Origin of the sequence: Muriicola marianensis (assembly GCF_014638095.1) — a bacterium.
Taxonomy (GTDB): domain Bacteria; phylum Bacteroidota; class Bacteroidia; order Flavobacteriales; family Flavobacteriaceae; genus Muriicola; species Muriicola marianensis.
Map to the genome: position 1 here is coordinate 1,064,834 of NZ_BMFH01000001.1, position 57,671 is coordinate 1,122,504.

The window sequence follows — 57,671 nt, forward strand, 5'->3', positions numbered from 1 at the left end:
AGCAACAACAGGAGCAGCAGGGAACCTCTCGATCTCAGGGGGAAATACCATCACCCTGAACGTGGATGATGCTGATGCAGATCCCAACAACGAAATACAAGACCTCAGCCTGGCGGCCAATACCCTGTCCCTTACGGGAGATGCCACACCTGTAGACCTTAGTGGATATCTCGACAATACAGATGCACAGGACCTCACAGGAGCCAGTTTGAGCGGAGCCAATATCCTGCAGATCGACATTCAGAACGGAGCCTCCACAACTGTGGATCTCTCCTCCCTGGATAATCCCGGTACAGATGATCAGACCGCTGCAGAAGTAAGTTATGACAATATCACCTCGGGACTAACTGCTATCACTGTTCAGGATGCAATAGACGAAGTAGTAGCTTCCGGCCCCACTGCAGTATTTCATTCTTTGGGATTTATCAATGGCTTGCTCCCAGACGGAGATCCAGGAGCAATTAGAAATGGATTTAACATTGCATCTATAACCAAGATAAGTACTGGCAATTATAGAGTTAATTTTACAACTGTAGCAAGTTCAACAGATTATGTAGTCCAACTTACCTTAAGAGCGACTTTATCAGGTGCTTCAATACAAGTTATCGGGCAACAAACTACGGACTTTACCGTACAAATTAAGGAACCTGATGATATAACTAATCTTGATGCACAGTTTTACTTTACGGTTATTGATTTTTAGATGAGGCCAGTTTTTCTTTTAATAGCATATCTTTTCAGCCTCATAGGCTACACTCAACCCGCCCTCTATAACAGCGGGAACCTGCGAATACACGACCAGGGGCAGCTGGGCTTTCATACCGACCTGATCAACAACGGGATCTTTGACGACAACCTGGGTCTGGTGGGGTTTTACGGCCCGGGAACCCTGGAGGTATCTGGCGCCCTGAACCCGGTATTTTTCGACGTAGAGATCGCGGCAGACGGTGGGGTGGTTCTAAGTACCAGTGTAGGGGTGCGCAACAATACCAACTTTATATCCGGGAATTTCCTGACTAACAGGGCACAACCCCAATTGTTCTATGAATTTTTAAGGGATGCCTTCTATGTGGGCGAGAGTGATGTGTCTAAGGTAGATGGATATGCCACGCTGAGCGGGCAGCAGAACTTTACTTTTCCGGTGGGAGACAGCCAGTTCGTCCGGCCCCTGATCCTGAATTCGGAAGGGGAAAACGCCTTTGCCCGATGCGCCTATTTCTTCGAAGACCCGAATTTTCCGTCCACCTTTTCTCCCTTTAATACGCAGATCAAACCCCGGACCATAGAAGCTGTGAGCACCTTTGAGTTCTGGCGTCTGGAAGGTACTGTAACTTCCACAGTGACACTAAGTTGGAATGCCAGGAGTAATTTAACATTTATAGCTGAAGAGGTCGGGAACATAGTAGTAATGGGGTGGAACAAGGCTGCGGGCCAGTGGCTACCCCTGGGCAATACAGCGATTGGAGGGGATCTGACGGCTGGTTTTGTTACTTCCGGACCCTTTGTGCCGGACGATTTCGAGATCATCACCTTTGGAAGCCTGGCCGTGGCCGAAGAACTGCTTACGCTCGATAATTACTACGTTTCCCCCAATGGAGATGGCATTAACGATTTCCTGGAGATCCCCGAACTGGAGTTGTCCCCCAACAACCGTCTGGAGATCTATGACCGCCGGGGATTGAAAGTGTTCCAGATGGATAATTACCAGAACGAATTCACCGGAATTTCCAATGTGGACAACCTGGTCCTAAACCGGAATATCGGTCTGCCGGAAGGGCTCTATTTCTACATCATTTCCATGGACGATCTCGGCCTGAATTTCCAGGGATTTCTCTTCCTGGAACGCTGATTGTAAGGCTATTCCTACCCGCTGAAACGCTTTATTTATCGGTGATTTTCATCGAATACCCCCTACACCACAGCTTTTTACCCATACACAACAATAATTCCGACCAGCAGGGGATTGACGTTATTTTTACTTCGCTTAAAAATTTGCGCAATTTTTTTAAGATGAACCCAAAACAATTACTTTTTTTCCTGATCCTACTTTGCGGCCTTACCCTCTCCGCCCAGGTAAAGATCGGCCAGAACCCTAACCAGATCAATTCAGCTTCCATTATAGAGCTGGAGAGTACTACCAAAGCTTTTGTACTCACCCGGGTCAACACAGCTCAGATGCATGCGATCAAGCCCCTCAGGGGAGCCCTGGTTTACAATACGGAAGACGACTGTGTTTTCTACTATACGGGAGCCCAGTGGGTCGACCTCTGCAATGGAACCACCAACAGGGGAACATTCACTTTTGCCGATAACGGGAATGGCACCTTTACGATCAACTATTCTGACGGGACTTCCTTTACTTCTTCAGACCTTACCGGACCTCAGGGGCTACAGGGAGATCCGGGTCCACAAGGACCCGCTGGACCTGCAGGAGCTGATGGTACTCAGGGACCTCAGGGTGATCCGGGACCGCAAGGACCACAGGGAGATCCCGGGCCACAAGGACCAGTTGGACCAGCCGGACCGCAAGGACCTGCAGGGGCTGATGGAGCCGATGGCGCACAAGGACCCCAGGGAGATCCGGGACCACAAGGACCCGCTGGACCTGCAGGAGCTGATGGTGCAGACGGCGCACAGGGACCCCAGGGAGATCCGGGACCGCAAGGACCACAGGGAGATCCCGGACCGCAAGGACCACAGGGAGATCCTGGACCGCAAGGGCCACAAGGAATACAGGGTGATCCGGGGCCACAGGGACCGATTGGACCTGCCGGACCGCAAGGTCCTGCCGGGGCTGATGGAGCCGATGGCGCACAAGGACCCCAGGGAGATCCGGGACCACAAGGGCCACAAGGAATACAGGGTGATCCGGGACCTCAAGGACCGGTTGGACCTGCCGGACCGCAAGGACCCGCCGGAGCTGATGGAGCCGATGGTGCTCAGGGACCACAGGGTGACCCCGGACCGCAAGGACCTGTTGGACCCGCCGGACCACAAGGGCCTGCCGGAGCTGATGGCGCAGACGGTGCTCAGGGACCTCAGGGTGATCCAGGGCCGCAGGGACCGATTGGACCCGTAGGACCTCAAGGACCTGCCGGAGCTGATGGCGCAGACGGGGCACAGGGACCTCAGGGAGATCCTGGGCCACAAGGAATACAAGGAGATCCTGGGCCACAAGGACCGGTTGGACCTGCCGGACCACAAGGGCCTGCAGGAGCTGACGGAGCAGATGGTGCTCAGGGACCCCAGGGTGATCCGGGGCCGCAAGGGCCTGTGGGACCTGCCGGACCACAAGGACCTGCAGGAGCTGACGGTGCTGATGGCGCTCAAGGACCCCAGGGTGATCCCGGACCGCAAGGTCCGCAAGGAATACAGGGTGATCCTGGACCACAGGGACCCGCTGGACCTGTTGGACCAGTCGGACCACAAGGACCTGCCGGAGCAGACGGAGCTGATGGCGCTCAGGGACCACAAGGTGATCCCGGGCCGCAAGGTCCGCAAGGAATACAAGGAGATCCGGGGCCGATGGGACCTGCCGGACCGCAAGGGCCTGCAGGGGCTGACGGAGCCGATGGCGCTCAGGGACCACAGGGTGATCCTGGACCACAAGGACCTGTTGGACCTGCCGGACCACAAGGACCCGCAGGAGCTGATGGAGCCGATGGAGCTCAGGGACCCCAGGGAGATCCGGGGCCGCAAGGACCACAGGGAATACAAGGGGATCCAGGGCCGCAGGGACCAGTTGGACCCGCAGGACCGCAGGGACCTGCAGGAGCTGACGGTGCCGATGGCGCTCAGGGACCCCAGGGTGATCCGGGTCCACAAGGACCACAGGGAGATCCGGGACCGCAAGGGCCACAAGGAATACAGGGTGATCCGGGACCTCAAGGGCCGCAAGGGCCGGTTGGACCAGCAGGACCGCAAGGACCTGCCGGGGCTGACGGTGCCGATGGCGCACAAGGACCACAGGGTGATCCGGGGCCGCAAGGGCCGCAAGGAATACAAGGAGATCCGGGGCCACAAGGGCCCGCTGGACCTGTCGGACCAGCCGGACCGCAAGGGCCTGCAGGAACTGATGGTGTAGATGGCGCTCAGGGTGATCCGGGACCGCAAGGTCCGCAAGGAATACAAGGAGATCCGGGACCGCAAGGACCTGTTGGACCCGCCGGACCACAAGGGCCTGCCGGAGCTGACGGTGCCGATGGCGCTCAAGGACCACAGGGTGATCCGGGACCGCAAGGGCCGCAAGGGCCTGTTGGACCTCAGGGTCCTGCCGGAGCTGACGGAGCCGATGGTGCTCAGGGACCCCAGGGAGATCCGGGACCACAGGGACCGATTGGACCAGTCGGACCGCAAGGACCTACCGGACCGCAAGGACCTGCCGGAGCTGACGGAGCCGATGGTGCTCAGGGACCGATTGGACCAGTCGGACCGCAAGGACCTGCCGGAGCAGACGGGGCACAAGGACCTCAGGGAGATCCGGGGCCGCAAGGGCCGCAAGGAATACAAGGGGATCCGGGACCTCAAGGACCGGTTGGACCAGCCGGACCGCAAGGGCCTGCCGGGGCTGATGGTGCCGATGGCGCTCAGGGACCACAGGGAGATCCGGGACCGCAAGGACCACAAGGAATTCAAGGTGACCCAGGACCGATGGGACCGCAAGGGCCAGCCGGACCAGCAGGACCGCAAGGACCTGCCGGAGATCCCGCGACCGACGATCAGACCCTGTCCACGAACAATAATCCGGGTAATATCAGTATCAGTGGTGGAAATACCATTACCCTCAATGTCAATGACGCGGATTCGAGTCCTACTAACGAAATTCAGACATTATCCCTTTCGGGTACCAATCTGACTATTTCAGGGCCTGGCGGAAATACTGTGACACTGACCCCTCTGATCGACACCAACCTGGCCACGGATAATTTGACTCAGGATGCGGAAACCCGCACTTACAATATGAACAACCAGAATCTAGGCTTTACCAATGGCAGGGTTGGGGTCGGTACGACAACCCCTACTTCCCGACTGGGAGTAGCCGGTTCGTTCTCCTCACCTATTCGTTCCACCGCAGTCAATACAAGCCTGGGTATTGACGATTTTACCCTGATCATGACGGCTAGGGACCTGACGATCTCCCTGCCAGCAGCCAATACATGTCCGGGTCGCATCTACGTGCTCAAAAACACGGCCAGCGGTGACAATGCTACCAATATCAGTTACCGTGATAAAAAAGGTGATCCGGAGAACAAGATTGACAAAGAAAGGACATTGTGGCTGCAAAGTGATGGTACCAACTGGCAGTTGATCAGTGTACTGTAAAGCAAACATCGAAATGAAGCACAGGTTCCTCATAGGGTTACTCTTTTTCATTGCCGGGCTTCAGGCCCAGGATGCTGTTCATAATTTTGGTGTGATCCAGATACACAACAATGCAGAGGTGGGGTTTCATCTCGACCTTGTCAATGACGGTAGTTTCGATCAGATTACAGGACTGGTCGGTTTCTACGGCAATGAGGATCCCCTCACCGTCTCAGGAGCGTATACCCCCGTCCTACACGATGCCGAAGTGGATGTTCCGGGCGGATTGATCCTTCAGATCCCTATAGATGTTCACAATAACGTGAATCTGGTCACCGGAGATATACGGACAGTAAAGTCGGGTACTGCGGTTTACTCCAATTTCATGGATGATGCCTTTTATATAGGGGAAAGCAGTGTTTCCAAGATCAATGGATACGGGGCCGTGACCAATAAGGAATCCTTTGTTTTCCCGGTGGGCAATGAGGACCGGTTAAGACCCTTGTTGATAGAATCCGTAGCTGTGAATGCCATGGCAAAATGTGCTTATTTTTTTGAGGACCCTAATGATTCTAAAACTCTGAACCAGTCCTTTCAGACCGGAAAGAAGGCTACGGACTACATTTCAGTGAGCGATAAGGAATTCTGGAGGTTGGAAAGCGACGTCCCTTCGAAAGTGACACTTACCTGGGATATGTACAGCGACGTAAGGTCCCTGGGCGAATATTTGAGTGATCTCAAAGTCGTGGGATGGAGCAAATCGGAGAATCAATGGGTAAACCTGGGTAATTCTGCCGTAGAAGGGGGAATGGCCTATGGGTCCGTCACCTCGGAGGTCTTCCTGCCCAGTGACTACGAAATTCTGACCCTGGGAGGAAATGATGACCGCCTGGAGACTTATGATACCATAGAACTTGACAATTACTTCATGACCCCAAACGGAGACGGGACCAACGATATGCTCGAACTGGAAGGCATTTCCCAGTCGCCTAATAACCTCCTCGAGATCTTCGACAGGTATGGGGTGCTGGTGTATTCCAAGGCGAATTACCAAAATGATTTCACCGGAAGATCCAACAGGGAATCCGTGATTGAGAGAGGTAAAGGCCTGGCCTCCGGGATCTATTTCTATATCCTGACCATGCACGACCTCAGACAGAAACACCAGGGATACCTGTATATATCAAACTAGGGTTCCGGTTTTTCCCTTTAATTCGGTTTTCACATATCAATATTTCAAGGCCTTTACGGATTGTATCCCAATATCCGATCAGAACTGTTGAATTTGTATTAATTTTAGCTATCTGAGAATAGGCCGAAACGAATTTCTGCCTTAATTGTGACCTCATTCTATGAAAACACTACATGTACTCCGTTTATTATCGTTTTGCCTTTTATTGATTATTGTTATCCCGAATGAAGTAAGAGCCCAGGATGATCCATTCTCTATTGATGAGCTTATGGGCAAGGCTGATATTGAACTCTACGGCAAGGACATCAACCTCAGGAAGGAAGCCTATGACGCCTTTCTCAAAATGAAAAAAGCCGCCTACCAGGATGATCGATTCTCTATTGATGAGCTGATGGGCAAGGCTGATATTGAGCTCTACGGCAAGGACATCAACCTCAGGAAGGAAGCCTATGACGCCTTTCTCAAAATGAAAAAAGCCGCCTACCAGGACGGTATCGATATCAAGATCGTGTCGAGTTATCGCAGTTTTGACCGGCAGCTGGCCATTTATGAGCGTAAGTATCTGCAATACACGGAGGATGAGGGTATGGAGCCCCTGGAGGCCATAGACAAGATCATAGAGTATTCTACCATCCCGGGAACCAGCAGGCATCACTGGGGTACAGATATAGACATCATAGACGGCAATAAACCGGCAGAGGGTGACGTGCTGGTGCCTTCTAAATTTGAAGAAGGCGGGCCTTTCGCAGACCTGAAAAACTGGATGGACGAACATGCCAGCGAATACGGATTCTACATCGTGTATACCGCAGAACCCAAAAGGAGGGGGTTTAAATACGAACCGTGGCATTACAGCTATGCTCCCCTCTCAGTGCCTATGCTGGAGGTATTCAGGAAAAAGAATATTTTACAGCTATTGGTAGAAGAAGATTTCCTGGGAAGTGAATTCCTGACCACAGGTTTTATCAAAACCTATATTCGGGACAACATTCTCGACATCAACCAGACCCTCCTGTAATTATTACCCGGTAACCGATCATCAATGAGACGAGCAAACTGGAAACTACGGATCTTTATCGGCCTTGCCATCGTCGCCTTTGCTATGGTACAACGCTGCAGCAACAAGGAAAAAAATCCCTATACAGGCAGGGTACAGCATATCAACATGACCGCAGACCAGGAGATCGCCATTGGTTTGCAAAGCACCCCACAGATTGCACAGCAATACGGCGGACTCTACCCGGACAATCGCATGCAGGCCTACATAGACGCCATCGGCAATAAACTCGTGAGGAACAGCATTGCACGGGAAACTCCCTATGAATACGAATTTCATTTGCTTGCGGATGAAAATACTGTTAATGCCTTTGCCCTGCCCGGAGGGCAGATCTTTATTACCTATGCCCTTTTCTCGAAACTCAACGAGGCGCAACTGGCCGGGGTCCTGGGGCATGAGATCGGTCATGTTATCGGGAGGCACTCGGCTGAGCGAATAGCCGAAAGCAGCTATTGGCAGACCATCAGTATGGGCGCTCAGGTAGGGGCTGATGCCGGGAATATTGTAGGTGCGATCGGCCAAAATACACTTCTGAAAAACGGCAGGGGCGATGAACTGGAAAGCGATGACTTGGGTGTACTGTTCATGATCCGGTCGGGCTATCCGCCCGATCAGATGATCGAAGTGATGAAGATCCTAAAAGCCGCAGCGGGGCCCAACAGGGTTCCCGAATTTCAGAGCACACATCCTGACCCCGACAACAGGATCGCAAGGATTCGTGAATCGATCCAGAAGTACCGCGGTGGATGATTCCGGTAATTCATCCATCCAAATTAGGTTCCTATCCTTTTTTTTCTATCTTTGATTTTCTCCCAAGTCATTTGATGCCCCCGATTTAACCCTTATAGCTTTAAGAACACTAAGACTATATGGGAACACTAACACATTTTAAAAATCTGTACCTGCAGGCCTTTGACGATTGTAAACCGGAATACCTGGTCTTTCTGCTGAAAGTCTATTCCGCTTTTTGCGCGATCATGCTCTTAATGGCATTTTACGCATTCTTCTACAGGGCTTTTACAGGTTTCGAATTTTAGGACCCTTTTACGAGAACACAAAGGGAACAGTGAACAGTTACCCCGGGCAAATCCGGGGTGACTTTTGCTTTATTCTTCTTTCCACACTTTTTGATCTCCGGGGTCAATTCCAGAAAAAGCAGTCTTGAAAGTGGCATTCCCCGCATAATCGTGCTATTTTTGTGGATTGATTTCAATCATAACCGGAGAAATGCACAAGAAAGTTATTCTGATGATCCTCGATGGATGGGGAAAGTCGCCCGATCCTAAGGTCTCTGCCGTTGAACAGGCGAATACTCCTTTTATGAGTTCGCTCTACAAAAAGTATCCCAACAGCAACCTCCTTACAGACGGGATGAACGTGGGTTTACCTGAAGGTCAGATGGGAAACAGCGAAGTGGGTCATATGAATTTGGGCGCTGGCAGGATCGTATACCAGGATCTGGCAAAGATCAACAAAGCCGTACAGGAAAACACCATAAAGGACGAGCCCGTGATCAGAGATGCATTCACCTACGCACGGGCGAATGGAAAAAACGTGCATCTGCTTGGACTCGTTAGTGACGGGGGTGTACACAGCCACATCGATCATCTCAAAGGATTGATAGCAGCGGCGGAGGAGTTCGACCTAGATAAGGTTTTTGTTCACGCCTTCACGGATGGAAGGGATGTGGATCCTAAAAGCGGCAAGGGCTTTCTCGAAGACCTGAATAGGTTTTGCGGGGATAAAAAGGCCAGGTTGGCCAGTGTCATAGGGCGTTATTACGCCATGGACCGGGACAAGCGATGGGAACGTATCAAACTGGCCTACGATCTGGTTGTACACGGAAAAGGTGAAAAAACCGGCGATGTGGCTGCGACTATCCAAAAGAGTTATGACGAAGGTGTAACCGATGAGTTTCTCAAACCCATTTCGGTCACCGGAGAGGATGGCAACCCTCTCGCCACCATACAGGAAAATGACGTGGTCATATTCTTCAATTTCAGGACGGACCGAGGAAGGGAACTCACCGAAGTCCTCTCCCAAAAAGACCATCCAGAGCAAGAGATGAAGACCCTAGCCCTGTACTATGTCACCATGACGAATTACGACGACACCTTTAAGAATATCAAGGTAGTCTACGATAAAGAGAACCTGCAGGATACCCTGGGAGAGGTCCTGGCCAGAGCCGGAAAGAAGCAGATCCGCATAGCAGAAACCGAGAAATATCCTCATGTAACCTTCTTTTTTAACGGAGGAAGAGAGGAACCTTTTGAAGGGGAAAAACGCATCATGTGCCCTTCGCCCAAAGTGGCCACCTATGACCTTCAACCCGAAATGAGCGCCTACGACGTAAGGGATGCTATTGTTGCCGAATTGAAAAAGGAGGAAGCTGATTTTGTATGCCTGAATTTTGCCAATCCCGATATGGTGGGCCATACCGGAATCATGGAAGCCGCCATTAAAGCGGTGGAGACCGTAGACACCTGTGCCGAAGCTGTCGTAACCACGGGACTCAAACATGGTTACAGTTCCCTGATTATCGCCGATCACGGTAATTGCGATACCATGATCAACCCAGATGGAAGCCCCAATACAGCACATACCACCAACCCGGTTCCCCTGATTGTGGTGGACGAGGATATCAAATCTGTAAAGGATGGCGTACTGGGAGATATCGCTCCGACTATCCTGCATATGATGGGCATAGATCAGCCCGAAGCCATGACACAAAAATCACTCGTTTAACTTACTCAGGGACCTATACATATGATCCAGGTAAAGACAGCCGAAGAAATTGAATTGATGCGCGAGAGTGCGCTGATCGTATCCAGGACATTGGGGATGCTCGCCGGAGAGATCAAACCCGGAGTTACAGGTCTGTACCTCGACAAACTGGCCGAGGAATTTATCCGGGACCACGGAGCAGAACCTGGATTCCTGGGGATGTATGACTTCCCCAATACCCTTAATCTCAGTCCCAATGCTCAGGTAGTGCACGGCATTCCCAATAATGAGCCCCTCAAAGACGGGGATATCCTGTCCGTGGATTGCGGTTCCCTTAAAAATGGATTTTACGGAGACCACGCCTACACCTTCGAAGTGGGTGAGGTGGATGCCGAAACAAAGAAATTGCTCCGGGTGACCAAGGAATCCCTCTACAAAGGCATCGAACAATTCAGGATGGGCAACCGGGTCGGAGATGTCGCCTTTGCCATACAGCAACACTGCGAAGCCCAGGGTTACGGGATCGTCCGGGAACTGGTCGGACACGGCCTGGGCAGGAAGCTGCACGAGGCACCCGAAATCCCCAATTACGGAAAACGCGGAAGGGGAAAGAAATTCGTGGAAGGTATGGTGATCGCTATAGAGCCTATGGTCAACATGGGAACACGCAGGATCAAACAGCTGAGTGACGGGTGGACCATCCTCACCGCCGATGGAAAACCCAGTGCACATTTTGAGCACGACGTGGCCCTGGTCAACGGAAGACCCGAACTCCTGTCTACGTTCCAGTATATCTATGACGCCCTTGGTATCCAAAGCGAAGAAGAGGAACCCTACAGGGCAGCAAAACTTCAAGGCTAGAACCGGGGTGAAAAAGCTCTTTACTTTTATCCTGAAATTATTTCCCCGCCCTGTTCTTATTCGTTTGAGCTATGTGGTAAGTCCTCTTTTGTCCTTATGGCTCAGAGGGAAAAAATACACGGATCCTATAGACGGGAAAAGTTTCAGGAAATTCCTCCCATACGGATACGAAAGACCAAGGGATAATGTCCTCTCCCCCTCTACCCTGTCCCTCGAAAGACACAGGCTGTTATGGCTATTCCTGGTCCGTGAAACCGATTTTTTCAACAAGGGGTACAAGGTACTTCACTTCGCTCCTGAGCAGGCATTTTACAAGCGTTTCAGGAAGTTGAAGAACATAGATTACACCACTACCGACCTCGATTCCCCCCTTGCCGATGTGAAAGCAGACATCTGCGATCTTCCTTTTGCTGATGAGAGTTTTGATGTCATCCTGTGCAATCACGTCCTGGAGCATATCCCGGATGATAAAAAGGCCATGTCAGAACTCTTCAGGGTCATGAAAAGAGGTGGCTGGGGTATATTCCAGATTCCACAGGACCTGGGTCGCGAAACCACCTTTGAGGATCCGAGTATTACAGACCGAAAGAAAAGGGCTGAGATTTTTGGCCAGTACGACCATGTCCGTATCTACGGACGGGATTATTTTAAAAAACTGGAGGCAGTAGGTTTCCGTGTGGAGCCTGTCCCCTATGCCGCACAACTCCCGGCGGCAGATGCCGAGCGATTCAGACTTGCCAGAGAGGAAGTAGTCCCTCTGGTGAAAAAGCCATGATCACTCCCTGATACGCTCCCTGAAACCGGGCGTAAAGAATTCCCTGACCTGCCCATTTTCATCCAGGTAGATGATATATGCTTCCAGGGTCTTATCCTCTTCGAGATATGCCATGGAAGAAGTCAGGTCCATGGTCATAAAAGCGGTAGCAAAGGCATCGGCAATGGCGCAGGAGGGCCCTATAACACTAGCTGATAATACATTGGAGTTTTTCGTATATCCTGTTTTTGGGTCGATGGTGTGCACGTATTTCTCCCCGGTGATAGAATCTATGCGAAATTTCCGATAGTTCCCGGAGGAAGCCAGGGCTTCATTCTCCAGAAAGAGGGTCGTCTTGAGTCTCCGACCAACTTCCACCTGGGGGTCATCGATACCCACTACCCAGCGTTGCTCTTTGATCTTATTGGTACCCCTGACCACGATCTCCCCTCCTACTTCCACCAGGTAATTCTCAATGCCATGCTGGTCTAGCATCATGGCCAGCCTGTCTATGGCATATCCTTTGGCAATCGCATTGAAATCGAGCTGCATCTCCGGAAAAGCTTTCCGAATACGGTTGTCCTCGGTCAGGCTGATCTTGTCTAACCCCACATAATTCTTGAGTTCTGCGATGTGCGAACTGTCGGTGAGTCCGGCCGCACCCGGACCGAAGCCCCACGCATTGACCAGGATACCCACGGTAGGGTCAAAATACCCCTCGGTTGCTTCATAAACCTCCCGGCTTAGGTAAAGTACCTCTCTGAACATGTCATCCACCACCACGCTGGTATCCCCGCGGTTGATCCTGGAGATATCCGATTCGGGTATATAGGTAGACATTGACCGGTTGACCACCCGGAACACAGAATCTATTTCCTGTTGCAGATCCAGCGAATCCTGCGTAAGGTAGATGATGGAATAGGTGGTCCCCAGGGCTTCTCCAAGGGCTGTATTCCTCTTCAGTTCTCCCTTCGTCCCACAGGAGGTGAGGAGTACGGCCAGCAGGAAAACTACTCCTGATGTAACGAGCTTAAATTTCGACCAGGCCTTCATAGTGTACCAGGTATTCTTGGTTGAGCAGGACCGGTTTGTTCCGGTCTGCGGCATTTGAGATTCCGACCCCGGCGTAATAGGTCTTGGCTTCGAACTTAAGGGCGTGCTCCTTTACCTTAGCCATCAGGACTTCATCGTACTTGGCGGGATCTTCCGGAAAAGGAATATTCCTTACCACGATAAAATGGAGCTCCTTGTTCTTCAAACAGACGAACTGGGGGTTCTTTTTTAATTTGCTGTTGACACCCATGAATTCGAATCCATCCGCCTCGAGCTCTTTCCCGACGATATTCATCGCGAGGTTATGCAATTCTTGTTCCGTGAGTTCCTTCATTTTTAAGGGATAAAAAAACCGATACTCTGGAATATCGGTTTTTCTAGTTTATTTACTGATTTGTTATCCGCCGAAATCGTCGAATCGGATATTCTCGTCCGGGATCCCAAAATCTTCACCCATTTTCTGCACCGCCTTGTTCATCAGGGGCGGGCCACAGAAATAGAGTTCAATATCCTCCGGCGTCTCATGTTTGCTGAGATAATTGTCGATCACACAATTGTGAATGAAGCCGACGAACCCGTCTCCCGGACTGTCGAGGTCTTCTTTTACCTTCCAGTTGTCCTCTTCCAGAGGCTCCGAAAGCGCCATGTAGAATTTGAAGTTCGGGAATTCCTTCTCCAGTTTCTTAAAGTGGTCTATGTAGAACAGTTCCCTCTTGGAACGACCTCCGTACCAGTAGGTGACCTTCCTGTTGGTCTTCAGGGTCTTGAAGAGGTGATACAGGTGCGACCTCATCGGGGCCATCCCGGCACCCCCGCCCACATAGAGCATTTCAGCATCGGATTCGTTGATAAAGAATTCACCGTAAGGACCTGAAATCGTAACCTTATCTCCTTTCTTCTTGGAAAAGATATAGGAAGAGGCAATTCCTGGATTCACGTCCATCCATCCGTTCTTTGACCTGTCCCATGGGGGGGTCGCAATACGGACATTGAGCATGATCTCTCTTCCTTCAGCCGGATAAGAGGCCATGGAATAAGCCCTTTCCACCACTTCGTTATTCTTCATCACAAGGGGCCAGAGGTTGAACTTGTCCCACTCGGTCTTGAATTTATCTGGAGTTTCGTGCTCTTCAGGGTGAGCCGTGATATCGATATCGGAATATTTAACCTCACAGGGCGGGATCTCGATCTGGATGTAACCCCCTGCTTTGTAGTTCATATCCTCCGGTATCTCGACGACAAACTCCTTGATGAAAGAGGCCACATTGTAATTTCTCACGACGGTTCCCTCCCATTTCTTGATCCCGAATACCTCTTCGGGAATGGTGATATTCATGTCTTGCTTCACCTTTACCTGGCAGGCAAGCCTGGCTCCCTCATTGAGCTCTTTCTTGGAGAAATGAGGAGTTTCCGTGGGCAGGGCCTCTCCCCCACCTGAGAGCACATGGCATTCGCACTGAATACATGTACCCCCACCTCCGCATGCAGAGGGGAGGAAGATCTTCTGGTTCCCAAGGGTAGAAAGGAGTGAACTCCCGGATGCTACCTGAATCTGTTTCTCCCCGTTAATAGTGATGGTCACGGGGCCTGAGGGCGATAACTTTTCCTTGGTAAAGAGCAACAATGCTACCAGTAAAAGCAGCAGGATCATAAAGGCGATTACCGTGATCAGTATGGTACCAAGCGTACTTGTAGCTAAAATCATGCTTATTCTTTTTCTATAGCGTTATAGGACACGACATTTTGTTCCGCATCCTCTTCCAAATTCATTTTTTCTTCTTCAGTCTTCTCTTGAACGGCGGTCTCTTCAGGAACAGGAGCAGCTTCATCACCTCCTGTCAGCATACCCCCGAAACTCATAAAACCAATGGCCATGAGACCGGTTATGATAAACGTGATCCCAAGTCCTCTCAGTGGAGGCGGAACATTGGAATAACGAATCTTTTCCCGTATGGCTGCGATGGCCAGAATGGCCAGGAACCAACCAATTCCTGAACTCAGTCCGTAGTTGAAGGCCAGTCCCAGGGAAGGGATCTCACGCGCCTGCATAAACAGTGAACCTCCGAGGATGGCACAGTTTACCGCGATGAGAGGCAGGAAGATCCCCAGGGAGTTATACAGGGCAGGTGAAAATTTCTCTACCACGATCTCCACCAGCTGAACCATGGTTGCAATGGTAGCGATAAACAGGATGAACGAGAGGAAACTCAGGTTGTAGTCTGCATATTCCGGTCCGAGCCATGACAGGGCACCGTCCCTGAGCAAATATTGATCCAGCAACCAGTTCAGAGGAACGGTCACTGCGAGTACAAAGATCACTGCTGCACCCAGACCTACGGCTGTTGATACCTTCTTGGACACCGCCAGGTAGCTACACATTCCGAGGAAGGTGGCAAAGACCATGTTGTCTATGAAGATCGACTTAAAAAATAATTCTGTGTGTTCTAACATAATACCTATATATAGGGTGTATTAATTTTCTTCAATCAAAGCGGGGTTGCGAGATCGCTGTACCCAGATCAGGATTCCGACCACGATCAGTGCCATGGGAGACAAGAGCATAAATCCATTGTTCTCATAACCTATGGCGTATAAGCCCGTCTTTTCTATAGGATTTCCCAGTACAGGAAAGCCCAATAAGGTCCCTGAGCCCAGGAGCTCACGGAAAAATCCGACGATGATCAGGATGACTCCGTACCCTGCAGCATTTCCGATCCCGTCAAGGAAGGAACGCCATACTCCATTACCCAGCGCAAAAGCTTCAAAGCGACCCATGATAATACAGTTGGTGATGATCAGCCCGACGAATACTGCCAGCGTCTTGCTCAACTCATAAGCAAATGCCTTGAGGACCTGGTCTACGATGATCACAAGGGTAGCCACTACGACCAGCTGCACGATGATCCGGATCTTTGAAGGTATGATATTCCGCATCAGGGAGATCACAACATTACCAAGGCCCAATACAAAAAGTACGGACAAGGCCATTACTATAGAAGCCTTGAGCTCTGCGGTGATCGCCAGGGCAGAACAAATTCCCAAAACCTGAATGGTGATCGGGTTGTTGTCTGCCAGCGGATCTAAGATCAGTTTGGAATCTTTTTTTGAAAGTATAGCCATGTTATCCTTGGTTTCTTAAGGTTTCAAAATAGTCTTTGTACAAGTTCACGGTCTTGGCGATCATTGCCGAAACTCCGTTCCCTGTGATGGTAGCTCCTGCCAGGGCATCCACCTCATTATCGTCCTTGATCTCATTGACAGGGTCGTTATTCCCCTTTACCACTTTGATCCCGGTATAATTCGATCCGTTGAGGATACTCTCTCCGGTAAAGTCGTCCATAAAATAGCGCTGCTTGATATTGGCTCCCAGACCAGGGGTTTCGGCCTTGTGATCAAAATAGACCCCCTGTACGACCATATTTTTATCCAGTGCCATAAAGCCCCAGATAGCATCCCACAGCCCTTTTCCGTACATGGGTACGATGTAATAGGTCTGCCCGTCCTTATTTCCGATAAATACCGGCAATTTTGGGGTTGCCCCGTCTTTGAGCTTATCCAACTCCTTTTTAAGGTCGATCATATACGCCTGGTCATCCTTGGTGATCTGATCTCCTTCTATGATCAGCTGCTCCGTGATATAGGTGGAGAATTCTTCTTCCACTACATCGGTAGGGACGAAATTCACGCTTCCTTCGCCTTCATTCTCATTGACACCCATGGCGTAGAGAATATTCTGCTGCTTTTCAAAGCGTTCGTTCTCTTTGATTTTCCCACTTAAAGCCGAAGCGAGGTAAGCGAGTATACTTCCCACTACGACCACCATCAAACAGGCAAAAAGAACTGTATAAATATTATTTTCTTTATTCATCTGTTATATCGTTTCAACTTTGAGTTTAGCTTCTTCAGTGTCTTTAGGCAACACTACTGCATTTTTAAATCGCTTGAGACGTTTATTCACGTTAGCCCTTACCACATAATGGTCTATGGTCGGTGCAAATACATTCATCAGGAGGATAGCCAGGAAGACACCTTCTGGATAGGCGGGGTTAAATACCCGTATCATCACAGAGATGAAGCCTATCAGGAAGCCGTAGATCCATTTCCCCCTGTTGGTCTGTGACCCGGTAACCGGGTCTGTGGCCATATACACGATCCCGAAAGCGAGTCCGCCCACGATCAGGTGTTTCCAGAAATCGAAGCTCATCAGGCCGTAGAATTTACTGGATTCTGTGATCCATCCTGCGTCTACCACCCCATTGAAGATCAATCCCATCGCCAGGGCACCGGCCACGGCACTTACCATGATCCTCCAGCTGGCGATCTTGGAGAAGATCAGGAAGAGTCCGCCCAGCAGGATCAGAAACGTAGAAGTTTCCCCAACAGAACCAGGGATAAATCCGAAGAACATATCAGAAACCGTATAGGAAAATTCATTCTGTCCGTTCTGTGCCAGATATCCCAGAATGGTCTCGCCTGAGATGGCGTCAGGAGTTCCTGCACGCTCCATACCCTGGTAGACCCATACCTTGTCCCCGCTCATCCAGGTAGGATAGGCAAAGAAGAGGAACGCCCTGATAGTGAGGGCCGGGTTCAGTATATTCATCCCTGTACCTCCGAATACCTCTTTTCCGATGATCACTCCAAAGACCACGGCAACCGCCAGCATCCAGAGTGGGGTGTCGATTGGAACGATCAGAGGTACGAGCATCCCTGTTACGAGGTAGCCCTCCTCTACTTCATGACCCTTGATGACCGCGAAGATAAATTCGATCAGGAGTCCGACCCCATAGGAAACCACCACCAGTGGCAGTACTTTGATAATACCGATCCAAAAATTATCCCAGGTCAGGAAATCATTCCAGACAGAAAAATTTTCAGGAAAGCCGTTGACCGCAGAATAATGCTGGTATCCTGCATTGAACATGGAGAATAGCAGCACGGGAACCAGGGCGAGGATCACCGTGTTCATGGTCCTCTTCAGGTCGTCCGCCGCACGAATATGTCCTCCGGAATGCGTGGTCTCGTCCGGAGTGAACAAAAAGGTGTGGAAGGCATTGAATGCCGGCGCAAGCTTTTTGTCCCGGAGTTGGTGCTTTATTATGTGTAACCTTTTCTTAAAAGTCAATCTTTTATTACTCATCTTTCTTATCCTATTTCTTTATGCAATAAATCCAATCCTTCTCTTATGATCTGTTGGTGAGGTTGTTTGGAGATACAAATAAATTCGGTCAGTGAAAAATCTTCGGGAATCACCTCGTAAAGTCCCAGTTGTTCCATCTCATCCAGATCTTTGACCATACAGGCTTTCAGTAACTGGAGGGGATAGATATCCATGGGAAACACCTCTTCGTACATCCCGGTGACCACAAAGGCCCGGTGCTCTCCGTTGGTATTTGTGTCGAGGTCGTATTTTTTATTGGGCTGCAGCCAGGAGAACGTAAGGGCTCGTGTCGTTGAGATCTTGTCGAACACGGGTTTGTTCCACCCGAAGAATTCATAGTCGTCCCCTTCAGGAATAGCCGTCACGGTGGTATTGTAGAATCCGAGATATCCGTCTTGCCGGGTTTTGGAACCCGTGAGTACGTCCCCGTTGATCACCCTGAAATGCTTATCATTCACCCCACTTGCGTATAAGAAGGTAGATACTTCGGCACCTATTTTGGTCTTGTAATATTGAGGCTTTTTGATAGAGGAGCCTGCAAGGGCAACCAGGCGCTCGGCATTGAACTTTCCGGTTAGCAGTGCTTCGCCTATGATGACGAGGTCAGCCGCACCGACGGTCCATACCCTTTCCCCTTTGTTGATGGGGTCTATCTTATTGATCTGCGTACCAACAAGTCCGGCCGGATGAGGACCGGAGACCTTGTGAAGTTCAATCCCTTCCATTTGCGAAAATATGGAATTCCCTTTGGCATTAATGGAGACATGAACCGAACCGGGGGTGAGTTTTCCCAGGGCGCTCAATGCAGCCTGCAGTTCCTTCTCTTTCCCCGCGAGCACATATTCGAGGTCGGCCGCGAGAGGTCCGGTGTTAAAGCCGGATATAAAAATCGCCTTGGGAGTAACAGTGGGATCGGCTATGAAATCATAAGGCCTCTGTTTAATAAAAGGCCAGCATCCTGATTTGAGCAGGAACTTCTTGATATCTGCAGCCGACGCCTTCCCCAGGTCAAGTGTCTTGTGAGTGTGGTATTCTTGCTTTTTATCAGCCAGGATCTTCAGGGTGAGAATCTTTCTCCGAGCTCCCCTTTCGATCTCCACGAGTTCACCACTCACTGGAGAAACGAACATCATGGACTCCACGTTCTTATTGTAGAACAGTGCTTCACCTGCCTTCACCTCAGCACCCTCTTTTAAAAGCATTTTGGGAGTGAGTCCGTGAAAATCCAAAAGGTTTATTGCGTATACATTACTCAGCGCGGCTTTGGAAGTTGTAGGTTCCGCGGCACCTACCAGGTTAATATTTAACCCCTTTTTAATTCGAATGTCCTTTGACATGAAATGGAACCCTTTATCAGTTATCGAAAAATGTGCCCAAAAATACCACATAATAGAAAGTTTTCATAATTATTGCCTAGAAATTTGGGCATTAGATCGAACGGAATTTGAAGGGCATAGTTTTTGTTTACCTTTGATTCCTATTTGGGCCATTTATGCGTATAAACCTTAAACATTTTTTTCTCTGTTGCCTTGTTTTACAAGGGTTCGCCCAGGTGCAAGTGGAAGTGAACCCGCCGCCTAATATCAAGTCGGTGATCTTTCGCGGACCTACCGAAGACCAGTTCCCGGTGGTGCAACTCGGGGAGGAGATCTACCTCGAATTCGATGACCTTCTGGCCCTGGAGCAAGACTACTACTATTCCATCATTCATTGCGATTACGACTGGAGGCCCTCCCAACTGCTCAAATCACAATATCTCACCGGTATTGATAACCAGAGGATCATCAACTATGAGAACAGCTACAATACCCTTCAGCCCTATTCCAATTACCAGTTGAGGATCCCGAATGAAAATGTAAGGCTAAAGGTGAGCGGTAATTACGTCCTCGAGATCTACAACAGTTCTTACGAGCTTCAGTTCTCAAGAAGATTTGTGGTGTACCGCGACCAGGTCCGCGTAGGAGCGCAGGTCAGGCGCTCCCGCGATTTCAATTTCCTCAATGAACGCCAGTCAGTTCAGTTCACGATCAGTTCTGCCGGTTTTCCCTGGGTAAATCCTAAGAGGGAGATCAAGGTAGCCATCCTGCAGAATTATCAATGGGAATCGATGCTGCAAAATATTTCGCCACAATATGTCCTGGGCAATGACCTTGTATACCGGTATGACCAGGAAACGAGTTTCGAAGGGGGGAATGAATTCCTGAATTTCGATACCAGCGATCTGAGAGCCCCAACGGCCGCTATCTCCCGGATAGAATTTGAGGACCTGTATCAGCATTATCTTTTTCCTGACAATTACAGGTTCGACAGGGAATACACATATTTCCCGGATATCAATGGAGATTTTGCCATACGCACCCTGCAGGGCCGGGAACCTTCAAGGGAAGCCGAATATACGGAAGTACATTTCGCCCTTCCATACACAGAAAGGATCGGCCTTAACGAGGTCTTTATTTATGGAAAGTACAACAATTACGCCCTGGAGGAAGGAAGTCGCATGACCTACAACGACACCAACGGATACCTGGAGGCTACCCTATTGCTCAAGCAGGGGTTTTACAATTATACCTATGTATTGAAAAAACCCGATGGCAAAGTAGACCTCAATGCGGTGGGAGGCAACTTTCATTTTACGGAAAATAACTACCTCATCCTTGTCTATTACAGGGATTTCGGCGATCTTTATGATGGGATCATCGGGATAGGTTCTGCCAATTCGAGGACGATCAGCAACTGATCTGTTAGGATTGGCCAGAGAAATCCTCCAGTACACCGAAAAAATATCTCTTTTTCACTCCCAAACGGCCTAAATTATTATCTTTCCAAACGGTTAAATCCTCTCCAAAATACTAAGGACAGCGGGTTAAGAAACGATCGCAGCTTCAGAGGACGAAATCGGGGAATAGAAGATTTCGTGAATCAAAAGAATAAGATTAGGTGAAGATGATTACTCAGGTTACCAAAGGGATCAAAATTTCAGTCGCAACGAGTTTCGAAGGAACTTTTTTCAAGAATTACAAAACCCATTTCGCCTTCGGCTATACCATCACCATTGAAAATCAGAGTAAACATTCCGTACAGCTTACCTCCCGCCACTGGCAGATTTTCGATGCCCTGAATGAGATGGAGGTCCTGGACGGTGAAGGCGTGATCGGGAAAAAGCCGGTTATCAAACCGGGACAGTCTCATACCTATAGTTCCGGCTGTTTACTTTCTTCCCCTATTGGTTCCATGAAAGGGTATTACAACATGGTCAATTTCTCTACGACCGAAAAGTTCAGGGTATTTGTACCCCCTTTTAAATTCAGCGCCCCCTTCGCCCTGAATTAGTCTGCGAAACTGCTCGGGATATTTCGCAAACCTTCCTCCTTTTCGTACCTTTGCACCGTTTAAATCAAAACTGATCAGATCATGGGTAAAGGTTTTTTCCAGGTTCCTGTTGCTTACAATGAACCTATAAAAAGCTATGCTCCGGGTACCCCGGAAAGAGAAGCTGTTCTCAAACAGTACAAGGCATATTACAACGGGAATGTAGACATTCCCCTTTATATTGGTTCGAAGGAAATCAGGACCGGGAACACACGTCCGCTCTCCCCTCCCCACGACCACAAGCACAAGGTTGGGCAGTATCATCTCGCCGAGAAAAAACACGTGACCGAGGCTATTGAGACCGCACTCAATGCCAGGGCGGCATGGGCAGCGCTCACCTGGGAACAACGGGCAGCTATCTTCCTGAAAGCGGCAGAGCTGGTCTCCGGGCCATACAGGGCTAAGATCAATGCGGCGACCATGATCGCACAGTCGAAGACCATACACCAGGCCGAGATCGATGCAGCCTGTGAATTCATAGACTTTCTGAGATTCAACGTGGAATACATGTCTCAGATCTATCAGGAGCAGCCGGAATCAGCCGAAGGGATCTGGAACCGGGTGGAATACCGTCCGCTGGAAGGATTCGTTTATGCCATCACCCCTTTCAACTTTACCGCCATCGCAGGGAATCTGCCTGCCAGTGCCGCCATGATGGGGAATGTGGTTGTATGGAAACCCAGTGACAGCCAGATCTTCTCTGCCAAGGTACTGGTAGATGTCTTTAAGGAAGCAGGCCTGCCGGATGGAGTGATCAATGTGGTTTACGGTGATCCCGTGATGATCACCGAAAAGGTATTGACACACCCCGATTTTTCAGGTTTGCATTTTACGGGATCCACGGATGTTTTCAGGAACCTGTGGACACAGATTGGGAACAATATTCACAACTACAAGACCTACCCCCGCATTGTGGGAGAAACCGGAGGTAAGGATTTTATCCTGGCCCATCCTACCGCAAAACCCAGGCAGGTAGCCACGGCCATTGTCCGCGGAGCCTTTGAATTCCAGGGTCAGAAGTGCAGTGCTGCCTCCAGGGTATATCTGCCTAAATCCACTGCTGAGGAGATACTGTCAGAAGTGAAAAAGGACATGAAATCCTTTAATCCTCCCGGGTCTCCTGATGACATGAACAACTTTATCACCGCCGTTATTCACGAAGGGGCTTTCAATAAACTGGCATCCTATATCGACAAGGCCAAAAAAGACAAGGAGGCATCTGTTTTTGCAGGAGGCGGCTACGACAAGAGTAAAGGGTACTTCATTGAACCCACAGTGATCCTCACCACTGACCCCCATTACGTTACTATGGAGACTGAGCTTTTCGGACCGGTGGTTACAGTATATGTGTATGAGGACAAAGAATGGGAAAATGTTTTGGAACTGGTAGACACCACCTCTCCCTATGCGCTTACAGGTGCGGTGATGGCGACAGACCGCTATGCGATTGAGCAGGCCACTAAAGCCCTGGAGAATTCTGCAGGTAATTTCTATATCAATGACAAACCCACAGGAGCCGTAGTAGGCCAGCAGCCCTTCGGAGGGGCCAGGGCCTCAGGGACGAACGACAAGGCCGGTTCGGCTCAAAATCTTTTGCGCTGGGTTTCACCCCGACTTATAAAGGAGACTTTCGTCAGCCCGGAAGATTATAGATATCCATTCCTGGGATAGTAAAGAGCTAATTTTAAGGCCCTCAAGGAATATTTTTCTTGAGGGCTTTTTTTATCAAGAAGCGAGAGAACTGGGATTCACTATACTTATAATGTAAATTTAACGTTAATTATTTGTAAATTTAATGTAACTTTATAGTATCAATCTTTTGTGTCATGAATAATCCTGCCCCAAGAAAAAGGCTGAAAAAGAAAATGCATACGGGTTCTGTAAATCTGTATGAGATCCTGAAGAGATACGCGAGGAAATGTCGTTATTCCTACCTTTCTAATTTAAATCTATGAACCGGCAGTGGGTCCTAAAGGAAGGTGTACCACCACTTTGGTCGCAAAAAAGTCCTCTTCAAAATATTCCGACAAGGGATAGATATGCGCTTTTGAAAAATCTTGCAATTCTTCCCTGAGATCTCCTCCTTTTAGGTATAAAATGCCATTTTTTAACGGGTGTACTGATTTCTGACTGACCTTTCCGTCTACCCATCGCACAAAGGTCGGCATGGCCGCCACAGCCCTGCTGACAATAAAGTCGAATGAGCCCGGCAGGTCCTCTACCCGGGCGTGTATCGCTTCCACATTGCGTAATCCGAGTCCGTCTATCACTTCCTTGACCACCCGTATCTTTTTCCCAATGGAATCCACCAGGGTAAACTGAGTATCGGGGAACAAGACAGCGAGGGGGATACCCGGAAATCCACCACCTGTTCCCACATCTAGCACCTTGCTGCCCGGCAGGAAGGACAAGACCTTTGCTATCCCCAGGGAGTGAAGAATATGCCGAAGATATAGCTCATCCACATCTTTCCTCGACACTACGTTGATCTTTTGGTTCCAATCCTGGTAAAGGCCTGCCATTTCGGAGAACTGGCTGATCTGTGTATCAGTGAGTTCGGGAAAATATTTCAGAATCAGATCCGTATTCATCCTGAATTTTAGGTCAAAAATAGGTTAATTTGAATCTACCTTTTGTGATATTTTAAGATTTTCAGGACATTAAAAAGGGTTGTATTACGTTATCTTTACGGCTTTGAATTTATTTTATGGAGAAAACGACGATCAGATTTTCAAGAAAAGACTCTGCAAATTTTTTCAGAACACTAAATAAAAGGGTCAATGAATATTTCGAAACCCATAACCTCAAAAAGACAGGGAACTGGCGTCTTCACCTGAAGACAGCAGTCATGTTCTCCCTCTTTTTGGCCCCTTATTTCCTCATTCTTACCCTCAACCTGCCCAACTGGGCAAACCTGTTGCTTACCATGACCATGGGAGTCGGGATGGCCGGAGTGGGTATGAATGTAATGCACGACGGGAATCACGGTTCCTATTCCACCAAGAAGTGGGTCAACAAACTCATGGGCAGCAGTATCTATATACTTGCCGGCAATGTATATAACTGGCAGGTTCAGCACAATGTGCTGCACCATACCTACACAAACATTCACAACCACGACGAGGATCTTGAGGCAGGTCGCATCCTCAGGTTCTCAAAACACGCCAAATGGCACCGGTTCCATAAATTTCAGCATTATTACAGCGTATTCCTGTATGGCTTGCTGACCTTCAACTGGGCTCTTACTACCGATTTCATGCAGATGTACCGCTACACAAAGCGGAAGCTATCTTACGGGAAATTTCCGAATCCCGTTATCAACTGGAGCGTTCTGTTGATAACTAAAGCGATCTATATCACCGTTTGGATCGTCATACCCATGGTCTTTCTCAGCATAGCCTGGTGGAAGATCCTGCTAGGTTTTTTCATTATGCACTATGTGGCGGGAGTGATACTGAGTGTAGTATTCCAGCTGGCCCACGTAGTTGACGAGGCTGAAACACCCCTCCCTGAAAAGGATGGATCCATGAAAAATACCTGGGCCATCCATCAATTGTTCACTACGGTGAACTTCGGGACCAGGAACAGGATCGTCAATTGGTTTACGGGCGGACTCAACCATCAGGTTGAGCATCACATCTTCCCCAACATCAGCCATATCCATTACACAAAAATCTCCAAAATTGTGAAAGAAACGGCCCGGGAGTTTAATTTGCCCTACAACGAATACAAAACTACCAGAAAAGCCATAATTTCGCACTTCAAACACCTGAGGGAACTCGGCAGAAATCCCCAGATGCAGTATCAATAATTAGACTGACCACATGAGTAACGCCTTATCCGATAGAATTAACAAATTATCTACTTCGGCCACCCTCGCTATGGCCGCCAAGGCCAGGGAGCTGAGAAATGAGGGAAAAGACATCATCGGCCTGAGTCTGGGGGAACCCGACTTTAATATCCCGGATTTTATCAAAGAAGCCGCCAAAAAGGCCATCGATGAAAACTACAGCAGCTATTCTCCTGTAGACGGTTATGCCGATCTGAAGCTCGCGATATCTAATAAATTCAAGAGGGACAACAACCTGGAGTACAAACCCGGCCAGATCGTTGTCTCTACAGGAGCCAAGCAGTCCCTTGCCAACGTGGCCATGGTCATGCTGAACAAGGGAGATGAGGTCATCCTTCCTGCACCCTACTGGGTGAGCTACCGCGACATCGTTCAGCTGGCAGAAGGGACCCCGGTTGAAGTGCCTACGACCATTGAGACGGATTTTAAGATGACTCCGTCCCAGCTACGCGCGGCCATTACGCCTAAGACCAAGATGCTATGGTTCAGTTCTCCCTGTAACCCCAGCGGATCTGTTTACAGTGAGGAGGAACTCAGTGGGCTTGCAGAAGTACTTGCAGAGCACCCGCAGATCTTCGTAGTCTCGGATGAGATCTACGAACACATTAATTTCCGGGGCAAACACGCCAGCATAGCATCTATACCAGGGATGTATGAAAGGACCATCACCGTGAACGGAGTATCCAAGGCCTTTGCCATGACCGGCTGGAGGATAGGTTATATTGGTGCAGCAGACTGGATCGCCAAGGCCTGCACCAAATTCCAGGGCCAGATCACCAGCGGGGCCAACGCCATAGGCCAACGCGCAACCATCGCCGCCCTGGAAGCCCCTGTGAGCAAAATTCAGTTCATGATTGACAAATTCAGGGAACGCAGAGACCTTATACTTTCCCTTCTGGGTACTATTGAAGGCTTTAAGCTCAATGTTCCTGAAGGAGCGTTTTATGTCTTCCCGGACATCTCCAGTTACTTTGGGAAAGAACTCAAGGGCAAGAGGATCAACAATGCATCCGATTTTGCCATGTACCTGCTGGAACAGGCCAATGTGGCCACGGTAACGGGTGAAGCCTTTGGCAACCCGGATTGTATTCGCATTTCCTATGCAGCTTCTGAGGACGAGATCAGGGAAGCAGTAGACAGGATCAAAAAAGCGCTGTAATTTACCTCAGGTCCTTTTCCAGAAGTAGGGGGTCATGAGGATAAGGACCGTAAAGAGTTCCAGCCTTCCGGCTAGCATCAGGAACCCACACCACCATTTACCGAGCTCAGGCAGGCTGTTGAAGTTGTTAAGCGGACTCAGGCTGCCGAAAGCGGGGCCTACATTGCCGAGGGCAGAAGCCGCCCCTCCAATCGACGACTCAAAATCGAGCCCCAGGAATCCCAGGACCAGCGCCCCTATCACGAAGAGCAACATGTAGAGTACAAAAAAGCCGATCACGTTATAGACCACATGCTCGGTAACGGTCTTGTTATTGAATCTCACGGGGATCACTGCATTGGGGTGGAGCGTTCTTTTAAATTCCAGCAATCCGTTCTTTATGATCAGGATATGCCTCATGATCTTGATCCCTCCGGCCGTAGATCCCGCCGAACCCCCGGCAAACATGAGTCCGAAAAAGAAAACCGTAATAAAAGGGGTCCAGGCAGTAAAATCGGCCGATACAAACCCTGTGGTAGTAACTACAGCAACTACCTGGAACAGGGCGTGCCTGAATGCACTCTCCGCTTGTCCCAGAACCTTTGGATGGTAATCGGAAACCGGAACCTCTGCCATGAAAAAGATGACCAGGGCCACAGCGATCACGATGAGAAATGTAAAGATCACATAGTATTTAAATTCTTCGTCTCTCAGCACTTTTTGCACCTTCCCCTTAAAGGCAAAATAACTCAGTACGAAGTTGCTCCCGGCCAGAAACATAAAAAAGATGACAATGTACTGGATCAAAGGCTGGCTGTTCCAGTAAGCGAGACTTGCATTTTTGGTGGAAAATCCACCGGTAGAAAGGGTAGCCAGGGAATGGTTGATCGCATCGAAAAACGTCATTCCCGCGGCGTAGAGTAAAATGGTCTCAGCAACTGTGTACCCAAAATAGATCAGCCAAAGCCGTTTGGCCGTATCGGTGATCCGAGGGTGCAGTTTGTCTGCACTGGGACCCGGGGCCTCGGCGGCAAACAGCTGCATACCCCCAATCCCCAGTAACGGAAGGATGGCGATGGCCAGGACGATGATCCCCATCCCTCCTATCCAGTGTGTCAGGCTCCTCCAGAAAAGGATACCTTCCGGCAGTACTTCAATATCATCAATGATAGAAGCACCTGTGGTGGTATAACCGGACATGGTCTCAAAGAATGCGTTGGTCAAGTTCGGGATAGCACCCGTAAAAATATAGGGCAGCACCCCAGAGGCCGCCATGATGATCCATCCAAAGGTTACAATGATATACCCTTCTTTGCGGGAGACTTCCTTGTCATGTCCCCGGGTCAGGAACATAGACATCACCCCTATCATCATGGTCACAATGGAAGCCGTGGTGATCTCCAGGGTTACACCATCCTCGTAGATACCGCTGACCACAGCCGCCAACAGCATGAAACCTCCATTACAGAGCAGGAGAAGTCCCATAAGGTGAATGATGATTTTGGTGTTGAATCCCATCTTAAAGGAATAAGCGTTCGATCTTCTGTATGGCCTGGGGGAGGCAGCAAACCACCACACGGTCGCCTGCGGAGATCTCAAAATCTCCCAGGGCCACCATCCCATTTCCATCCCGGATCACCCCGCCTATGATGGCGTTTCTCGGAAAATCCAGGTCCCGGATCACTTGTCCGTCCATTTTCGAATCCGGTTTTACAACGAATTCCAGGATCTCCGCATTGAGATTGTTCAGCCTGGTCAGCGCCACTACTTCTCCTTTACGAATGTACCTGAATATGTTGTTGGCGGCCAGGAGTTTCTTGTTGATCAGGGTATCGATGCCGATGGACTGGGACAGCTGGAAATAGTCCATGTTTTCCACCAGGGCGATGGTCTTCTTGATGTGTTTTGATTTGGCCACAAGACAGGACATGATATTGGTCTCCGAATTCCCGGTGACCGCTATAAATGCATCCATTGATTCCAGGCTTTCCTCTTCCAGAAGCTCTACATTTCGCCCATCCCCGTTGATCACCAGTGCATTGGGGAGAATATCGGCCAGGTCGAAGGCCTTTTCTTTGCTCTTCTCAATGAGTTTCACGTTGAATTTACGGGCACAAAGGTCCCGGGCCGCCTTGAAGCCCACCTTGCTGCCTCCCAGGATCATCACGTTCTTCAGGGCTTCTTTCTTCTTCCCGGTGAGTTTATATAGTTCATCCACCCCTTTCTTATCGGTAATAAAATACACCTGGTCCTCCGCTTTAAAGACCGTGTCTCCCCGTGGGATCAGTGTATACTGGGTTCCCCTCCGCTGCATCGCTATGGGCATAAAGTGGAGTTCGGGGAAAATGGATGCTGCTTCTTTAACTGATTTGCCCACAAAAGGAGCGCTTTTAGGCAGGGAAACACCTACCATGATCAGGGCCCCGTCCTCAAATTCATAGGTGTCGTGAAAGGCAGATTGGTTCAGGAGGAGCTGGATCTCCGAAGCCGCGAGCTCTTCCGGCGAAATCAGCTCATCAATACCGAGTTCTGCGAAGTTGATCTTTTCCCGGTAATCGAGGAACTCAGTATTGGAAATCCTGGCGATAGTCTTTTTGCAGCCCAATTGTTTGGCCAGCATACATAGGGTGATATTGGTCGTTTCCGATGAGGTGACCCCAATGACGAGGTCAGAACTCTCCACCCGGGCTTCCTGCAATACGGAAAGTGAGGTCGCATCTCCTCTAAGCACCCTGATATCCAAATGATTATCTGCATAGATCAGGCTATCCTTATGGGTGTCGATCAGAGTGATGTCCTGTGATTCGTAAGAGAGTAGTTTAGCCAAATGAAAGCCTACTTCGCCTGCACCAGCGATGATAATCTTCATGAGCAAATAAAGTCTTTAATCATAACGAACAGATCGTCTTGGAAGTTCAATCCCGATCCTGTTTCCACGGCACTTACCAAAGGAAGAGTTGCATGGAATGCGGAGCAAAATTACACAATTTTATTTCAACCCTGTCCATTGGCGTCTCTGTTTTAATAAGCGTGTTTGGAGTCGAACCCACCTTCGGAACAAAGGCTATGTATTATCTTTGCACAAAATTTACGCTATGTCGAAGAATGTGACTCCCTACAAGGATACCGAAAGGGGCAAAAAAGAACAGGTAACTTCCATGTTTGATGCCATTTCCGGGGAATACGACGGCCTGAACCGGGTGATCTCATTTGGCATCGATGTGAAGTGGCGAAAGCGGGTGGTGAGGATCCTCAGGGAAAGGTCTCCCGAGACCATTCTGGACATTGCGACGGGCACCGGAGACCTGGCTATTAACCTGGTGGAGACAGGTGCTTCCAGAATCGTGGGCCTCGATATTTCTCACGGTATGCTCGAGGTGGGAAAAAAGAAAGTAAGGCAAAAGAAACTAGGCGATAAGGTGGAAATGCTGGTCGGGGACAGCGAAGATCTGCAGTTCGGGGATAACAGCTTTGACGCGGTGACCGTGGCATTTGGCGTTCGAAATTTTGAAAACCTGCAAAAGGGGCTCAGTGAGATCTACCGGGTTTTGAAACCCGGGGGTACTCTGGTCATTTTGGAAACTTCAGTCCCCACAAAAACACCTTATAAACAAGGCTATGCCTTTTATACCAAATACGTCCTTCCCACGATCGGCAAGGTGTTCTCCAAAGACAGGTCGGCCTACCGCTATCTCAGCGAGTCGGCTTCGGTCTTCCCTCACGGTAAAGCCTTCAACAATATTTTAGGGGAAATCGGGTTTATAGGTATGGAGAACAGGCCGCAAACCTTTGGCGCGGCCTCCATTTATATCGCCAGTAAGTAGTCTATGAGAAGAACCTTCTTTCTGCTGTTCCTGATCCTGATGGGAAATGCAAGTGTACTCGTTGGCCAGTTCAATGAAAAGCCCATCCTCAACCTGGAAAACGAGGACAAAGCACTCTTAAACTGGGGCTACTTTCTTGGTTTTAACCAATACGATTTCAAGTTTGACTATAAGAACGACCTCCAGGATATCCTCGTAAACAAGTCGGTTGGGTTTAATGTGGGCTTAATCGGGGAAGTGCGCCTGCATGAGCACTTCGACCTCCGGTTTGAACCCGGACTCTACTACGGATCCCGAACCCTGGGATTTCCCGGTTTTTCGGAAGAGAGCGATGCGATCCGTGAAGTAAAATCGACCTATATCAACTTCCCCCTTTTGCTCAAGGCAAGTACAAAGAGGATAGGAAACTGGAAACCTTTCCTGGTGGGTGGTGTTTCTGCTTCGATGAACCTGGGTAGCAATGAGGACAGCCTGGATGACAACAGCAGCGGGACATTCAGGATGAAAAAACAGGTATTCAACTACGAGCTCGGCTTCGGGATCGATTTCTATACGGAATACTTCAAATTTTCTCCCTCCATCAGGGGTGTATTCGCGATCACGGATGAACTGGTCCCCGACAACGACCCTTCAAGCCCCTGGACGGGAAATATCGACGCCCTTCGCACCCGAGGCGTCTTCGTAAATTTCACCTTTGAATAGATCAGTTCGGGGAATCTCTCCTGAGTTCGTGTAACAGGATAGCGGTGGCAGTGGCCACATTGAGGCTTTCGGCTGAGATCTTTCCGAATTGAGGCACGCTCACCTTGCTCCGTATATGATTTCCTGCCTCTTCGGATATCCCGTGAGCTTCGTTCCCCATTACTAGAATGCCGGTCTCCGGCCATTGTGTCTTCTGCACATCTTTTCCTTCCATATAGGCCCCAAAAATAGGTTTCCCGGAGGCAGACAGGAATTCAGGCAGGTCGACATAGACCACTTTCACCCTGGCGATCGACCCCATGGTCGCCTGCAGCACCTTGGGGTTGTAGCAATCTACTGTATCCTCGGAGCAGATGAGCTGTGAGAAGCCAAACCAATCGCATAACCGGATGATGGTACCCAGATTACCCGGATCCTTTACCCCATCCAGTGCCAGCATCCACCCCTCCTCTTTTAAGACCTGTGTCTGCGGGATGGGAAAAACGGCAAGCACCTTGTTCGGGGATTTGAGTCCGCTCATCCTGATCAGATCTGCCTCCTTTACGACCTCGAAAGGAGGGGGATTTGGAGGGAGTACCTCCGGGGTGGTGGTATAGAGAAACCGGGGATCATATCCCTCTGCCAACAGTTCATTTACCAGCTTTACTCCCTCAGCTACAAAGAGGCCTGTGGCCTTTCTGTGCTTTTTTAGTTGCAGGCTCCTGATATACTTTATTTGACTTTTCCCAACCATCCAAAAAATGTATTTTTGGTTCCTATGAATACCTCCTTTCCTCTTAAGGGCTACGGTGCTAAAATAGGTATCTTCCTGCTTATCGCCGGGCTTTCTTCCTGTAATACTTTAAAGCGGGTAGGAGAAAATGAATTGTTACTGACAAAAAATGCCATTTATACAGACGGGCAAAGGGTTTTGGATGAGGATGCCAGGAGCCTTATTGTACAAGAGCCGAACACCCGTGTCCTGGGTTTTCCCCTCAGACTTAACCTCTACAATCTGGCAAAGAAAGATCCCGATTCTACCTTCCAGGCATGGCTAAATCGCAAACCCGAAAGGGAAGATCGCCTGGCCAGGCTGCTGTCCCAGAAACAGGTCGACGCTCTGGGGGAGTCATTTCTCGTCAAAGGATACAGTGAATGGCTCAAGAAGATAGGGGAAGCTCCTGTGATCATCGACACCTCCCGCACGAGAAAAACCCTGCAACGACTCAAGACCTATTACGACAGCAAAGGGTATTTCAACAACAGTACAACCTTTGAGATCAAGGAGGAAAAGAGAAAACAGCGGGCGGCAATAGACTATCTGATCACCCTGGGAAAACCTTATTTTATCGACTCCCTGACCAACAACATCGCCTCCCCGGCGATTGATTCTATCTATAAGGCCAACAGCGACCGATCCCTGATCTTAGAGGGCAAACAATTCGACTTTACCGACTTCAATAATGAGAGGGAACGCCTCACCGAACTGTTCAGAAATTCGGGGGTCTATAATTTTCAGGAGAGTTCCATAACCTACAATATTTTGAGGGATACCACCGAGATCAGGGATGATCAGCAGATGACTGTGGAGCTGAACATTGAAAACCTGAGGAAAAGAGGTGATACGGCCATCACTACCGCAGAGTACAAGGTATTTTCCTTCGACAGGATCAACATCTTCGCGGATTACGAATTCGGAGACGACCCCAGCACAATGCAGTCGACCGAATACAAGAATTACACCATCTATTTCAAAGACAGACTAAGGTATAAACCCAAAGCCCTTACCGATGCCATCTTCTTTGAAAAAGACAGTCTGTACCGCGACCTGGACAGGATACGGACCTACCGGCAGATCACCAACCTCAATACGTTTAAGTATCCCAACATACAGATCCTGGAAGACAGTACACAGACCAGGCTGGTATCCAATATCTTCCTTACGGCCCGATCCAAGTATTCCCTGGGCCTTAACCTGGATGTGACGCATTCCAACATACAGCGACTGGGGATCGGGTTCAGCACTTCTCTTATCACGAGGAACGTATTCGGAGGGGCGGAGACGCTGAGCTTGTCTGCACGTGGTACTTTTGGTCTTCTCAGCGATGCATCCCTTCCCGAGGATTTCTTCTCGGAAGTTGGGGCTGATATCAACCTGACATTTCCAAGGATCTGGTTCCCCCTCCCTACGGAGAGGGTAATTCCTTATTATATGCTTCCTCAGACACGTATTTCTGCGGGAACGAGCTTTCAGAAGAATATCGGGCTCGACAAGCAGACTCTGAACAGCATTTTAGGTTATACCTGGACTCCGGATATTTTTCGTAAAAACACCCTGGAACTCCTCAACATTCTCTACGTGCGCAATGTGAACCCCGACCGTTTCTTTAATGTATACGGCAGCAGTTACAGGCAATTAGATAATATAGCCGATACGTATGAGGATGAGCCTGCCCTGGCAGCTTTTTTTGAGCCCACAGACGATCCGGATGATCCCCGCCTCATCATCCCGGATGGAACGACCGGCTTTACCCAGGCTGTACTGGACGGAACCGTTACTACGGCAAGGGAAGATTTTATAGACGTAAGCCGGATAGAAGAACGAAGGGACCGCCTCACAGAGAACAACCTGATCTTTTCCAGCAACTATACCTTTACGAAGAATAACAAAAGTGGTATCAATGACAATAGTTTTTACCAGTTCCGCCTGAAACTGGAAAGTGCCGGTAACTTGCTTTCGGCAATGTCCTATCTTGTGCCCTTCAATCAGAATGACAACAACAACCTACTGGTCTTTGGGGTCCCCTATTCGCAATATGTGAAGACGGAGTTCGACTATATCAAGCACTGGGACCTCAGCAGGTCTAATGTCCTGGCATTTCGCAGTTTCTTCGGTATCGCAGTACCCTACGGCAACTCTGAGAGTGTTCCATTTGTACGGAGTTACTTTGCGGGGGGATCCAACGACAACAGGGCATGGTTCCCGTACTCCCTCGGCCCCGGCCGATCCAGCGATATCAATGACTTTAACGAGGCCAACCTGAAACTCGCCTTTAACCTGGAATACCGCTTCCCCGTAGTGGGGAATTTCAAAGGCGCCCTCTTTGCCGACGCGGGTAATATCTGGAATGTCTGGGACAATGTGGACGATCCGGACAAGACCTTCAGCGGCTTCGGATCCCTAGCAGATATTGCCCTGGGTACCGGTTTTGGGCTTAGGTATGATTTTACCTATTTTGTCTTTCGGGTAGATGCCGGATTTAAGACCTACAACCCGGCTGAGGAGCCCTCGAGGAGATGGTTCAGGGAGTACAACTTCAGCAATGCTGTCATACAAATAGGGATCAATTATCCCTTCTAGACCTAATAATTTTATTACTTTTGCCCGAGTATCACAACTGACTAATTAAAGAGAGAAACATGGGTCACAATATCAAACCAGGTGTCGCAACGGGTGACGATGTGCAAAAGATTTTTGCTTATGCCAAGGAAAAGGGCTTTGCCTTACCCGCTGTAAATGTAACCGGTTCCAATACCATAAATGCCGTCCTCGAAACGGCTGCATCACTTAAATCTCCTGTCATTATCCAGTTCTCCAACGGCGGAGCACAATTCAACGCTGGAAAGGGTCTGTCAAATGAAGGACAGCAGGCTGCCATCAAGGGAGCAATAGCCGGAGCAAAACACATTCACGAACTGGCTGAGGCATACGGGGCAACCGTTATCCTTCACACCGACCACTGTGCGAAGAAATTACTCCCCTGGATTGACGGCCTTCTCGATGCCAGTGAGGAACATTACAATGCCACCGGCAAGTCCCTCTTCAGTTCTCATATGATCGACCTTTCTGAAGAGCCGATCGAAGAGAATATAGAGATCTGCAAACAGTACCTGGAAAGGATGAGCAAAATGGATATGACCCTGGAGATCGAACTGGGGATCACCGGAGGAGAAGAAGACGGGGTGGACAATACCGATGTGGACGATTCAAAATTGTACACCCAGCCCGAGGAGGTTGCTTACGCTTACGAAGAACTCAGCAAGGTGAGCCACAGATTTACCGTGGCCGCAGCCTTCGGTAACGTACACGGGGTCTATAAACCCGGAAACGTGAAGTTGACACCTAAGATCCTTAAGAATTCCCAGGAGTACATCTCCAAAAAGTACAATGTGGGGCACAACCATATCGACTTTGTCTTTCATGGCGGCTCAGGGTCAACCCTGGAGGAGATACGGGAAGCGATAGGCTACGGGGTGATCAAGATGAACATCGATACGGATCTTCAGTACGCCTTTATGGAAGGAATCAGAGAATACTTTAAGGCAAAGGGGCCTTACCTTCAATCCCAGATCGGGAATCCCGAGGGCGAGGATCAACCCAACAAAAAATTCTACGACCCCCGGGTCTGGATGCGCGAAGCCGAAAAGACCTTTGTGGCCAGGCTCAAAAAAGCTTTTGAAGACCTCAACAATGTGAATACGCTTTAGGCAATTTCTCCCACTTTAAATGATGTGACTATGACGGCTTGGTTTAAACGAAAGGAAAAAGGGATACAGACCGCAACAGAACAGAAGAAAGACACTCCGAAGGGTCTCTGGTACAAATCGCCTACGGGCAAGATCGTAGAGTACGAAGAGCTCGCCAAGAACTTTTACGTAAGTCCGGAAGACGACTACCACGTCAGGATCGGCAGTAAGGAATATTTTGAGATCCTCTTTGACGACAACAAATTCACAGAACTCGATGCCAAACTCAGCTCCAAGGATCCCCTGAAGTTTGAGGATACAAAAAAGTATGTAGACAGGCTTAAATCGGCCCAGAAGAAAACCGGACTCAAGGATGCGGTGCGCACGGCTTACGGTAAATCCATGGGGAAGGACCTGGTCGTGGCCTGTATGGATTTCAGTTTTATCGGAGGGTCCATGGGAAGCGTGGTAGGCGAGAAGATCGCAAGGGCCATAGATTATTCTATCAAGAAAAAAGTACCGTTTTTAATGATCTCCAAGTCGGGAGGGGCACGTATGATGGAAGCGGCACTTTCCCTCATGCAGTTGGCTAAAACCTCTGCTAAACTGGCTCAGCTGGCAGAAGCAAAACTTCCTTATATCTCCCTCTGTACTGATCCCACCACTGGGGGTACTACGGCATCGTATGCCATGCTGGGTGATATCAATATTTCCGAACCAGGTGCCCTGATAGGCTTTGCAGGTCCGAGGGTGGTTAAGGAGGCGACCGGAAAGGACCTTCCTAAGGATTTCCAGACTGCCGAATTCGTAAAGGAACACGGCTTCCTCGATTTTATCGTACACAGGAGCGAACTTAAACAGAAGGTCAACCTCTACCTGGACCTCATTCAGAACGAACCGATCCGAAAATAAAAACAGCCCTGGTCTTCAGGGCTGTTTCTTTTGGGTACTTTAGTTCTTAAATCTCCGGAGGAAGATCTCCTCAGAAGTTCCGTCGGGGTAGGTAAGCACTCCTTTTGCGTCACAGCTTCCGTCCCCGAAATCCAAACTGGCTGTAGCGTCGTTCCTGGAAATATTCAGGACTCCGCTGACGATGAATCTGCAGGCCAGTTCCCTCCTCAATGGGGTCACTGTTTCCTTGACGAATACGTTGCCCATTGGCCCAGTGAATGTCCCCTTTCCGCTGATCAGGTACACATTATCTCCCCAGAATCCACTGCCGTATCCCTCGATCCATTCGCGGGTACGTTCACCTGTAAAACTCGCGGTTTCCCCGTTCGGCCAGGTTGCCGAAAAACTGGCATCGGCATCAGACTGGGGATTGCCGTTCTCATTGGTGCGCATCCTCAGGATTGAAGCCCCTCCTTCTATGGCCACTCCGTTGAATGTAAAGTTCTCCAGGGAAAGGCTAAGGGTATTGGTGGCCATTTCCATATCCTTGGAATAGCTCAGAAAGATGATTCCGCTGAGAACATTCCCATTAGGTAGCTCGCATCCCTCTCCAAAATCGATGGTGCGTTCTTTGCTTGTGGAGGTGATCACCGTGGTAATGGTCACACAATCCGGCAGAAAATCGGAATTATAGGAGAATTTTCCGGCAGCCTGAGCTTCGTCTGCCATATAGACATCTTCGGCTATGTTCATGATCTCCTCGGAAATTAATTCTGATTCGTCACTCACCTTGAGTTCGGCGACCTCGAAGTTCTCGGTTTCCGCAATGGGTGAGGATTCTTCCTTGTTACAGGAAAACAGCAAGGCAGCTGCCAAAAGCATACCTCCGGCATAGTTCAGTGTTTTGAGACTCTTTTTCATAATGTAGTTTTTAAAGATTACCCTCCTAAGACCGTATTCTTTAAGAAAGGTTTAACGACCTCATAAAAAAATAACTTCATCAGGTCGGGTTGCGAAATTATTTCTATCTTTGCACCTCGATTGAAAATCAATCAAATACATAAAAATCATTTAATACAATATTGGCATGTATTTAACTACAGAAGTAAAGAAGGAAATCTTCAAAAAGTACGGGGGAGACGAAAACAACACGGGTTCAACAGAAGCTCAGATTGCATTGTTCACCCACAGGATCAACCACCTTACGGGTCACCTTAAAAACAACCAGAAGGATTTCAACACAGAGAGATCACTGGTAAGGCTTGTAGGTAAAAGGAGGAGCCTCCTCGACTACCTGAAAAGAAAGGATATTGAGAAATACAGGGAACTCATCAAAGACCTGAATATCAGAAAATAAAAAAATGGGGGAGGGATTCTTCCCCATTTTTAATTACCAAGTCCTCCGCAGGGAGGCAATTTTAAAAAGCTTACTCTCAGTTTTTCATTGGTCACAACACAACAACACAACTTCGGCCGGCCATGAGGGCGGCAGACCATTGTTTAACACTCCTGTACCTATTACAGGATTAATTAAAATTTATGATTCCTAAGACTTTTAAAGAGGTCATTGACCTCGGTGACGGTAGGACTATCTCTATCGAAACCGGAAAATTAGCCAAACAGGCACACGGCTCTGTGGTTGTCCAATCGGGCAAATGCATGCTGTTGTGTACCGTAGTATCGAATTACAAAGCGTCGGATGTAGACTTTCTGCCGCTTACCGTTGACTACCGGGAGAAATTTGCAGCCTCTGGCCGCTATCCCGGAGGATTTTTTAAACGTGAGGCCAGGCCAAGCGACGGTGAGATCCTCACCATGCGTTTGGTAGACAGGGTTTTGAGACCCCTCTTCCCTAAGGATTATCACGCAGAGACTCAGGTGATGATCCAACTGATGTCTCACGATGAGGACGTGATGCCGGACGCCATGGCCGGACTGGCAGCTTCCGCTGCGATCCAGCTTTCAGACTTTCCATTCGAATGTGCCATCTCTGAAGTAAGGGTTGGCCGTGTAGATGGTGAATTTATCATTAACCCCACCAGGGCTCAGCTCGAAGATTCCGACATCGACATGGTGATCGGGGCTTCCGCAGATTCAGTGATGATGGTGGAAGGTGAAATGGGAGAGATCTCCGAAGAGGATATGGTGGAAGCCATCAAATTCGCCCACGAAGCCATCAAGGAGCAATGCGCTGCCCAGATGAGGCTGGCCGAAGCCTTCGGAAGGAAGGAAGTAAGAGAATACGAAACAGAGGCCGAGGATGAAGATCTTGAAAAGAAGATCCGAGAAATGGCCTATGACAAGGTCTATGCAGTAGCGAAGGCAGGTTCGGCCAAACAGGAACGGAGCCAGGCCTTTGAGGAGATCAAGGAAGAGGTCAAGGCCAGCTTCAGTGAAGAAGAACTGGAAGAAAAAGGCGACCTGATCACCAAGTATTACTACAAGGCCGAAAAAGCGGCTGTCAGGGATCTTACACTGGACGAAGGGCTGAGACTGGACGGACGGAAGACTGACGAAATCAGACCTATCTGGTGTGAAGTGGACTACCTGCCATCAACCCATGGTTCTGCCATCTTTACACGAGGGGAAACACAGGCCTTAGCGACTGTCACCCTGGGTACGTCAAGGGAAGCGAACCAGATCGACATGCCCTCCTATGAAGGAGAGGAAACATTCTATTTGCACTACAACTTCCCTCCTTTTTCCACAGGAGAAGCCAGACCTATAAGGGGTACTTCCAGAAGGGAAGTCGGACATGGAAACCTCGCTCAGAGGGCTCTTAAAAGGATGATCCCGGAAGATTGCCCTTATACCGTGCGTGTGGTCTCCGAAGTACTGGAAAGTAACGGATCCTCGTCTATGGCTACCGTTTGTTCCGGAACTATGGCGCTCATGGACGCCGGGGTGCAGTTAAAGAAGCCTGTATCCGGTATCGCCATGGGATTGATCTCTGATGCGGAGACAGGAAAGTACGCTGTATTGTCCGATATCCTTGGAGATGAGGATCATTTGGGAGATATGGACTTCAAAGTAACCGGTACTGAAGACGGGATCACGGCCTGCCAGATGGATATCAAGGTCAAAGGACTCTCCTATGAGATCCTTGTCAAGGCTCTGAAACAAGCCAGGGACGGTAGGTTACATATCCTGAAAAAACTTACCGATACCATTGAGGCACCAAGACCAGATGTAAAACCTCACGCCCCGAAAATGGTTACTACCGTTATTCCAAACGAATATATCGGAGCGTTAATCGGTCCGGGAGGAAAAGTGATACAGGAGCTACAGAAAGCGACCAAGACCACGATCGTTATCAACGAAGATCCCGTGACGGAAGAAGGAATCGTAGAGATCCTGGGAACAGACCAGGCCGGAATCGACGCCGTATTGGCCAAGATCGATTCCATCACCTTCAAACCAGAAGTGGGAAGTGTATACGAGGTGAAGGTCATCAAGATGCTAGATTTCGGTGCCGTGGTAGAATATATGGAAGCCCCGGGGAATGAGGTCCTGCTTCACGTATCCGAGCTGGCCTGGGAACGCACGGACAAAGTAACCGATGTGGTCAACATGGGTGATGTGTTCGACGTGAAGTATATTGGGATCGACCCGCGAACCAAAAAGGATAAGGTATCCAGAAAGGCGCTTTTACCCAAACCGGAAGGATATAAGGAAAGGCCTCCAAGGAACGACAGGAATAGCCGCGGAGATCGCAACGACCGAGGTGGTCAAAGGAGACCGCAGCGACAGAGAAGAGATTGATTCCGTTCCTGATAAACATCAAAACCCCGGCATTTTGCCGGGGTTTTTTGTTTTTTTTAACATTTTTATCAAATTTTCCTTGCCCACATGTAACATTCCTCATTTTTATACGTATAAATATATGCAGTCCATGCACTATAACCTAAATAGAAAGGAACCTATTAGATGAGACAGTTAAAGATTACAAAACAGGTGACGAACCGTGAAACGGCGTCACTGGACAAATACCTTCAGGAAATTGGCAAGGTAGACCTGATCACGGCTGATGAAGAGGTAGAACTGGCGCAGCGTATCAAGGCCGGTGACCAGTCGGCTCTTGAAAAGTTGACCAAAGCCAACCTGAGATTCGTGGTTTCTGTAGCTAAGCAATATCAAAACCAGGGTCTAACCCTCCCTGATTTGATCAATGAAGGCAACCTGGGCCTGATCAAAGCCGCCCAGCGATTTGACGAGACCCGAGGTTTTAAATTTATTTCCTATGCCGTTTGGTGGATCAGACAATCTATCCTCCAGGCCCTGGCAGAACAATCTCGTATTGTGCGCCTACCCCTGAACAAGATCGGCTCCATCAACAAGATCAATAAGACCTTTGCATTTCTGGAGCAGGCTCATGAAAGGGTGCCTTCTGCGGAGGAAATCGCCAAGGAGCTCGATATGACCGTGGAAGATGTGAAGCAATCCCTTAAGAACTCGGGAAGACACGTATCCATGGATGCCCCCCTGATTGACGGGGAGGATTCTAACCTGTACGACGTACTGCGCAGCGGAGAATCTCCTAATCCCGACAAGGATCTCTTGCACGAATCATTGAGAACTGAGATCGAAAGGGCCCTGGAAACCCTGACTCCAAGGGAGGCTGATGTTATCAGGCTCTATTTCGGACTTGCCGGACAGCACTCCATGACCCTGGAAGAAATCGGAGAAACGTTCGACCTGACCCGCGAACGCGTACGTCAGATCAAGGAAAAGGCCATCCGAAGGTTGAAACACACCTCGAGAAGCAAGATACTCAAGACCTATCTGGGATAAAATCCCTGAATAAAATTCGCTGAAAGACACTCCTCAAAATTGGAACTCTGGAGATTTTAGCTTATTTTTAACAATAACAACAGTGTATCATGACTGTTCGTTTTTTGATTGATGAATAAACTCCGGCTGATTACCGGAGTTTTTCATTTGATCCCACCTCAACTTAGAACACCGTATATGAAACCAAGGAAAGTAGCACCTTACTGCCTGCCATTTCTCCGCAAACTATCACCCCCCTTCTCCCTGGTCCTTTTGTTTATTATGACCATTGGCTTCAGCTCCTGCAAGGACAGCGAGCTCCCGGAAGTCCCAGCCCCCTTCACCACACCTTTGGGCAAGGTCTTCCCCAGGGAAAAGGCCAGTGGCAAGGCCCTGCAGCAATATCTGGAAGCTAGGCAGGCTTATGAAAAAGACACTACAAATGTGGAAGCTCTTATCTGGTTCGGGCGACGCACAGCCTATCTGGGGTACTACGAGGAAGCAATTGCTATCTATTCCCAGGGCATCCGAAGGTTTCCTGAAGAGGCCCGCCTTTACCGGCACAGAGGGCACAGGTACATCTCGATACGGGAATTCGACAAGGCTGTAGCCGACTTGCAAAGGGCCAGTGAACTCATCAGGGGAACCGAGAATTCTATTGAGCCCGACGGCATCCCGAACGCCATGAATATTCCTGTAAGTACGCTACATGGAAATATCTGGTACCATCTCGGTCTTGCCTACTACCTTAAAGGCGATTACCCGGATGCCTACAGCGCATATCTCAATTGCCGCGAAAGCGGTTCAAATCCGGACAACCTGGTCTCGAGTACCCACTGGCTCTACATGATCCAAAGGCGGATGGGTCAATACAGCGCAGCAGACAGTCTTCTTAGTCCGATCACCACCGACCTGGAGGTTATTGAAAACAACAGCTACCACAACCTTTGTCTCTTCTACAAAGGATTGACCACGGAGGAGACCCTTATCCCTGATGGTGAGCCCTCTGCTGCCTCAGATGCCGTGGCCTATGGCCTGGCCAACTGGTATTTTACGAATCCGGATACTGATGGAGTTAAAAAAGGGGTTGAGCTTATGAAAGGGATCGTCCAAGGTGACAACTGGAGTTCATTTGGTTACATCGCAGCAGAAAGTGACCTTATCCGTCTCCAGAGAAAAGCTGATCCCGTAAATACGGATTAGCTGAGGTTTGTTTACTTTTACAGATACCAAATACTGCTGACCGATGAATCGCGTAAAAATTGCTCCTTCCCTCCTTGCTGCCGACTTTGGAAATTTGCAAAGAGATGTTGAAATGGTCAACAAAAGTGATGCTGCCTGGCATCACCTCGACATTATGGACGGCCTGTTCGTGCCTAATATTTCCTACGGAATGCCTGTGGTCAAGGCGATCGCCAAACACGCCACGAAACCCCTGGATGCCCACCTGATGATCGTAGATCCGGACCGGTACATCCAGACTTTTGCTGACCTTGGGGTTTATCTTCTGACCGTCCACTACGAGGCTTGTCCACATCTCCACCGAACTATTCAGGCCATCAAAGCAGCGGGGATGAAGGCAGGTGTCGCCCTTAACCCCCATACCGATGTTTCCCTGTTGAATACTATTTTGAAAGACCTGGACCTGGTCCTTGTAATGAGTGTCAACCCCGGATTCGGAGGTCAGTCTTTTATCCCGGGGACCTATGACAAGATACGCGAACTAAGGAAGATGATACGGCAGCAGGAGGCTTCGGTCCTGATTGAAGTTGACGGAGGGGTGGGTCCTGACAATGCTGCTAAACTCATAGACGCAGGGGCCGATGTGCTTGTGGCGGGGAGTTCAGTCTTTAAATCGGAGGATCCAAAAGGAGTTATCGCCGATCTCGCATCTGCAGTGATCTCTTAGAACATGGAAAGATAATATTTCAGCAAATCTGTTGTGGTCACCATCCCGACTACCTCTCCATCATCGACAACAGGTAAGGAGTGGTATTTGCGTTTTACCAGCAGTTCCGTGGCATCTCTGACGGTATTGGTGGAACTGATCGTTTCAGGGGTGCGAACCATCAACTGGTTAATGCTAAACATCTCGTAAATTTCCGATTTTACATTCCCTTCTTCCACAAAGGCACCATCCGCAAAACTCAACCTGAGGAGGTCGTTCATACTCAGCATACCCACGATCTTTTTCTTACTGGTAACCGGCATATGACGAATGTTGTTTTTCTTGAACAGGTGTTCTGCCTTATCTAAGCCGTCTTTGATATCCACTGAGATGATATTCTTGGTCATGATCGTGGAAATGGGAATATCTATGGAAAGGGTCATGATGTGATCTTTTAGTTTGATATCCTAAATATCCGATTCTAAACTCCAAAAAATCATGATAATTGTCAGGTTTACCATCTGTGGTATACCTCAGGGTTTCTGGAGGATGTTTGTTAATTTTGTACTCATAAAGCGCACTGTAAAAAATCAGGGAATTCATGAAGCAGGTATTTGACGTAATTATCGTTGGTGGAGGTCCGATAGGGATCGCATGTGGTCTGGAAGCTAAAAAGAAAAAACTTCGCTATCTGATCATAGAGAAGGGTCCCATTGTCAATTCCCTTTTTAACTATCCCGTAAACATGCAGTTCTTTTCCTCCTCGGAAAAGCTGGAGATCGATGAGATCCCTTTTATCAGCAAGGAAGCTAAACCAAAAAGGAATGAAGCCCTGGAGTACTATCGCAGGATCGTGACTTCCAACAAACTGAATATTCAGCTCTTTGAGAAGGTAAATTCGGTAGTGAAGGAGGGTGAGCTTTTTAAGATAGAATCTGAAAAAGCAACATACGAGTCGAAGAATGTGATCATATCAACCGGATTCTATGACCTGCCGAACACACTAAATGTACCCGGGGAGGAGCTTCGGAAGGTATCCCATTATTACAAGGATCCCCATTTTTATGCCAGTCAGAAATTAGCCGTAATCGGGGCCAGTAATTCGGCTGTGGATGCTGCCCTGGAATGCTGGCGTAAGGGAGCCGACGTCACCATGATCATCCGCGGCCCGGAGGTCGGTCAACGCGTCAAGTACTGGGTCAGGCCTGATATCATCAACCGTATTGAGGAAGGCAGTATCAAAGCCTATTTTAACACTACAGTTTCTGAAATCCGCCAGAAGGAGATCGTACTGAATACTCCGAATGGAGAGGAGCGTATCGAGAACGATTTTGTCCTGGCCCTTACCGGATACATGCCAAATTTCGAATTTCTTAAGTCTATGGGGATCCATTTGTCGGATGACGAGAAGAAATTGCCGGACTACGATCCGGAAACCATGGAGACGAATGTACCCGGGCTATACCTGGCCGGGGTCATCTGCGGAGGGATGGAAACTCACAAGTGGTTTATCGAAAACTCACGTGTGCACGCCAAGGTCATCATGGACCATATGGTGAGGGAGCGTGCTGTTCCCGCTGAATAAACGAGACCCCTCTCAGGAAGTTATAGCCTTTGAATCGACCTGTTTCCCGGGAGGGATCCCGAATTCCTATGTAAAGGAATATTTTTTCTGAAAAAAAGTTTACTGGATATTGACGCTGAAGGTCACTGCCAGATCGGTCTCACCACCGGCATCGGCCAGCCCTGAGTTTGGTTTCAGGGGTTCATGCCTGAGTGTAAAAGCGATCGTCCCACTGCTGGCAGTGGTGGTGGTCATTGTAAATGCTGTTCCCAGTGGGTTACCATTCCCGTCAAAATTGGCATACTCCAGATTCGCGTTCAGCGAACTGCCGACGGTATAGAAGAACTGGTGCTCCTCATCTTCTTCCTCCACCTCTGTGGTGATGTCCTCTGCAGGGGTCTCTGTTTCATTGAGGAGGACGATGGTTCCATCGTAAATAGCGTTTTCCGCGAAATCACCCGAAACAGTTACCTCGGGAGGGTTTGGACCATCGCCATCCAGATCCCTCGATTGGAGCGTAATCGTAGTGCCACCGCCCTGGGGAACAAAGGTGGCCGTAAAGGTAGTGATGATCTCTTCTTCGTTGATCGGTTCCGGAGCCGGCTCATCATCAGAGCAGGCGGTGAAGGTCAACATGCCAAAAGAAAACAGGATAAATGATTTAAAGGGTTTCATAGCTAATAATAAAATTTAATAATGAACAATAATTTGAAGTTGAATATTTCTTCCCATGCCATCAGCGAAAAACCGCTGCCTGTTCAGGTAATCCCTGAATGTTGTGTTTAGCAGGTTATTCACGATGAGCGAGGTCGTTAGTCTGCCGGAAGTCCCGAGAGAGAAGTCCAAAGAGGAACTCAATCCCACCAGGTGATAGGCCGGGGGTGGGGTATTGATCTCCAGCAGAACATCTTGTTGTTGTTCCGGGGAGAACACAGTAATATTAGGCGGAACCTCATTTTGCCTGAGCACGAGGTCACTTATAAAAGACACCTCAAAGTCGTGCCACTCCTTTTTAAGAAAATCGACCTGATTCCTGAAACTGACCGGTGGAATATTGATCAATGCCAGGTCCTGCGACATATCTTTACCCTTTACCAAGGACATCTGATGTTCAGTTCGCCAGTTCGTATGCCAGTTCACATATGCGGAGGCATCAAACCCTAGTAACCGGGCATTTGTCTGCCGGTAGCTCCACACAGGAAATGCCCCCCTGATCGTAAATTCTAAGCCGGTGGGTTCGAGCAGGATAAAATCAGATAGGAAATTGGCGTAAGGCTCAAGGGTAAAACCCCATTTCTGCAGGCGTCTTTCAAACGAGGCGGAAAACTTGTGAGAAGTCTCGCTTTTTATCCTCAGATCTCCCAGCTCTATCCTTGCGGCTGAATGGTGCAGCCCATCGCTAAATAGCTCGGAAGGATTGGGTGCTCTCTGAGAAAGGGCATAATTGAACCTCAGAAAGGTTGTGTTATCCCTGTTATAATGGATCCCTGAGGTCCCCGAGAAATTTTCGAAAGTGAAAACCGGGTTGGTGAGGAGTTGAGATCCGACTTCTTCAATTATAATATCGGAAAATTCATCTTCATATCCCCTTTCCTCCCACCTTGTGGTTTGGTAATATTTTAGTGCATCAATCTTCGAGAAATCATACCTGAATCCTGCATCGAGGCTCCAATTGGCTGTCAGATTGTACTCCCCGGTAACAAAGGCGCCCAATTCCCACCTTTTATAGTCCGGTATCAACCTCCTGACACCGGTTGCCGGGTTCGGAAAGTTTTCCTGATATCTACCTACAAGTCCGGTATGCAAGTCGATTTTCTCTGCTGCATCCCATTTAAAATCCGTACTGACCGAGTGAGTGGTGAGCTCAAGATCAAGAGAAGCCTGGTCATTCAATTCCCCTCTCCTGACATCGTATTCTTTCCTGCGGTTCTGCTGGAAATCGTACTGGGCACTCCATTTGCCCAGGCCTTGAAACCTTTTGTACGCAGAGATCTTGGCCAGATGGTGTCTTACATCCTGTCTGGGATTCTGAAGATCATAGGTAAAAGGCCGTATAATCTGTGGTTCTCCACTGTTAATGCTGCGGATCAGGTCGTCTATATTCCCAATATGAGAGGCCCGTAAAATGGCGATCTCCGCATCGTAAAAAGAATACCTGCCCTGAATCCCCCAGTTGAGGGTTCGTTTTCCGAATTCTAGGGAAGAGGCAGTTTCAGAAATACCCGTATTGGAAAGGATATAATCCGGAGACTCCTGGTCGCCCAGTCGTTTGAAGGAACCCTGCAATCTAATAAACCAGTCGTCCTGAAATATCTTGGTCAGATCCGTGGAAATATTTCCTCCCCTTCCATTCGAAAAACCATTGAGAACCGTTTTACCATACAAGGTGTCCTGGGCTGGCAGGTAGGCCTGCTCCATTAGAATCACTCCACCTATGGCGTCTCCCCCGTATTGCAGGGCTGAAGCTCCTTTTATGACCGTAACCGATCCGGCTGCATTCACATCCACGTTAGGGGCGTGTTCGTCACCCCATTCCATGTCCTGCATCCTCACCCCGTCATTGAGCACCAGAACCCTGCTCCCATTGAGACCATGTATGGCCGGTTTTACGATGTTCGACCCTGTATTTAAACTGGAGACACCCCTTAAACCTTTGATAGCGTCACCCAGACTGTTACCGCTGTTTTGCAATAGGGCCTCCTCGGACAGCCGATTTTCCAGACCCGAGTTAGTTTTACCCGAATAGATACTGCCAATTACTCTTACCTCATCCAGTTCTTCCAGGTGGTGTTCCAGCAGGAAATCCTCCTTTTTGGTTTCCGGTATATTAATAGGGAAAATGAGGGTGCGGCACTCCGGGTGCATGACCTCGATCTCATAGGTTCCGGCGCAGAGATTCTCAAAGGAATACGCTCCGTTCAGGTCTGTGTAGGCATAGGTGCCCATCTTAGCGATATAGAGTGTAGCTCCAGCTAACGGAGTTTTGTCATGGAAATCCATGACCTTTCCGCTTAGAGTATGATTACACTCCTGGCTGCTGGCCTGGAAGCCCGTGAAAAGTGCGCAAAGCGCTATGAAGTATCTGAGATACATGGAATAACAGTGATGTATTAGGATGGGAAATAATCCTTTGTCAAAGGAAAAGAACCCATTTTTATAAGGTGGGTCCAGGGGTCATCCAATTGCAGGAGGAGGCCTGCCAAATAAGGTCGGATCTACCCTGTCTGTCTCCTTAGTCGAGACAAGGGCCTGAGAGATGTCACTGTGAGTTCCGCTCCACAAGACCGGTATCGCGGTGGAGAAGGTAACCTGATCAAAGGAAGTGGATTCGTGTAAGAGGGAAAAGGCGCAAAGTTCACATTTCACTCGATCGTCATCCTGTGCGTGAGTCAGGGGATGGTAATCAAGAGATTTGATTCCCAGGAAAATACCTAGGAGTAAAAGGGCGATTACCGATGTAAACCTTTTCACCTGCATAGTGCTCAAAAATAGATAATGAAACGCTTTTATCTGTTAATGAAGTGCTAATTTTCCGTTCAAACTCTTCGAAATATAGTGTCTGTTACAGAAACTTTCTCCTGATTTCCAGCGATGTACAAAATCGAATTCGAAATTACCTGGGAATTGCAGGGAGAAAGGCGAACTTGTATATGGGGAGGAGGCGTACGCCCCAAATGGCAGTATTTAATGGAAAATAATTAAAAGTCTGGCCGTGATCAGAGACAGACGCATTCTGTGGACTTCATTATACTCAGCTAACTTCTAACGCTCCGCAGTATTACCTCCACCTGATCCCGACAACTATCGGGACTATCGGGATCGGTGTTCCTCAACGCTCCCCTCCAGAGGAGGGCAGGCGCGTTGAAAATGGGATTAGCTCACTGTCGATCGGTGATCCTCAACGCTCCCCTCCAAAGGCGAGCAGGCGCATTGAAAACGGGATTACCTCACTGTCGATCGGTGATCCTCAACGCTCCGCGTTGAAAATGGTCCAAACAAAAAAACGCTCAAGCGAGCTTGGCGTTTTTTATTATTGGACCCTTTATTCGTGACCGCGGGAGGATTCGAACCCCCAACCCTCAGAGCCGAAATCTGATATTCTATCCAGTTGAACTACGCGGCCGTAACTATCTGTTCAATGCGAGCGCAAAGGTACACAAAAAGATATTTCCCAAAAGAATAAAAACTACGTGAGGTGTTTGCGGACGATATTGGAAATGGTCTTCCCATCTGCCTGTCCTGCCAATTTTTTCGTAACAGCACCCATCACCTTTCCCATATCTTTCATTCCCTCAGCACCTAGTTGTTGGATGGTTTCACTTACAACTTTCTCAATCTCTGACTCATCGAGCTGTTCGGGCAGGAATTTTTCGATGACCACCACCTGAGATAACTCGTCTGCGGCCAGATCTTCCCTTCCCTGCTCTTTATATATAGCCGCACTGTCTTTGCGCTGTTTTACCAGTCGCTGAACTATTTTTATCTCCTCCTCCTCAGAGATACCGGTACCCGCACCTTTCTCGGTCTGGGCAAGCAGCAAAGCCGATTTGATAGCCCTCAGGGACTCCAGGGCTACGGAATCCTTGGCTTTCATAGCTGATTTCATCTCCTGCATAACCTTTTCCTGTAAGCTCATTGATTCGATTTTTATGTCCTGCGAAGTTAAAAAAATAAACCCGAAAGGACTGGCATCTTTTCGGGTTTTGGCTAGGTTACTAAACCGAACAAAAAACTAACTAATCTACATTATCGTGTAAAAATGAATTGTTGGAACGCAATTGCATTTCGTCATTGCTGTCCTCGCCAAGGGTAGTACGTGATACCTTACCCTCCTTAGGGCTGTCACTCAAATTAACTCCCTGTCTTTTATAGGCAGGTTCCTTTTCAATCTCTTCGATATGACTCAGGCTATTCTGGAATTTATAATTAAAATCCTTGAGCTTCCGTCTCCTCTCATCGGCCCTGGCCTTTAACAGTTCTTCAATGGGTGAATTCATAGGGTCGATCTCACCTTTCTGCTCATCCTTATTGGACTGTTCGTAGGCACTTACGGTCTTGTGCTCAAAGACTAGTTCATCCTCCACGATCTTGGGATCGAAATCCTCTGCCTTGGAACGGGCACCGGTAAGCTTTGATTCCAGTTCCATATAATCATCGAGGCTGTACCGTTTCTCCCCGTCCTTGTTGTATTCAAGGACCGGTATTACCTCAATATGCTCGTTGACATCAATTTCACTGATATCTTCATCCAGTGAAAAGGTGATCACGTGCTCCTTTTCGTCCTCTTCCTCTTCGCTCTCGTCTGAGAGAGGTAGATCAAAACTCAAGGTAATTTGCTCTTTTTTCTCTTCTTTAGGAGCGACGGTGACCGGATCTACAACCTCCATATCAAATAAGGCGTGTTTAGAATCGATGATCACAAAGCTATCCTCATCAATATCTTTGGCTACTACCTCATCATAGAAGACGTTGAAATTGCGAATAAAATTGGTGGTTGGCACCAGGTCCATGTCATTTTCAACCTCCAGTACATGCTTTATAACAGTATCCTTTTCTTCAACTTCCATCTTGACCTCAGTGAACTCTACCGGATGGTCAGACAAATTTTGCTCGGCCTTTTGTTCATCCTCCAATGTATGGATGATCTTTTTGGATTCTGTGTTGACAATCTCATCCTGCTGGTCTACATTGAAGCCTGTGGCAATGACGGTTACTGCAATAGCATCTCCCAGTGCTTCATCTTCCCCGACACCCATGATAATGTTGGCTCCATGTCCGGCTTCAGCCTGAATATGGTCATTGATCTCACCGATTTCGTCGATGGTGATCTCTTTGGTCCCGGATACGATGAGCAACAGAACGTTCTTGGCCCCTGTGATCTTGTTGTCGTTGAGCAATGGAGAATCAAGTGCCCTCATGATCGCCTCTGTGGCCCGCGCAGAACCCGAAGCCATGGCCGATCCCATAATAGCCGTACCACTATTGGAAAGTACCGTTTTGGCATCACGCAGGTCGATATTCTGTGTATAGTGATGGGTGATCACCTCTGCGATTCCCCTGGCCGCAGTAGCGAGTACCTCATCCGCCTTGGCGAAACCGGCTTTAAAACCGAGATTACCATAGACTTCTCTGAGCTTATTGTTATTGATGATGATCAGGGAATCTACGTGTTCCCTGAGCCGCTCAATACCTTTCTGAGCTTGCTGACATCTCATTTTCCCCTCGAACTGGAAGGGCATGGTCACGATCCCCACCGTAAGGACGTCCATCGCCTTTGCCTGCTTTGCAATTATAGGAGCTGCACCGGTACCGGTACCCCCACCCATACCTGCAGTGATAAAGATCATTTTTGTGGTCGTATCAAGCATACGCTTGATATCCTCCATGCTCTCCACGGCCGCCTGCTCCCCTACTTCAGGATTAGCGCCAGCTCCCAACCCTTCGGTCAGGGAAACGCCCAACTGGATCTTATTGGGAACAGGGCTGTTTTGCAGTGCCTGGGAATCTGTGTTGCAGATCACGAAATCCACACCATTGATCCCGGCCTGGAACATGTAATTTATTGCATTGCTACCTCCTCCACCGACGCCGATCACTTTAATGACATTGCTTTGATTCTTGGGGAGGTCAAAGGAAATATTTTCAAATTCGGTGTTCTTGCTCATGTTGATCTTATTAGGGGTTTTTATGATTTGCTTTATTTATTCCGCGTTGTCTAAGAAATCCTTCAGTTTCTCAGACCATCGGTCGAAGACAGATTTACGCTCTTTCTTTTTTAGGGCCGTGGATGCGGTCTCCTCATGTCCCTGAAGTACCATTTCCTTTTCCTTTTCTGCTTCCAGGGTCTTCAATCTGCGCTTGTCCTTGTTCTCCACCGCATTCATGAGCAAACCTACAGCCGTAGCATAAAGCGGACTTGCGATTTCGGCGTCCGAATCCCCGGCGAGGTGCTCATTGGGATATCCGATCCTGGTATCCATGCCGGTGATGTATTCCACGAGTTGTTTGAGGTGCTTTAACTGGCTTCCGCCGCCTGTGAGTACAATCCCAGCGATCAGTTTCTTTTTCTGTTCCTCATGTCCGTAATTCTTTATCTCCACATATACCTGCTCGATGATCTCAACCACCCTTGCATGAATGATCTTGGACAGGTTTTTAAGGGTGATTTCTTTGGGTTCCCTGCCCCTCAGTCCCGGAATGGAAACAATCTCATTGTCTTTGTTCTCTCCGGGCCAGGCCGATCCGAACTTTATCTTCAGCAATTCTGCCTGTTTTTCGATGATGGAGCAGCCTTCCTTGATATCCTCTGTGATCACGTTTCCTCCAAAAGGGATGACTGCAGTATGCCTGATGATCCCATCCTTGAAGATCGCCAGGTCTGTGGTACCACCCCCTATATCGATCAGGGCCACACCGGCCTCCTTCTCTTCCTGGCTCAATACAGCCTCTGAAGAAGCCAAAGGTTCGAGTGTTATGTTATACAGATCCAGGCCTGCGCTCTTAATACACCTACCTATATTCTTGATAGAGGAAACCTGTCCTACCACCACGTGAAAATTGGCTTCGAGTCGGCCTCCGTACATCCCGATAGGTTGTTTGATCTCAGCCTGCCCGTCTACCTTGTATTCCTGTGGCAACACGTGGATGATCTCCTCTCCCGGTAACATGACCAGCTTGTACACCTGGTTGCAAAGCTTGTCCAGATCGTCCTCATTGATCACTTCTTCAGAATTGGCACGGGTGATGTAATCGCTGTGCTGAAGGCTACGGATATGCTGTCCGGCAATCCCGACAACCACGGAACCGATCTTCAGGCCTGAATTGGCTTCCGCCTGTTCCACGGCCTGCTGTATTGATTTTATGGTCTGGGTGATGTTGTTTACAACCCCGCGATGAACCCCGAGGCTTTTAGACCGGCCAATGCCCAGCACTTCAATCTTGCCATATTCGTTTTCCTTGCCGATGATCGCCACTATCTTAGTGGTTCCAATATCGAGGCCAACTGAGTAATTTACCTGATCCATAATCTTATATTTTGGTGCACACAACCTGGTTGTCAAATTCTAAACTTACTACCGCGTAATCCTTCAGGGACTGATCCTTAAGGGCCTTGGCGTAAAAAGCCTTGAAATTCTTAAACTTCCTTTCAAGGTCAATCACGTCCCCGAGGTTTACCACAAAGTCCTCCACCCTAAATTTTAACTGATACTGCTCTTCCGACTGAATATGAATTCCGATCACATTCTTCCTCAGAAAGTCATCCTGATTTATATACTTCAGAATTTCAAATACATCATCAAGGCTCTTACCAGTGATCTCACCCGTAATGATCGGAACCCGTGCAGAATGCAACTTGGATAAGGGCATAGATTTTCCATCCTCATCAAGGTAGAAAGTTGTATTCCCTTTAACTCTGCCTATGGGCTGCCTTTGGAAAATTTTGGATGTAAGTTTGTCATCAATAGTAAGATATACCTGGGCACTTTTTACCATATCATGGGTCTCAAGGACCTTTTCTATAGTATTCAAAACTACCTTTTCTTTATCCTCCATTAGGACGCTGCCGTAATTTTGTATTAACAATTTATTAACCATATCCTTAGACAGGTACACATTGTTATCCCCCTCAAAAATGATCTCCACATCCCTGATGGGCCTTTCCGCATTTCTGTGATTAGAAAACGCATAAAGTCCTGTTATACAAATCATTAAACAGAACAATTTGATGTAGTTCCAATTAATTTTCATATTCGAATTCACGTTTTAATGAGTCTGCTTCCAGCCCAATATCTCCCGCTCCCAGCGTGACCAGGATCTCGGGATTTCGGGCCTTGATTTCATGAGCCAGGTCTTGTTTAGAGACCAGTTTTTTATTCGGATTTGAGATCCGTTCCAGCAAGACCTCTGAGGTGATCCCCGGGATCGGTTTTTCCCTTGCCGGATAGATATCCAGCAGGAGAATACTGTCAAAACCTGACAGGCTGCTGGCAAATTCTTCCATAAAATCCCTCGTCCTGCTAAAAAGGTGAGGTTGGAAGACCGCCAGAATACTCTTTCCGGGATGCATTTCCCGGATCGCTTCCAGGACGGCATCTATTTCGGTTGGATGATGCGCGTAATCGTCTATAAAAATCAGGTCGTCCTGCCGGATCTTATAGGAGAATCTCCTTTGAACGCCTTTAAAGGTTTCAAGTGCCTTCACCAGGCGATCCAGAGGGGGGTTTACCTGGATCGCCATTGCGAAAGCCACTAAGCCGTTGAGCAGGTTATGCCTGCCCGGCTTGTTGAATCTCACCCCTTCGAGTGTCCTTTCCGGGGTGCCCAAATCAAATATGTAGGTGCCATGTTCAATCTTAATATTCTTTATACAGTAGTCCGAATTGTCTTCAATGCCATAGGTAATGCCTTCCAAAGGCAATCCATTCCTTACAAAGAGCTTACCGTCTGGTTTCAGCCTGGAGGCAAATTCGAGGAAGGAGGCCCTCATGGATTCCCTGTCCCCGTAAATATCCAGATGATCTGCGTCCATAGAAGTAATACAGGCAATGTCCGGGTGAAGCCTTAAAAATGAACGATCAAATTCATCGGCCTCCACTACCGAGTACTGGTCCCCCTCACATATAAAATTGCTATTAAAGTCTTCCGAGATTCCTCCCAGGAAAGCTGTAATGGGAGTGCCGGTCTCTTTCAGCAGGTGGGCTAAAATGCTGGAGGTGGTCGTTTTTCCATGAGTTCCCGCCACTGCAAAGCAAAAGGTATCCCGCGTGATTAATCCGAGTACTTCCGATCGTTTTTTAACCTTAAAACCCTGATCCGTAAAATGATTCCACTCCCGGTGATCCTTCGGCACAGCAGGGGTATATACTATAAGTGTATCCTCCGGTTTGAGGAATGGTGCGGGGACCAGGGACAGGTCGTCCGCGAAATGGATATCAATTCCCTGGGCTTCCAATTCCCGGGTAAGGGGTGTTGGGGTCTTATCGTATCCGGCTACGGCCATATTCTGTGATAGAAAATACCTGGCCAGGGCAGACATCCCGATGCCTCCGATCCCGATAAAATATACCCTGTGGAAATCAAATCTATCCATACCTGCGATTTAGTAATTCGACGATCTCATCCACTATATCTTCTGTTGCCTGGGGCCTTGCCAGTTTTTTAATGTTCCGGCTGAGTTCTTCACGACTGGACCCCGAGTCCATCAACTGCCCGAAAACAGTTCTGAACTCCGCATCCAGATCCTTTTCTGCTAACATAACGGCCGCTTTCTCCTCTACCAGGGCCATTGCGTTTTTGGTCTGATGGTCTTCTGCCACATTGGGTGATGGAATAAACAATACCGGTTTACCCACCATACAGAGTTCAGATACGGAGCCGGCTCCTGACCTCGAAATAATCATGTCAGCGATCCTGTAGGCGTGTTCCATCTCATTTAAATACCCGTAGACCCGGATGGTATCGGAGGCGAGGTGCTTGTACTGCTCGAAATAAATAGAACCACACTGCCAGACCAGTTGCAGCCCCAATTCCTGAAAAAATGAAATCTGACCTTCGATCAGCTCATTGATCCTCCTGGATCCCAGGCTGCCACCCAAGATGAGAAGGGTCTTTTTATCCGGTTTCAGATCAAAGTATTGATAGGAAGCCCCGGAATCTTCAGGCAGATTCACCAGGGAAGATCTCACCGGATTTCCGGTAAGGATGATCTTCTCCTTGGGAAAGAACTTTTCCATCCCGGAATAGGCCACACAAATCCTGTCTACCTTCCCGGCGAGCAGCTTATTGGTGATTCCTGCATAAGAATTTTGCTCTTGCAGAACACAGGGAATTCCCATACCGGATGCCACGCGCAATACAGGTCCGCTGGCAAATCCGCCCGTCCCTATGGCTACATGGGGTTTAAAGCCCTTCACTATGTTTCTCGCTCTGATCAAACTACTTATCACTTTCAGTGGGAAAAGCAGATTCCTAAACGTTAGTTTTCTTTGCAATCCACTTATCCACAAACCTTTTATCTCGTATCCCGCCTGGGGGACCTTTTCCATTTCCATCCGATCCTTTGCTCCCACAAACAGGATCTGCGCTTTCGGAAATCGCCTTTTACATTCATTGGCTATGGCGATTGCCGGATAAATATGCCCTCCAGTGCCTCCTCCCGAGAGAATGATCCTATAACTGTCCACTCAAGACTTCTAAAGGGTTATTTTCATCCACTTCCATCTCTTCTTCCTGCTCCCTCTTCCTGCTCGCACTCAGCACAATGCCTATTGCCAGACAGGTCATCCAGATCGATGTTCCTCCACTGCTGATCAATGGAAGGGTCTGCCCGGTAACAGGGAATAGCTCAACTGCCACCGCCATATTGATCAGTGCCTGGAAGACAATGGGCAACCCGACACCGACCACAAGTAATTTCCCAAATACGGAAGTATTGGCATTGGCCACTACCACGATCCTGAAAAGCAGAAGCATGTAGAAGAACATCAGGGAGAAGCCACCGATTAGGCCATACTCCTCCACAATAATGGCATATATAAAATCTGATGAACTCTGGGGAAGGAAATTCTTCATCACACTCTTCCCGGCTCCATTACCCACAAGTCCACCACTCGCGATGGCTATTTTTGCTTTTTCAATTTGATAATCAGCTTCCGTATCGGCGGGATCCCAGAAACTCTCCAGTCGGTTCATCCAGGTATCCACCCTGTTGGGGAACAGGTCGGGAGCCGCCTTGGCTACCAGTACGAACAGAAGCAAGCCCAACATTCCTATTCCTACAATTCCGGTCAGGTATTTTAATGGGTATCCCCCTAGGAAACACAAAACCAGGACCATAAAAAACAGAATAGCCGCCGTTGAAAAGTTTGCCGGAAGGATCAGCATGACGACGAGAAAAACCGGGCTCCAAAGAGGCAAAATACTCTCCTTGAAAGTGATCTTCCTCTCCTTGATCTTGGAAAGGTACCTCGCTATGTAGACCATGAGGACTACAGACGCCAGAGTAGATGTCTGAAAGGTAATCCCTACCAGGGGCAGACGGATCCATCGACTTGCATTGGCGCCGCCTATGGTCGTGCCCTGCGCCAGTGTGTACACCAAAAGAGCCAGGACTACAGGCATTGCAATAATTGACAGCCCTTTAAAATAATGAGTGGGTATCCTGTGAACCCCGTAGATAATACCGAATCCAAGGAACAACAACAGGGCGTGTTTTACGAGATGACCCATCGTGGTTCCGTTCCCCACCACATAGACCAGGTTGCTGCTGGCGCTGTAAACCGGCAGAAATGAGAACAAGGCCAGCAGAGCTACTACTGCCCATATGACCTTATCTCCCTGTATGTGGCTGAATATTTTCACTGATCAAAGATTTTTTATGGCTTCCTTAAACTGGTTGCCCCGGTCTTCGTAATTCTGAAAGAGGTCGAAACTCGCGCAGGCAGGCGAAAGGAGTACGGTATCTCCCCTTTCGGCGATCTTATAGGCCACTTTCACGGCTTCAGACATCGCATAAGTCTCCACAAATATGTCTACCGCATTGCTGAAGGCTTCTCTGAGTTTGGAATTATCCATCCCAAGGCAAATAATGGCTTTCACCTTTTCCCGAACCAGAGGCATAAGGGCCTTGTAATCATTTCCCTTGTCTACTCCCCCCACGATCCAGACCGTCGGAGTGGTCATACTGTCCAGGGCGTAATAAGTGGCATTTACGTTGGTGGCCTTTGAGTCGTTGATATACTGTACGTGATGGATCTTCAGAACCTTCTCAAGCCTGTGATCAGCGCCCTGGAAATTCTGAATGCTCTCCCTTATTACCTCCTTGCGAATACCCACCAGCTTAGCAGCCGTTATCGCTGCCATGGTATTCTTCAGGTTGTGCTTCCCTTCAAGGGCTAATGAATCTGATGCTAATTCCATAATGTCCTCTTGTGTCTTTATAATAAATTGTTCTTTCCTTAGGTATGTTCCTACTTTGCCTTCCCCTTCCAGGGAAAACGGCAATTTTACAGCTTGGACCGGGTGGCTTTCCAGATAGGAGATAATGACAGGGTCATCCTGATCATAGATAAAGTAGTCACCCGCTTTCTGGTTCATGGTGATCCTGAATTTCGATGCGACATACTTC

54 protein-coding genes, 1 tRNA gene and 1 pseudogene (1 of these 56 cut by a window edge) are annotated in these 57,671 nt (G+C 48.7%); 30 read left to right on the forward strand and 26 right to left on the reverse strand.

The genetic code is table 11. The features are described 5' to 3' along the window. The 14 genes and pseudogenes from IEV19_RS04900 to IEV19_RS04945 form a co-directional block, all read left to right on the forward strand. Positions 1 to 703 (forward strand): hypothetical protein (locus IEV19_RS04900; protein ID WP_194419540.1); only part of this gene is annotated, 703 nt, incomplete at its 5' end. Beyond that, positions 704 to 1,849 carry a T9SS type B sorting domain-containing protein gene (locus IEV19_RS04905; protein WP_188369555.1) on the forward strand — a complete coding sequence of 382 codons (1,146 nt, stop codon included), beginning with the start codon at positions 704 to 706 and terminating at the stop codon, positions 1,847 to 1,849. A 161-nt stretch (positions 1,850 to 2,010) separates the two neighbouring features. Next, positions 2,011 to 2,214, forward strand: a pseudogene (locus tag IEV19_RS13930) (phage tail-like protein); the annotation flags it as partial. Beyond that, complete coding sequence (locus tag IEV19_RS13820; RefSeq protein WP_229732485.1) at positions 2,180 to 3,079, forward strand: hypothetical protein; 900 nt, start codon at positions 2,180 to 2,182, stop codon at positions 3,077 to 3,079. The pseudogene IEV19_RS13930 and the gene IEV19_RS13820, both read left to right, overlap by 35 nt. A gap of 24 nt (positions 3,080 to 3,103) precedes the next feature. Beyond that, positions 3,104 to 4,084 (forward strand): hypothetical protein, encoded by a 981-nt coding sequence (locus IEV19_RS13825; protein ID WP_229732486.1) that lies wholly within the window; start codon positions 3,104 to 3,106, stop codon positions 4,082 to 4,084. Further along, positions 4,085 to 4,855 carry a hypothetical protein gene (locus IEV19_RS13830; protein ID WP_229732487.1) on the forward strand — a complete coding sequence of 257 codons (771 nt, stop codon included), beginning with the start codon at positions 4,085 to 4,087 and terminating at the stop codon, positions 4,853 to 4,855. A gap of 26 nt (positions 4,856 to 4,881) precedes the next feature. Then, complete coding sequence (locus IEV19_RS13835; RefSeq protein WP_229732488.1) at positions 4,882 to 5,322, forward strand: hypothetical protein; 441 nt, start codon at positions 4,882 to 4,884, stop codon at positions 5,320 to 5,322. Positions 5,323 to 5,335: 13 nt separating this feature from the next. After that, entirely contained in the window at positions 5,336 to 6,493 is a 1,158-nt protein-coding gene (locus IEV19_RS04915; protein ID WP_188369556.1) for a T9SS type B sorting domain-containing protein, read from the forward strand. A 343-nt stretch (positions 6,494 to 6,836) separates the two neighbouring features. After that, positions 6,837 to 7,511 carry a M15 family metallopeptidase gene (locus IEV19_RS04920; RefSeq protein WP_188370737.1) on the forward strand — a complete coding sequence of 225 codons (675 nt, stop codon included), beginning with the start codon at positions 6,837 to 6,839 and terminating at the stop codon, positions 7,509 to 7,511. 24 nt (positions 7,512 to 7,535) lie between these two features. Then, positions 7,536 to 8,300, forward strand: coding sequence for a M48 family metalloprotease (locus IEV19_RS04925; RefSeq protein WP_188369557.1), 765 nt, complete (start codon positions 7,536 to 7,538; stop codon positions 8,298 to 8,300). 119 nt (positions 8,301 to 8,419) lie between these two features. Next, positions 8,420 to 8,587, forward strand: coding sequence for a DUF6747 family protein (locus tag IEV19_RS04930; protein ID WP_188369558.1), 168 nt, complete (start codon positions 8,420 to 8,422; stop codon positions 8,585 to 8,587). Positions 8,588 to 8,777: 190 nt separating this feature from the next. Continuing rightward, positions 8,778 to 10,295 carry a 2,3-bisphosphoglycerate-independent phosphoglycerate mutase gene (gene gpmI, locus IEV19_RS04935; RefSeq protein WP_188369559.1) on the forward strand — a complete coding sequence of 506 codons (1,518 nt, stop codon included), beginning with the start codon at positions 8,778 to 8,780 and terminating at the stop codon, positions 10,293 to 10,295. A 21-nt stretch (positions 10,296 to 10,316) separates the two neighbouring features. Next, positions 10,317 to 11,135, forward strand: coding sequence for a type I methionyl aminopeptidase (map, locus tag IEV19_RS04940; protein WP_188369560.1), 819 nt, complete (start codon positions 10,317 to 10,319; stop codon positions 11,133 to 11,135). 7 nt (positions 11,136 to 11,142) lie between these two features. Further along, a complete protein-coding gene (locus tag IEV19_RS04945) occupies positions 11,143 to 11,910 on the forward strand; it encodes a class I SAM-dependent methyltransferase (protein ID WP_229732548.1) in 768 nt (255 codons plus the stop codon). Here the strand turns inward: IEV19_RS04945 and IEV19_RS04950 are convergent, their stop codons facing one another. The 8 genes from IEV19_RS04950 to IEV19_RS04985 all read right to left on the reverse strand — a co-directional run bounded on the left by IEV19_RS04950 (position 11,911) and on the right by IEV19_RS04985 (position 19,440). Beyond that, positions 11,911 to 12,942, reverse strand: a complete 1,032-nt coding sequence (locus tag IEV19_RS04950; protein ID WP_188369562.1) for an FAD:protein FMN transferase — start codon at positions 12,940 to 12,942, stop codon at positions 11,911 to 11,913. Beyond that, positions 12,920 to 13,276 carry a DUF8840 domain-containing protein gene (locus tag IEV19_RS04955; RefSeq protein ID WP_188369563.1) on the reverse strand — a complete coding sequence of 119 codons (357 nt, stop codon included), beginning with the start codon at positions 13,274 to 13,276 and terminating at the stop codon, positions 12,920 to 12,922. Before IEV19_RS04955 ends, IEV19_RS04950 begins: the two co-directional genes overlap by 23 nt. Before the next feature lie 63 nt (positions 13,277 to 13,339). After that, positions 13,340 to 14,647, reverse strand: coding sequence for an NADH:ubiquinone reductase (Na(+)-transporting) subunit F (nqrF, locus tag IEV19_RS04960; RefSeq protein ID WP_188369564.1), 1,308 nt, complete (start codon positions 14,645 to 14,647; stop codon positions 13,340 to 13,342). Between the two features lie 2 nt (positions 14,648 to 14,649). Continuing rightward, entirely contained in the window at positions 14,650 to 15,393 is a 744-nt protein-coding gene (nqrE, locus tag IEV19_RS04965) for an NADH:ubiquinone reductase (Na(+)-transporting) subunit E (protein ID WP_188369565.1), read from the reverse strand. Positions 15,394 to 15,414: 21 nt separating this feature from the next. After that, a complete protein-coding gene (locus IEV19_RS04970) occupies positions 15,415 to 16,062 on the reverse strand; it encodes an NADH:ubiquinone reductase (Na(+)-transporting) subunit D (RefSeq protein WP_188369566.1) in 648 nt (215 codons plus the stop codon). Between the two features lies 1 nt (position 16,063). After that, the gene (locus IEV19_RS04975; RefSeq protein ID WP_188369567.1) at positions 16,064 to 16,810 is read right to left on the reverse strand and encodes a Na(+)-translocating NADH-quinone reductase subunit C; all 747 of its coding nucleotides are present in this window, start codon (positions 16,808 to 16,810) and stop codon (positions 16,064 to 16,066) included. 3 nt (positions 16,811 to 16,813) lie between these two features. Then, complete coding sequence (locus IEV19_RS04980; protein ID WP_188369568.1) at positions 16,814 to 18,082, reverse strand: NADH:ubiquinone reductase (Na(+)-transporting) subunit B; 1,269 nt, start codon at positions 18,080 to 18,082, stop codon at positions 16,814 to 16,816. A 5-nt stretch (positions 18,083 to 18,087) separates the two neighbouring features. Further along, the gene (locus IEV19_RS04985) at positions 18,088 to 19,440 is read right to left on the reverse strand and encodes a Na(+)-translocating NADH-quinone reductase subunit A (RefSeq protein ID WP_188369569.1); all 1,353 of its coding nucleotides are present in this window, start codon (positions 19,438 to 19,440) and stop codon (positions 18,088 to 18,090) included. Positions 19,441 to 19,595: 155 nt separating this feature from the next. Between IEV19_RS04985 and IEV19_RS04990 the strand changes: the two genes are divergently transcribed. The 3 genes from IEV19_RS04990 (at position 19,596) to pruA (ending at position 23,143) form a co-directional block, all read left to right on the forward strand. Then, positions 19,596 to 20,840 (forward strand): type IX secretion system plug protein, encoded by a 1,245-nt coding sequence (locus tag IEV19_RS04990; protein ID WP_188369570.1) that lies wholly within the window; start codon positions 19,596 to 19,598, stop codon positions 20,838 to 20,840. 206 nt (positions 20,841 to 21,046) lie between these two features. Further along, the gene (gene apaG / locus IEV19_RS04995; protein WP_188370738.1) at positions 21,047 to 21,433 is read left to right on the forward strand and encodes a Co2+/Mg2+ efflux facilitator ApaG/CorD; all 387 of its coding nucleotides are present in this window, start codon (positions 21,047 to 21,049) and stop codon (positions 21,431 to 21,433) included. Between the two features lie 81 nt (positions 21,434 to 21,514). Next, positions 21,515 to 23,143 carry an L-glutamate gamma-semialdehyde dehydrogenase gene (gene pruA / locus IEV19_RS05000; RefSeq protein WP_188369571.1) on the forward strand — a complete coding sequence of 543 codons (1,629 nt, stop codon included), beginning with the start codon at positions 21,515 to 21,517 and terminating at the stop codon, positions 23,141 to 23,143. Between the two features lie 278 nt (positions 23,144 to 23,421). On the opposite strand, the gene rsmG is transcribed toward pruA, so the two are convergent. Further along, on the reverse strand, positions 23,422 to 24,063 hold the full coding sequence (rsmG, locus tag IEV19_RS05005; RefSeq protein ID WP_188369572.1) for a 16S rRNA (guanine(527)-N(7))-methyltransferase RsmG: 642 nt from the start codon (positions 24,061 to 24,063) through the stop codon (positions 23,422 to 23,424). 116 nt (positions 24,064 to 24,179) lie between these two features. Between rsmG and IEV19_RS05010 the strand changes: the two genes are divergently transcribed. Both IEV19_RS05010 and IEV19_RS05015 read left to right on the forward strand, forming a co-directional pair. After that, a complete protein-coding gene (locus IEV19_RS05010) occupies positions 24,180 to 25,283 on the forward strand; it encodes a fatty acid desaturase family protein (RefSeq protein ID WP_188369573.1) in 1,104 nt (367 codons plus the stop codon). 13 nt (positions 25,284 to 25,296) lie between these two features. Further along, positions 25,297 to 26,481: a pyridoxal phosphate-dependent aminotransferase gene (locus IEV19_RS05015; protein WP_188369574.1), complete on the forward strand. Its 1,185-nt coding sequence runs from the start codon at positions 25,297 to 25,299 to the stop codon at positions 26,479 to 26,481. Between the two features lie 6 nt (positions 26,482 to 26,487). Here IEV19_RS05015 and IEV19_RS05020 read toward each other — a convergent pair whose 3' ends face one another. Both IEV19_RS05020 and trkA read right to left on the reverse strand, forming a co-directional pair. Next, the gene (locus IEV19_RS05020) at positions 26,488 to 27,978 is read right to left on the reverse strand and encodes a TrkH family potassium uptake protein (RefSeq protein ID WP_188369575.1); all 1,491 of its coding nucleotides are present in this window, start codon (positions 27,976 to 27,978) and stop codon (positions 26,488 to 26,490) included. Position 27,979: 1 nt separating this feature from the next. Beyond that, a complete protein-coding gene (trkA, locus tag IEV19_RS05025) occupies positions 27,980 to 29,329 on the reverse strand; it encodes a Trk system potassium transporter TrkA (protein ID WP_188369576.1) in 1,350 nt (449 codons plus the stop codon). A 226-nt stretch (positions 29,330 to 29,555) separates the two neighbouring features. Here trkA and ubiE point away from each other — a divergent pair, with 226 nt between their 5' ends. Further along, positions 29,556 to 30,284 carry a bifunctional demethylmenaquinone methyltransferase/2-methoxy-6-polyprenyl-1,4-benzoquinol methylase UbiE gene (gene ubiE / locus IEV19_RS05030; protein ID WP_188369577.1) on the forward strand — a complete coding sequence of 243 codons (729 nt, stop codon included), beginning with the start codon at positions 29,556 to 29,558 and terminating at the stop codon, positions 30,282 to 30,284. Between the two features lie 3 nt (positions 30,285 to 30,287). Further along, positions 30,288 to 30,986, forward strand: coding sequence for a type IX secretion/gliding motility protein PorT/SprT (porT, locus tag IEV19_RS05035; protein ID WP_188369578.1), 699 nt, complete (start codon positions 30,288 to 30,290; stop codon positions 30,984 to 30,986). A gap of 1 nt (position 30,987) precedes the next feature. On the opposite strand, the gene IEV19_RS05040 is transcribed toward porT, so the two are convergent. Then, positions 30,988 to 31,719 carry a TrmH family RNA methyltransferase gene (locus IEV19_RS05040; protein WP_188369579.1) on the reverse strand — a complete coding sequence of 244 codons (732 nt, stop codon included), beginning with the start codon at positions 31,717 to 31,719 and terminating at the stop codon, positions 30,988 to 30,990. 24 nt (positions 31,720 to 31,743) lie between these two features. Between IEV19_RS05040 and tamL the strand changes: the two genes are divergently transcribed. The 3 genes from tamL to accD are packed head-to-tail and all read left to right on the forward strand — an operon-like array spanning position 31,744 to position 36,344. Beyond that, on the forward strand, positions 31,744 to 34,326 hold the full coding sequence (gene tamL / locus IEV19_RS05045; RefSeq protein ID WP_188369580.1) for a translocation and assembly module lipoprotein TamL: 2,583 nt from the start codon (positions 31,744 to 31,746) through the stop codon (positions 34,324 to 34,326). A gap of 59 nt (positions 34,327 to 34,385) precedes the next feature. Next, positions 34,386 to 35,453 carry a class II fructose-bisphosphate aldolase gene (fbaA, locus tag IEV19_RS05050; protein WP_188369581.1) on the forward strand — a complete coding sequence of 356 codons (1,068 nt, stop codon included), beginning with the start codon at positions 34,386 to 34,388 and terminating at the stop codon, positions 35,451 to 35,453. Positions 35,454 to 35,483: 30 nt separating this feature from the next. After that, entirely contained in the window at positions 35,484 to 36,344 is an 861-nt protein-coding gene (gene accD / locus IEV19_RS05055; RefSeq protein ID WP_188369582.1) for an acetyl-CoA carboxylase, carboxyltransferase subunit beta, read from the forward strand. 39 nt (positions 36,345 to 36,383) lie between these two features. Here the strand turns inward: accD and IEV19_RS05060 are convergent, their stop codons facing one another. Further along, the gene (locus IEV19_RS05060) at positions 36,384 to 37,244 is read right to left on the reverse strand and encodes a hypothetical protein (protein WP_188369583.1); all 861 of its coding nucleotides are present in this window, start codon (positions 37,242 to 37,244) and stop codon (positions 36,384 to 36,386) included. Positions 37,245 to 37,410: 166 nt separating this feature from the next. Between IEV19_RS05060 and rpsO the strand changes: the two genes are divergently transcribed. The 5 genes from rpsO to rpe all read left to right on the forward strand — a co-directional run bounded on the left by rpsO (position 37,411) and on the right by rpe (position 43,002). After that, complete coding sequence (rpsO, locus tag IEV19_RS05065) at positions 37,411 to 37,680, forward strand: 30S ribosomal protein S15 (protein ID WP_188369584.1); 270 nt, start codon at positions 37,411 to 37,413, stop codon at positions 37,678 to 37,680. 182 nt (positions 37,681 to 37,862) lie between these two features. Further along, positions 37,863 to 40,085 (forward strand): polyribonucleotide nucleotidyltransferase, encoded by a 2,223-nt coding sequence (locus IEV19_RS05070; RefSeq protein WP_188369585.1) that lies wholly within the window; start codon positions 37,863 to 37,865, stop codon positions 40,083 to 40,085. Positions 40,086 to 40,250: 165 nt separating this feature from the next. Next, positions 40,251 to 41,114, forward strand: a complete 864-nt coding sequence (locus IEV19_RS05075) for a sigma-70 family RNA polymerase sigma factor (protein WP_163691380.1) — start codon at positions 40,251 to 40,253, stop codon at positions 41,112 to 41,114. A gap of 177 nt (positions 41,115 to 41,291) precedes the next feature. Continuing rightward, positions 41,292 to 42,296: a tetratricopeptide repeat protein gene (locus IEV19_RS05080; RefSeq protein WP_188369586.1), complete on the forward strand. Its 1,005-nt coding sequence runs from the start codon at positions 41,292 to 41,294 to the stop codon at positions 42,294 to 42,296. Between the two features lie 43 nt (positions 42,297 to 42,339). Beyond that, the gene (gene rpe / locus IEV19_RS05085; protein ID WP_188369587.1) at positions 42,340 to 43,002 is read left to right on the forward strand and encodes a ribulose-phosphate 3-epimerase; all 663 of its coding nucleotides are present in this window, start codon (positions 42,340 to 42,342) and stop codon (positions 43,000 to 43,002) included. Here rpe and IEV19_RS05090 read toward each other — a convergent pair. Then, positions 42,999 to 43,424 carry a CBS domain-containing protein gene (locus IEV19_RS05090; RefSeq protein ID WP_188369588.1) on the reverse strand — a complete coding sequence of 142 codons (426 nt, stop codon included), beginning with the start codon at positions 43,422 to 43,424 and terminating at the stop codon, positions 42,999 to 43,001. The two genes, rpe and IEV19_RS05090, sit on opposite strands and share 4 nt — an antisense overlap. A 158-nt stretch (positions 43,425 to 43,582) precedes the next feature. On the opposite strand from IEV19_RS05090, the gene IEV19_RS05095 reads away from it, so the two are divergent. After that, a complete protein-coding gene (locus IEV19_RS05095) occupies positions 43,583 to 44,566 on the forward strand; it encodes a YpdA family putative bacillithiol disulfide reductase (protein WP_188369589.1) in 984 nt (327 codons plus the stop codon). 99 nt (positions 44,567 to 44,665) lie between these two features. On the opposite strand, the gene IEV19_RS05100 is transcribed toward IEV19_RS05095, so the two are convergent. The 12 genes from IEV19_RS05100 to murD form a co-directional block, all read right to left on the reverse strand. Further along, positions 44,666 to 45,220 carry a type 1 periplasmic binding fold superfamily protein gene (locus IEV19_RS05100; protein WP_188369590.1) on the reverse strand — a complete coding sequence of 185 codons (555 nt, stop codon included), beginning with the start codon at positions 45,218 to 45,220 and terminating at the stop codon, positions 44,666 to 44,668. Positions 45,221 to 45,235: 15 nt separating this feature from the next. After that, positions 45,236 to 47,638 carry a TonB-dependent receptor gene (locus IEV19_RS05105; protein WP_188369591.1) on the reverse strand — a complete coding sequence of 801 codons (2,403 nt, stop codon included), beginning with the start codon at positions 47,636 to 47,638 and terminating at the stop codon, positions 45,236 to 45,238. Between the two features lie 81 nt (positions 47,639 to 47,719). Continuing rightward, positions 47,720 to 48,022, reverse strand: coding sequence for a hypothetical protein (locus IEV19_RS05110; protein ID WP_188369592.1), 303 nt, complete (start codon positions 48,020 to 48,022; stop codon positions 47,720 to 47,722). A gap of 572 nt (positions 48,023 to 48,594) precedes the next feature. Continuing rightward, positions 48,595 to 48,668, reverse strand: a tRNA-Arg gene (locus IEV19_RS05115). A 63-nt stretch (positions 48,669 to 48,731) separates the two neighbouring features. Next, the gene (locus IEV19_RS05120; protein WP_188369593.1) at positions 48,732 to 49,181 is read right to left on the reverse strand and encodes a GatB/YqeY domain-containing protein; all 450 of its coding nucleotides are present in this window, start codon (positions 49,179 to 49,181) and stop codon (positions 48,732 to 48,734) included. A gap of 100 nt (positions 49,182 to 49,281) precedes the next feature. Further along, a complete protein-coding gene (ftsZ, locus tag IEV19_RS05125; protein WP_188369594.1) occupies positions 49,282 to 51,210 on the reverse strand; it encodes a cell division protein FtsZ in 1,929 nt (642 codons plus the stop codon). A gap of 36 nt (positions 51,211 to 51,246) precedes the next feature. Next, complete coding sequence (gene ftsA / locus IEV19_RS05130; RefSeq protein WP_188369595.1) at positions 51,247 to 52,569, reverse strand: cell division protein FtsA; 1,323 nt, start codon at positions 52,567 to 52,569, stop codon at positions 51,247 to 51,249. Between the two features lie 4 nt (positions 52,570 to 52,573). Beyond that, a complete protein-coding gene (locus IEV19_RS05135; RefSeq protein ID WP_188369596.1) occupies positions 52,574 to 53,293 on the reverse strand; it encodes a cell division protein FtsQ/DivIB in 720 nt (239 codons plus the stop codon). Further along, positions 53,283 to 54,635: a UDP-N-acetylmuramate--L-alanine ligase gene (gene murC / locus IEV19_RS05140; RefSeq protein WP_188369597.1), complete on the reverse strand. Its 1,353-nt coding sequence runs from the start codon at positions 54,633 to 54,635 to the stop codon at positions 53,283 to 53,285. Before murC ends, IEV19_RS05135 begins: the two co-directional genes overlap by 11 nt. After that, complete coding sequence (gene murG / locus IEV19_RS05145; protein WP_188369598.1) at positions 54,628 to 55,728, reverse strand: undecaprenyldiphospho-muramoylpentapeptide beta-N-acetylglucosaminyltransferase; 1,101 nt, start codon at positions 55,726 to 55,728, stop codon at positions 54,628 to 54,630. Before murG ends, murC begins: the two co-directional genes overlap by 8 nt. Then, positions 55,715 to 56,905 carry an FtsW/RodA/SpoVE family cell cycle protein gene (locus tag IEV19_RS05150; protein ID WP_188369599.1) on the reverse strand — a complete coding sequence of 397 codons (1,191 nt, stop codon included), beginning with the start codon at positions 56,903 to 56,905 and terminating at the stop codon, positions 55,715 to 55,717. Before IEV19_RS05150 ends, murG begins: the two co-directional genes overlap by 14 nt. 3 nt (positions 56,906 to 56,908) lie before the next feature. Continuing rightward, a protein-coding gene (gene murD, locus IEV19_RS05155) for a UDP-N-acetylmuramoyl-L-alanine--D-glutamate ligase (protein ID WP_188369600.1) crosses the window boundary here: on the reverse strand, positions 56,909 to 57,671 show its 3' portion. It continues 572 nt past the right edge of the window; the window shows 763 of its 1,335 coding nt (coding positions 573–1,335); the start codon falls outside the window, past its right edge; its stop codon occupies positions 56,909 to 56,911.

Excerpts from the sequence above, each read along its gene's own strand:
- IEV19_RS04905 (WP_188369555.1), top strand. The coding sequence starts at position 704 with ATGAGGCCAGTTTTTCTTTTAATAGCATATCTTTTCAGCCTCATAGGC.
- IEV19_RS13820 (WP_229732485.1), top strand. The coding sequence starts at position 2,180 with ATGCGATCAAGCCCCTCAGGGGAGCCCTGGTTTACAATACGGAAGACG.
- IEV19_RS13825 (WP_229732486.1), top strand. The coding sequence starts at position 3,104 with ATGGCGCAGACGGGGCACAGGGACCTCAGGGAGATCCTGGGCCACAAG.
- IEV19_RS13830 (WP_229732487.1), top strand. The coding sequence starts at position 4,085 with ATGGCGCTCAGGGTGATCCGGGACCGCAAGGTCCGCAAGGAATACAAG.
- IEV19_RS04915 (WP_188369556.1), top strand. The coding sequence starts at position 5,336 with ATGAAGCACAGGTTCCTCATAGGGTTACTCTTTTTCATTGCCGGGCTT.
- IEV19_RS04920 (WP_188370737.1), top strand. The coding sequence starts at position 6,837 with ATGAAAAAAGCCGCCTACCAGGATGATCGATTCTCTATTGATGAGCTG.
- IEV19_RS04925 (WP_188369557.1), top strand. The coding sequence starts at position 7,536 with ATGAGACGAGCAAACTGGAAACTACGGATCTTTATCGGCCTTGCCATC.
- IEV19_RS04930 (WP_188369558.1), top strand. The coding sequence starts at position 8,420 with ATGGGAACACTAACACATTTTAAAAATCTGTACCTGCAGGCCTTTGAC.
- gpmI (WP_188369559.1), top strand. The coding sequence starts at position 8,778 with ATGCACAAGAAAGTTATTCTGATGATCCTCGATGGATGGGGAAAGTCG.
- map (WP_188369560.1), top strand. The coding sequence starts at position 10,317 with ATGATCCAGGTAAAGACAGCCGAAGAAATTGAATTGATGCGCGAGAGT.
- IEV19_RS04950 (WP_188369562.1), bottom strand. The coding sequence starts at position 12,942 with ATGAAGGCCTGGTCGAAATTTAAGCTCGTTACATCAGGAGTAGTTTTC.
- IEV19_RS04955 (WP_188369563.1), bottom strand. The coding sequence starts at position 13,276 with ATGAAGGAACTCACGGAACAAGAATTGCATAACCTCGCGATGAATATC.
- nqrF (WP_188369564.1), bottom strand. The coding sequence starts at position 14,647 with ATGATTTTAGCTACAAGTACGCTTGGTACCATACTGATCACGGTAATC.
- nqrE (WP_188369565.1), bottom strand. The coding sequence starts at position 15,393 with ATGTTAGAACACACAGAATTATTTTTTAAGTCGATCTTCATAGACAAC.
- IEV19_RS04970 (WP_188369566.1), bottom strand. The coding sequence starts at position 16,062 with ATGGCTATACTTTCAAAAAAAGATTCCAAACTGATCTTAGATCCGCTG.
- IEV19_RS04975 (WP_188369567.1), bottom strand. The coding sequence starts at position 16,810 with ATGAATAAAGAAAATAATATTTATACAGTTCTTTTTGCCTGTTTGATG.
- IEV19_RS04980 (WP_188369568.1), bottom strand. The coding sequence starts at position 18,082 with ATGAGTAATAAAAGATTGACTTTTAAGAAAAGGTTACACATAATAAAG.
- IEV19_RS04985 (WP_188369569.1), bottom strand. The coding sequence starts at position 19,440 with ATGTCAAAGGACATTCGAATTAAAAAGGGGTTAAATATTAACCTGGTA.
- IEV19_RS04990 (WP_188369570.1), top strand. The coding sequence starts at position 19,596 with ATGCGTATAAACCTTAAACATTTTTTTCTCTGTTGCCTTGTTTTACAA.
- apaG (WP_188370738.1), top strand. The coding sequence starts at position 21,047 with ATGATTACTCAGGTTACCAAAGGGATCAAAATTTCAGTCGCAACGAGT.
- pruA (WP_188369571.1), top strand. The coding sequence starts at position 21,515 with ATGGGTAAAGGTTTTTTCCAGGTTCCTGTTGCTTACAATGAACCTATA.
- rsmG (WP_188369572.1), bottom strand. The coding sequence starts at position 24,063 with ATGAATACGGATCTGATTCTGAAATATTTTCCCGAACTCACTGATACA.
- IEV19_RS05010 (WP_188369573.1), top strand. The coding sequence starts at position 24,180 with ATGGAGAAAACGACGATCAGATTTTCAAGAAAAGACTCTGCAAATTTT.
- IEV19_RS05015 (WP_188369574.1), top strand. The coding sequence starts at position 25,297 with ATGAGTAACGCCTTATCCGATAGAATTAACAAATTATCTACTTCGGCC.
- IEV19_RS05020 (WP_188369575.1), bottom strand. The coding sequence starts at position 27,978 with ATGGGATTCAACACCAAAATCATCATTCACCTTATGGGACTTCTCCTG.
- trkA (WP_188369576.1), bottom strand. The coding sequence starts at position 29,329 with ATGAAGATTATCATCGCTGGTGCAGGCGAAGTAGGCTTTCATTTGGCT.
- ubiE (WP_188369577.1), top strand. The coding sequence starts at position 29,556 with ATGTCGAAGAATGTGACTCCCTACAAGGATACCGAAAGGGGCAAAAAA.
- porT (WP_188369578.1), top strand. The coding sequence starts at position 30,288 with ATGAGAAGAACCTTCTTTCTGCTGTTCCTGATCCTGATGGGAAATGCA.
- IEV19_RS05040 (WP_188369579.1), bottom strand. The coding sequence starts at position 31,719 with ATGGTTGGGAAAAGTCAAATAAAGTATATCAGGAGCCTGCAACTAAAA.
- tamL (WP_188369580.1), top strand. The coding sequence starts at position 31,744 with ATGAATACCTCCTTTCCTCTTAAGGGCTACGGTGCTAAAATAGGTATC.
- fbaA (WP_188369581.1), top strand. The coding sequence starts at position 34,386 with ATGGGTCACAATATCAAACCAGGTGTCGCAACGGGTGACGATGTGCAA.
- accD (WP_188369582.1), top strand. The coding sequence starts at position 35,484 with ATGACGGCTTGGTTTAAACGAAAGGAAAAAGGGATACAGACCGCAACA.
- IEV19_RS05060 (WP_188369583.1), bottom strand. The coding sequence starts at position 37,244 with ATGAAAAAGAGTCTCAAAACACTGAACTATGCCGGAGGTATGCTTTTG.
- rpsO (WP_188369584.1), top strand. The coding sequence starts at position 37,411 with ATGTATTTAACTACAGAAGTAAAGAAGGAAATCTTCAAAAAGTACGGG.
- IEV19_RS05070 (WP_188369585.1), top strand. The coding sequence starts at position 37,863 with ATGATTCCTAAGACTTTTAAAGAGGTCATTGACCTCGGTGACGGTAGG.
- IEV19_RS05075 (WP_163691380.1), top strand. The coding sequence starts at position 40,251 with ATGAGACAGTTAAAGATTACAAAACAGGTGACGAACCGTGAAACGGCG.
- IEV19_RS05080 (WP_188369586.1), top strand. The coding sequence starts at position 41,292 with ATGAAACCAAGGAAAGTAGCACCTTACTGCCTGCCATTTCTCCGCAAA.
- rpe (WP_188369587.1), top strand. The coding sequence starts at position 42,340 with ATGAATCGCGTAAAAATTGCTCCTTCCCTCCTTGCTGCCGACTTTGGA.
- IEV19_RS05090 (WP_188369588.1), bottom strand. The coding sequence starts at position 43,424 with ATGACCCTTTCCATAGATATTCCCATTTCCACGATCATGACCAAGAAT.
- IEV19_RS05095 (WP_188369589.1), top strand. The coding sequence starts at position 43,583 with ATGAAGCAGGTATTTGACGTAATTATCGTTGGTGGAGGTCCGATAGGG.
- IEV19_RS05100 (WP_188369590.1), bottom strand. The coding sequence starts at position 45,220 with ATGAAACCCTTTAAATCATTTATCCTGTTTTCTTTTGGCATGTTGACC.
- IEV19_RS05105 (WP_188369591.1), bottom strand. The coding sequence starts at position 47,638 with ATGTATCTCAGATACTTCATAGCGCTTTGCGCACTTTTCACGGGCTTC.
- IEV19_RS05110 (WP_188369592.1), bottom strand. The coding sequence starts at position 48,022 with ATGCAGGTGAAAAGGTTTACATCGGTAATCGCCCTTTTACTCCTAGGT.
- IEV19_RS05120 (WP_188369593.1), bottom strand. The coding sequence starts at position 49,181 with ATGAGCTTACAGGAAAAGGTTATGCAGGAGATGAAATCAGCTATGAAA.
- ftsZ (WP_188369594.1), bottom strand. The coding sequence starts at position 51,210 with ATGAGCAAGAACACCGAATTTGAAAATATTTCCTTTGACCTCCCCAAG.
- ftsA (WP_188369595.1), bottom strand. The coding sequence starts at position 52,569 with ATGGATCAGGTAAATTACTCAGTTGGCCTCGATATTGGAACCACTAAG.
- IEV19_RS05135 (WP_188369596.1), bottom strand. The coding sequence starts at position 53,293 with ATGAAAATTAATTGGAACTACATCAAATTGTTCTGTTTAATGATTTGT.
- murC (WP_188369597.1), bottom strand. The coding sequence starts at position 54,635 with ATGGATAGATTTGATTTCCACAGGGTATATTTTATCGGGATCGGAGGC.